The following is a 47,702-nucleotide window of genomic DNA, read 5'->3' as shown; positions in this document are numbered from 1 at the left end:
GCCCTGGTCGGCCGGGATCGGGTCGCCGGTGCGGGCGCCGAGGGCGCGGGCGATCTCGCGGAAGGCGTTGCGCTCGCCCGGCGACAGCTGCGGGCGCTTGCTGTCCTGGCCGACGGAGGTCCTGAGCGCGACGACATTGGGCGGATTGGTGTGGACGGTCAGAACCGGGCGCGTGTCGGCCTGTGGCCGCGTCGCATCGGCATCGGAAACGGGTTCGCCGGGCTGCGCCGCCTCGGGCACCGGCGCATCGCCGGCGGCAGCCGTCGTCTCCGCTGCGGCGGCCTTCGTCGCGCCGGCTTCGGACACCTCGGTCGGCGCCACCGGGTCGACGCCTTCGACGGCAGTCGCGGCAGGCAGGGCCGCGTCGTCCTCGGAAGCGCCGATGTCCATGGCTTCCGCGGCGCCGACGGGTTCATCCGCCTCGGCAGCGACCTCGGCGTCCGCGACCAACGCGGCGGCGGCCGTCTCGGTGGTCGCGGCTTCGCCTTCGGCAGGCTGGGCGGCATCGTCCCCGGCAGTGGTCAGGTCCGGAGCTTCCGGCGCGTCGACGGGTTCATCCGCCTCGGTTGCGACGTCGGCATCCTCGTCTGACGCGGCGGCGGCCGTCTCGGTGGTCGCGGCTTCGCCTTCGGCAGGCTGGGCGGCATCGTCCCCGGCAGTGGTCAGGTCCGGAGCTTCCGGCGCGTCGACGGGTTCATCCGTCTCGGCTGCGACGTCGGCATCGTCGTCCACGGCGTCTGCGGGCAGAGAGGCGGTCCCGACATCGGCGCTTTCGGCGGTTGGTTCAGCGGCTTCAGCAGGACCGGCGACCGGCGCGTCCTGCGGCAAGGGCTCGGGAGCCGTCGCAGGAGCGACCCGCGAGGCTTCCTCGACCACCAGGCCGAAGCCCGAATAGCCATGGAAGGCGCCGTCGCGCAGCGTCGGGAAGGCGGCGAGCGTCACCGCCAGGCGACGTCCCGCATCACCCAGCGGCCAGAGAGCGGGCACGCCGCTGAAAGGTCTGAAGGCCGTCACGGCTGCCGTGAGGGCGCCGTCGGGGTCGATGCCGAAGCGGTTGGCCGCGGCTTCCAGGGTTTCGCCGGCGAGGCCGGCGACCGCGTCCGGTGCGATGGTGTGGAAGCGATAATCCCCGTCCATCCGCCAGGAGAAGCGCTGCGGCGCGGCAAGAGCGGCGTCGACCGGGTCCGGCACGGCGGCGGTTTCGGCCGGCGCGACGTCCGGTGTCGACGGGCTCTCGAGCCCGGTCGGGAGGGCCTGCCGGAGAACGTCTCGGGAGACCTCCTCGGATGCCTCGGTAGCTTCGGCGTCCGTCGTTTCATCGCCGCCAAGCTCGGCTGAGACGAGAGATGCCGCAACCCGGCCGGCAGGTTCGGCCGAAGCCGCGGGCTCCGCGATCTCCGCTGCCGGCCCGGGCGTGGAGGGCTCTGCCACGGATACCGACGGTGTGGCCTCTTCGGCGGTCTCTTCGACCGCTTCGGCCGAGACGGCGCCGTTCCCGACATCGGCAGTCGAGGGGGTGTCCACCGCGGCGGCTTCCATCGCCGCCGCGTCCGAGGCCAAGGCCGCGACCGATCCGGCGCCCCCCGCGACCAGGCGGAGACCGGTCTCCGGGACGATCTTGGCGAGCGGGTCGAGAAGGGCGACGACGATGTCGGCTTCCATCAGCGCCACGACCGACATCGGCCCGTTCACGAGGTCCACCGAGGCGCGCCCCGTGGCGCCGATGCTGTCGAAAATCGTCTCGGCGGCGGGTCCGACGAGATCGCGCAGCGGCGTCGCCGACAGGGCCGCCGCGGCGTCGCTCGCCGCCAGCGGCAAACCGGCGCGGTCGAAGGCGAGGGCGGGGACTCGCAGCGTCGCGATGAAGCCCAGCGCCGCCTCGCGTGCCGATCCGCGCCGCAGGGCTGGCAGGCGCACGGCGATCAGGCTGAGCGCGCCGGCCCTGATGCGGCAGGCTTCGGCGACGACACTTTCCGAACCGAAACGTCCCGCGATGCGCATGCGTTCGCTGCGCGGCGTGCCGTCGGCCGGCAGGGTCGGCGCCAGCCGGCCGATCTGGGCGGCGAAGGCATGGGCCGCGGGATAGTCGCGGTCGAGGGCGGCGGCGAGGCCGCTGGCGCCCATGGCGCGCGCGCCGGTCGTGTTGGCGATGACGAGGCGGCTCGCATCGGCCGTCCACAGCCACCAGGGGCCGGGTTCCGCCATCAGGCGCGCGACGTCCGGCTCCGACAGGATCGTCGACAGGCTGGGGAACGCGGATGTCATACGGTCGCTTCCGGGCAAGAGGCGGGGCATGCCGCATCCGGCACGCCGCATTGGTAAAGGATGTGTTGATGGATTGTGTCGGAACAGAGCCGAAACGTCCATGTCACGAAGGGTCTTCCCAAGCGTCAACCCTCAGTTAGGGTTAATCCAGATGCCCTGGAGGCTCGTCTGTGCCCGCGCTGCCGTGGCGGCAGTCAAGAGCCCGTGTTAGGCAGGGTTAACTCCCTCCCCAACGAGAACTCCGAACTCACCCATGATCGACAAGCTGCGCGCCCTGATCCAGCACCCGCGGTTCGAGACCGCCATCATCGTGCTCATCGTCATCAACGCCATCACCCTCGGCCTCGAGACCAGTCCCACGGTCATGGCCCAGGTCGGGGGCATTCTGCTGACGATCGACAACATCGTCCTGACCGTCTTCGTCGCCGAGATCCTCGCGCGGATCGCGGTGAAGCGCGGCGCCTTCTTCCGCGATCCGTGGAGCCTGTTCGATCTTTTCGTGGTCGCGATCGCCCTGGTTCCGGCCTCCGACAGCCTGTCGGTACTGCGCGCCCTGCGCATCCTGCGCGTCCTTCGCCTCGTCACCGCCGTGCCTGCGCTGCGACGGGTGGTCGGCGGCCTGATCTCGGCGCTGCCGGGCATGGGCTCCATCGGCCTGCTGCTCGGGCTGATCTTCTACGTCTTCGCGGTGATCGTCACGAAGCTCTACGGCGTGGCTCTGCCGGACCATTTCGGCAGCATCGGCGCCTCCGCCTACACGCTGTTCCAGGCCATGACCTTCGACGACTGGTCCGGCGGGATCGTCAAGCCGCTGGCGGAGAAGGGCTTTCCCTTCGGCTGGTTCATCATCATTACCTTCATGGTGTTGACCACCTTCATGGCATTGAACCTCTTCATCGGCGTCGTCGTCACGGCGCTCGACGCCGAGACCGATGATGGGCAGCCGAAGCTGATGCACCCGGCGACCGCCGAGGCCGAGCTCAACGCCCGCCTCGACACCATCGTCGCGGAACTCACTCTGGTGCGTGGCGAGTTGGCGCGCCTCCAGCGCCCGCCGGAGACCGGCGCGGCGTGAGATCCGGCCCTCGCCCTGAGGCGTAATCCACAACAGCTATCGCGGCAGCCCCGCGGCGGCTAAGGATGAGGCGACGCGGGCCGCGAGCGGCGCCGATTCGGGAGGTTTGCATGGCCGGCAGGACCCCTGGTGCCTATGAGATTCCGCAGGAGATGCGGGAGTTCGCCGACAAGAGCGTCGAACAGGCCCGCAAGGCCTTCGACGGTTTCGTCGGCGCGGCCCAGCGCACGGTCTCGGCCATGGACGGGTCCACCGGTGCCGTCCAGTCCAGCGCCCAGGACGTCGGCCGCAAGGCGATCGCTTTCGCCGAGACCAATGTGGCCGCCAGTTTCGACTATGCCCAGCGCCTGGTTCAGGCCCGCGACATGGCCGAGGTCATGGAGATCCAGACCCGCTTCCTGCAGGATCAGATGAAGGCGATGGAAGAACAGGCGCGCGAGCTCGGCGGCGCCCTCGCCCCGAAACCGGGAACCCGGCAGGATTGACTGCTGTCCTACGGTTTGTGCGATGCAATATATTGTTGCAATGCACCATCATTTAGACTATATCGGCGGCGTGATGGTCTGCGCTCCAAATGCGGACCGGCTCGTCGCGCCAGTTCCAGCGGGGAAGCGGCTGCGGTGACTTCCCGTTCAAGTGACCCCGCGAGGATGCCCATCATGAGCCAGGCCGCAAAAGCGCCGAAGACCGAAAAGCCGGCGACCGCCGCGCAGATTTTCCCCTTCCCGACCTTCGACCTGACGAAGTTCGAAATGCCGAAGTTCGATGGAGCTTCGTTCGATTTCGCCAAGGCCGAGGTTCCCGCCGCCATGCGCGAGGCCACCGAAAAGGCCGTGGCGCAGATCAAGGACGGCTATGCCAAGATGAAGGCCGCCGCCGAAGAGACCACCGATCTGGTCGAGGACACCTATTCGACGGCGAGCGCCGGCGTGAAGGACTTCAACCTGAAGGCCCTCGAGGCCGCCCGCTCCAACATGAACGCGGGCTTCGATCACGCCCGCGACCTGATGGGCGCCAAGTCCCTCGCTGAGGTCATCGAGCTGCAGACGGCCTATGCCCGCAAGCTGTTCGAAACCGTCCAGACCCAGGGCAAGGACCTCTCGGCCGTCGTTCAGAAGACCGCCACCGAGACCGTCGAGCCGGTCAAGGAGAAGGTCGGCAAGGTCCTGAAGACTGCCGCCATCTGAATTTGCCGCCGTCCGCGGGCGGCAGCATCACCATCCTCCCGACCGCATCCTTGCAGCTGCGGTCAAAACTTCGAGCCCGGGCCCGCGCCCGGGCTTTTTTCTATCGTGCCGGCCACCGTGGCGAAGAAAATACCTCAAATCCGTCAAGGCATTGCGAAAAATGGCCGCGCGCTGATCAAGGTCGCGTCTGGCGCCTTGCATTGCCCGGACCTTCGGACTAGGTTGCGCGCCGCTCGGGAGGTTTTCCACTTGGTCGGGCGTGTGCAGCCGTAGCTCAGTTGGTTAGAGCGCCAGATTGTGGCTCTGGAGGTCCCCCGTTCGAGCCGGGGCGGTTGTACCATTCTTCTTCATCGCACGATTTCGCGCCGTCACCGGCCCAGGGTCGGCGTCCCCACATCCGGACGCAAAAACGCCGGGGCTGAGCCCCGGCGCTTGCTGTAGTTTCAGTGAGCGGGCGTCAGAAGTTGCCCGACAGGCCCTGACGGTCGGACTGGACGTCCGCGCGCTCGACGGCGACCGGTGCCTGGTAGGCGCGACGGGCGGTGAACTCGCGCGGCGACTGAGTCTGGTACTGCGTCACGCTGTTGCGCTGCGTCGCCTCGACCTGGGCAAAGGCGGGAGCGGCGGCGAGCGGGGCCAGCAGAGCGGCGGCGAGGATGATCTTGTTCATGATGGGTCTACTTTGGGTGTGAGGCAGGCCGTTGCGGCCCTGCCGGTGGTTCAGGCGGACCGGAGCCCGCCCTGGATCTGGTAGAAGCCGGGGATCAGAAGTTGCCCGACGGGCCCTGACGGTCGGACTGGACGTCCGCGCGCTCGACGGCGACCGGTGCCTGGTAGGCGCGACGGGCGGTGAACTCGCGCGGCGACTGGGTCTGGTACTGCGTCACGCTGTTGCGCTGCGTCGCCTCGACCTGGGCAAAGGCGGGAGCTGCGGCGAGCGGGGCCAGCAGAGCGGCGGCGAGGATGATCTTGTTCATGGTGGGTCTCCTGGAGGGGGCCGGCGGGCCGTGGCGGCCCGGCCGGTGGTGTTCAGGCGGACCGGAGCCCGCCCTGGATCTGGTCGAAGCCGGGAATCAGAAGTTACCCGGCAGGCCCTGACGATTGATCTGGCCCTGCTCGCCACGGTTCAGTGCGGCGGGAACCTCGAGGACGCGACGCGAGGTGAACTCGCGCGGGATCTCGCGGGTCTGGGTGACCGCGACATTGGCCGAGGCGTCGACCTGGGCGAATGCGGGAGCAGCGGCGAGGGGAGCCAGCAGGGCGGCAGTCAGGATGAGCTTCTTCATGGTCGTTCTCCGTTCGAAACCGGGCGGGGAGGGACACGCGCCGACCGGAAGGTGTTGCTGTGTCGGCGGGATGTGTCCGCCGTCGACAACCCTGAAATGGACCTCGGCCTCATCACTTGCCAATCACGAACTTGAGAAAACGCAATAACTGATGCAGATAAACGATTGCATCATTGCACGGTCGCAATTTCGTGAGAATTGGTCGCGGCGCCGTGAACAGGATGCCCTTGCGCTGGGGCAAGGGATCGCCGGGTCCGCCGATCATCTGCCGCTGAGGTGCGGATGAACCGCCTGTGGCCGACAGCGACCTGCCGCGTGGAAAACCCCTTCGACAACCGCCCGCACGGGCCGCGCGGTTGCTGTTCGGTGGCGGACTGGGAAAACCCGGCAGGGCGGAGAAAGCCGCTGAGGTTGCGTGCGCCGGACCGTGTCGCCGCCGCCGAGGAGAAGGCCATTGCCGATGGCGCCTGACGCATAGTCGCGCCATGACGGCATCAGGAAGCTACCCGATCGCCGGTCGCCCTGGCCTCAGATGATGGCCTTGCGGACCCGTGCGGTCAGCCATTCGCTGAGCACGACCGTGCCGAGGATGATCAGCAGGATCAGCGAGACCTGCGGCCAGGCGAGCGTGTTGAGCGAGCTCTCCAGCGCGAGCCCGAGGCCGCCTGCGCCGACGAGGCCGAGCACAGTCGACTCGCGAATGTTGATGTCCCAGCGGAAGACCGCGATCGTGGCGAAGGCCGGCAGGATCTGCGGCCAGATGCCGTAGCTCATCACCTGTGCGGGATGGGCCCCGGTGGCGCGGATCGCCTCGACCTGCGTCTCGTCGATCTCCTCGATGGCCTCGTAGAGCAGCTTGCCGATGAAGCCGATCGAGCGCAGGGCGATGGCGATGATGCCGGCGAGCACGCCGGGTCCCAGCACCGCCACCAGCAGCAGACCCCAGATCAGCGCGTTGATCGAACGGGACGCCACGATGATGAACAGCACGACGGGGCGCACGAAGAGCGCGCTCGGCGTCGTGTTGCGCGCGGCGAGGAAGGCCAGAGGGGTCGCGATCACGATGGCGATCAGCGTGCCGAGCGTGGCGATATTGATCGTGTCCCAGAGCGGCTGCCACAGTCTGTCCATGTAGGACCAGCGCGGCGGCAGCATCCGGCCGAAAATGTCCTGCGCCTGGCGCGGCGCGTCGCTGACGAAGGCCCAGATCGTGTCCTGCGTCATCACGCGCCAGGACAGCACGGTGACGGCGACGAGCGCGAGCCAGGCGAACCAGCGCCAGCGGCGCTGTTCCGCCGTCAGGAGCCGCCAGCCGCGCGCCCCGTCTTCTCCCAGCAGAACCGCCATTCAGCCCATCCTCATCTCAGGCCATCCTCTTGCGGATCCAGCCCGAGGCGTATTCGCACAGCATGACGATGCCGATGATGATCAGCAGGATCGCGGCGGCGGAGTCGAACTCGTAGCGATCGAGCGCGGTGTTGAGCGTGGCGCCGATGCCGCCGGCGCCGACGATCCCGATCACCGAACTCTCGCGGAAGTTGATGTCGAACTTGTAGGCGATCAGCCCCGCCAGCCGCGGCATGACCTGCGAGGCGACCGCATAGTCGACCACCTGCCAGAAGCCACCGCCGGTCGAGCGGATCGCCTCGACCTGGCTTTCGTCGATCTCCTCGATGTCGTCGGCGATCAGCTTCGACAGGAAGCCGATGGTGGAGAGCGACAGCGTCAGGAAGCCCGCGAAGGTGCCGAAGCCGAACATGGCGACGAAAAGGATGGCGACGATGATCTCCTGGAAGGCGCGCGCCACCGCGATGATGGCCCGGCAGATGCCGTAGAGCCAGGCGGGGGCGACGTTGCGCGCCGCGCCGAGCCCGATCGGCAGGGCCAGGATCACGCCGAAGACGGTCGCGCAGACCGTCATGGTGAGGCTTTCGATCAAACCTTGCTGGATGTCGCTCCAGCGGGAGGTGAAGTCCGGCTGCAGGAAGCCCGAGAAGAGGCGCGCGGCGCGGACGATCCCTTCGGACACGCGCGCCCAGTTCACGTCGACGCTGCCGATCGCGAGCACGAGATAGAGGCCCGCGCCCAGCACGATCGCCCAGCGCAGCCATGCCCGCTTGATCAGGCGCGGGCGCGTCCAGAGGCGCGGCCCGGCGGGTGCTGCGAGCTGCGTGTCCACGTTCAGCGCACCGCCAGCGGGTCGGCGACGAGACCGGTCGCGGCCTGCGGTGTCGCGGCCGGCAGGTCGTCCTCGTCCTCGGCGTCGCCGGCCGGCTTCGACCAGTCTTCCTCGCCGTAGATGCGCGTGAGAACGTCGGAGGACAGTCCCGCGGCGGGCCCGTCATACACCACCTCGCCGGCGCGCAGGCCGATGATGCGTGGCAGGAACATCTGCGCCAGCGCCACATCGTGGATGTTCACGATCCCCGCCAACCCCCGTTCGGCACAGAGCTTCGTGATGAGTCGCATCACCTGCCGGGACGTCTTGGGGTCGAGGCTCGCGGTCGGCTCGTCGATCAGCAGCAGTTCGGGGTCCTGCGCCAGAGCCCGCGCGATCCCGACCCGCTGGCGCTGGCCGCCGGAGAGGGCATCCGCGCGCTTGTCGACATGGTCGGTGAGGCCGACCCGGTCGAGGAGCGAGAAGGCGCGCTGGATGTCGGCTTCGGGAAAGCGGCGCAGCCAGCTGGCGAAGAAGCCGACATAGCCCAGCCGGCCCGACAGCACGTTCTCCATGACCGTCAGGCGTTCGACCAGCGCGAATTCCTGGAAGATCATGCCGATGTGCCGGCGCGCCTTGCGCAGTTCCCTTCCGCCGAGATCCGTCAGGACGACGTCGCCGAGGCGGATCGAGCCGGCGGTCGGCTCGACCAGTCGGTTGACGCAGCGGATGAGGGTGGACTTGCCGGCACCGGAGGGACCGATGAGACCGACGAGCTCGCCAGGCTGAACCGTGAAGGATACGCCCCTGAGCGCCATGTCGCCGGTCTTGTAGCGCTTCTTCAGATTGTCGATCCGCAGCACCGGGCGCAAATCCTCATCAGTTACAGCGGAACCCCGCGCCGTGGCACAGCGCGGGGTAACCGGTCAGTCGATGGCCGGCTGCTCAGCGGCAGGTGTACTGGACGCCGACGGAGGCGTCGACGTCGCGCACGACCTTCCAGGCGTCGCGATAGGTGATCGGCATGAAGCGTTCACCGGCCGGAATGGTCTTGCCGAACTCCTCCGCGAGGGCCGTGCCGGCCCACGGGAAGGTGGCGAAAGCTTCGCGGATCTTGTCCTGCAGGTCGGCGCGCAGGTTGTGGGCCACTCCGTAGGCGGTGGTGGGGAAGCGGTCCGACTCGTAGATCACCCGGAATGCGTCGGCGCGGACGACGTTGCGTGCGACCATGCGCCGCGCGACTTCGCTCGCGATGGCGGCGACCGGATAGTCGCGGTTGGCCACGCCCAGCACCGAATTGTCGTGCCGGCCGGAGAAGACCGGCGTGAAGTCGCGGTTGGCCTCGAGCCTGTAGGCGTCGCGCAGCAGCGCCGAAGGCGCCTTGTAGCCGGAGTTGGAGGTCTCGGAGGTGAAGGCGATGCGCCGTCCGCGGATGTCCTCCATTTTCTCGACGCCGGAGCCGGGATGCGTGATGAACTGCATCCGGTAGCCGAAATCGCCGTCATTGGCGGCCATGATGAACAAGGGCCGGAAACCCGCGCAGTTGACGGCGAGCGGCGTCGAGCCGGTATTGAAGCCGGCCACATGGAGCCGACCGGCGCGCAACGCCTCGATCTGCGCCGCATTGGACTGCACCGGGAAGAACTGGACGCGCTTTCCGGTCACCCGGGACATGTGCTGCAGGAAGGAGTCCCAGACACGCGCATAGACCGAGGGATCCTCGACCGGGGTATAGGCGAAGATCAGCACGGCCGGATCGACCTGCTCGGCGGCGGCCGGAATGTCGGCGACCAGGTCGCCGTCGGTATCCCGGTAACGAGTATCGAGGGCGAAGGCGCTCGACAGCAAGCTGAGCGTCAGGGTCGCGCTGAGGGCGGCGGCTCGAAACAGACTTCGCATGAGAGGCTCCTGATCAGGGTACCTGGGCGACAAACAGGAACAATATGACAGTTGAGTGACACGGTTGGCCGGGTTTCGCAACGGCAGCGGCTCTGCTCTGCGGGCCTGCCGCTCGGTGCCGAGGCAAATGACCGCAGCGACCAAGCCACCAACCCCGCCAACGAAAAAAGGGCGGCCCCGGGAGGCCGCCCTTCGCCGTCAGAGAGGGTTGGCGTCGATCAGGCGGCGCCGTAGCCTACCGTGCCCTTGATCTCGAGAAATTCCTCGAGGCCGAACTCGGCATATTCGCGGCCGTTGCCCGACTGCTTGTAGCCGCCGAACGGCGCGCCGGCGTCCCAGGCGGGATAGTTGATATAGACGTTGCCCGAGCGCATCTGCGACGCGAGCTTGCGGGCCTTCTCCAGCGATCCCGACTGGACGTAGGAGGCGAGGCCATAGGGCGTATTGTTCGCCCGCTCGACGATCTCGTCCTCGCTGTCATAGGGCAGGATCGCCAGGACCGGCCCGAAGATCTCTTCCCGTGCGATGGTCATCTCGTCGGTGACGCCCGCGAAGACGGTCGGGCGCACATAATAGCCGCGGTTGAGGCCCTCGGGCCGGCCGGTGCCGCCGGTGACGACCTCGGCGCCTTCCTTGATACCGCTCTCGATAAGCTTCTGGATCTTGTTGAACTGCACCTCGCTGACGACCGGACCCATCCAGCTGTCGTCAGCCGAGGCCGGACCGACCTTCAGCTTCTCGGCGGTCTCCTTGGCGACCTGCTTGGCCTCGTCGTGCCGGGCGGCGGGGACGAACATGCGCGTCGGCGCATTACAGGACTGGCCGGAATTGCGCATCATGCCCTCGACGCCGAGCTTCACCGCCTTGGCGATGTCGGCATCGGGAAGGATGATGTTGGCCGACTTGCCGCCGAGTTCCTGGTGCACGCGCTTGACCGTGTCGGCGGCGGCCTTGGCCACCAGCACTCCGGCGCGAGTGGAGCCGGTGAAGGACACCATGTCGACGCCGGGATGGCGGGCGATGGCCTCGCCGACCGTCGGGCCGTCGCCGTTGACGAGGTTGAACACGCCTTTCGGCACGCCGGCCTCGTGCATGATCTCGGCGAAGATGATGGCGTTGATCGGTGCGATCTCGCTCGGCTTCAGCACCATGGTGCAGCCGGCGGCGAGCGCCGGGGCGACCTTGCACATGATCTGGTTGATCGGCCAGTTCCACGGCGTGATCATGCCCACGACGCCGATCGGCTCCTTGGCGATCAGGGTCGTGCCGCGCAGCTCCTCGAACTCGAAATTCTCGAGGGTCTCGATCATCTTCGACAGGTGGGCCGTGCCCATGCCGGCCTGGGCAGTGTGGGCGAGCTTCTTCGGCGCACCCATCTCGCGGGAGAGGGCGTCGGCGACATCGGCGAAGCGCCTGTTGTAGGCCTCAAGGAGCTTGCGCATCAGGGCGAGGCGCTCCGCCTTGGTGGTCTGCGAGAAGGTCTTGAAGGCTTCGCGGGCCGCCTTCACCGCCTTGTCGACATCGGCCTCGGTGCCGAGCGCGATCTGCGTGAAGGCCTCTTCCGTGGAGGGATCGATCACGTCGAGGGTCGCGCCGCCGGTCGGGGCGACCCATTCGCCGTTGATGTAGAACTTGAGGTTGTTGGACATCGTTGTCGTCCTCCGCAGGTGCAAGACGGGATCCGCAGGTCCGGCGACGGACCCGGGTCGGGCGCGCAAACTGCCACCGATCACCCGCATCGCGCCAGAGCCAAGCCGGTGTTTTCCGGCAGGGCTCCCTTTCCGGTCCGACGGGAACCAATGGAAAGGCCGCGCCCCTCGGGGGGATGCGGCCTCCTGTCGTCGGGCAGTTGGAGTGGATCAGCGGCCGGTGCGGGCGCGGGCGCGGATCATGAAGGCGTCATAGGTGAACTCGGCGACCTGCCACCACAGATACTGCTCGGACCGCGTCGCCTGCATGGCGTCGATGATCTTCTTGAAGTCGGCGTTCCGGGCACTGATCTCGCCATAGAGCTGGTTGGAGGCCGCGAAACAGGCCTCCATCACCTCCTGCGAGAAGGGACGAAGCTGGGTGCCGGCGGCCACCAGACGGCGCAGCGCCGCCGGGTTCTGCAGGTCGTACTTCGCCTGCATCACTGTGTTGGCGGTGGTGCAGGCATTGGTCAGCGCAGCCTGGTAGGACTTCGGCAGGGCATTCCACTTCTCGATATTGACCATGGCGTGGACGGTCGGGCCACCCTCCCACCAGCCGGGATAGTAGTAGAACGGCACCACCTTGTTGAAGCCGAGCTTCTCGTCGTCATAGGGGCCGACCCATTCGGCGGCGTCGATCGTGCCCTTCTCCAGCGCCGGATAGATGTCGCCGCCGGCGACCTGCTGCGGCACCACGCCGAGCCTGGAAAGGACCTGGCCGGTGATGCCGGCGATCCGCATCTTCAGCCCCTTGAGATCCTCGACCGTCTTGATCTCCTTACGGAACCAGCCGCCCATCTGGGCGCCGGTGTTGCCGGCCGGCATCGCATGGATGTTGTACTTCTTGTAGAACTCGTTGAAGAGCTCGTTGCCGCCGCCCTGGAACAGCCAGGCGTTCATCTGGCGGGCGTTGAGGCCGAAGGGCACGGCGGTGCCGATGGCGAAGGTCGGGTCCTTGCCGACATAGTAGTAGGAACAGGTGTGGCACATCTCGACCGTGTTGTTGGACACGGCATCGAGCGCCTGCAGCCCGGGAACGATCTCGCCGGCGGCGAAGGCCTGGATCTGGAACCTGTTGTCGGTGAGTTCGGCGACCTGCCTGGCGATCGTCTCGGCGCCGCCATAGATGGTGTCGAGCGACTTCGGGAAGCTCGACGTCAGGCGCCACTTGATCTCGGGCGAGGACTGCGCGACGACGGGAGCGGCGACGGCGGCGACGGCGGCAGCGGCGAGCCCGGCGCCCGAGGCAGCCAGGAAATTGCGGCGTTTCATGCGATTCCTCCAGGAATGGACGGGGCACCTTCCAAAAAAGGTGCGCCGAGGCCGGCATAAGCCGAAGGTTGGGCCGTGCTGGCAACGCCTTCCGCGCAAGGCTGCTGCTCACTAGCCTTTAGGCTAATCGGGGCATCCGGACGCCGACCGGTCCTGTGACCTGTATCCTGCGGCTTCCCGGCAGCGGCATCAGTGGTGGTGCTCTCCGCCGGGCGCTGCCCGGCCGCCGAGACCGCCGATGCGGAAGTCGAGCTCGACCTTGCCGGCCTTCTCGAAATCCAGCGTCACCTTCACGGTCTGGCCCTCCGCGAGCGGCGTCCTCAGGCCCATGAACATGACGTGCAGGCCGCCCGGCTTCAGCTCGACCGTCTGGCCCGGCGCGATGGTGAGGCCTGCCGGCAGCGCGCGCATCGTCATGACGCCGTCGCGCGTCGCCATCTCGTGGATCTCCACCCGCTCGGCGAAGGCCGCGCTGCCGCCCATCAGCCTGTCGGGGGCCGCGCCCGTATTGGTCACGGTCAGGTAGCCGCCGGCCACCCTCGCACCGCCGGGCGTCGCCCGCGACCACGGCTGGGCGATGGTCAGGCTGCCGGCCCGGACCGATGCGGCCGCCGGTTGCGCCGCCGGTGCGGCGGCGACGATGCGCAGGGCCGGGGCGGGCGCGGCGAGAGGGCCCGAACTGCCGGCGACCGGGACCTCGACCCAGCGGTTCTCGCCGGTGGCGCAGGTCTGTACGACCGGAAAGAAGATGCGGCCGGCGCCGGCCAGCGAGGCGTCGATCTGGCCGACGAAGACGAACTCGTCATAGTGCTCGTTCGGCAGCGTGCCGCCCGACCACGAGATCTCGGACACACCCTCGCGGACCTCGCGGCCGTGGTTGACATAGGCCCGCTGGTAGGGACGCACGCGCGTGGCCAGCGCCCAGCCGGGCTTCGGCTGTGGCTTCACCGAATGGACGCCCTCGGGAATGGTCACCGTCAGCCCCGTGGTCGGCTCGCGGCCGCAGCCGTGCGGCACGCGCAGGACGGCCTTGTAGGAGCCGGGGCTCGCCTCGCCGCGCTCCAGCGTGACATGGGCGACAGCGGGTGGCGCGATCGCGGCGGTAACAAGCAGGCCGGCGAGGATGGCGTGTTTCATCGGGGAAATCTCGGTCAGCGGAAGTTGATGGGAACGGTCAGGGGCATCGAGGCCGGCCCGTATTCGGCCGGCAATGGCGGGAAGGGCGCGGCGCGGCGGACCATGCCCAGCGCCGCCTGGTCGATCGCGGCATTGCCCGACGAGGCGGCGAGCCCGATCCCCGCCGCCGCGCCGGAGCGCTGGATGGAAAACCGCACCACAGCGCGGCCCTGCTGGCCCGATCCCGCCGGCTTGGCGCGGTGGAGTTGGGCCATGACGCTGCCGAGATAGCTCGGTGGTGGCGTCGCCGTGCGCGCCGAGGCCTGCGCGGTCACGCCGCGGCTTTCCGAAGCTGCCGAGACCGGGCGGGAACTCGGAGGCGGCTGGCGTCTGGGGGGCTGGCGCTCGCTCTGCTGACGCTGGACGGGCGGTCGCGCCTGGTCCAGGCGAACCGGCGGAACGGCCCGCGGCGGTACCGACTCGACCCGTGGGTTCTCGTCCTGGCGCGGCGGCGGCACCAGCTCGGCGGGCAGGGGAAGATCGGCGACCGGCGGCGGATCGATGGTGACGGTGGCCGGATCGACGGTCGGCCGTTCCGGCGGGAGCAGTTCTGCCGGCAGTGGCAGCGTTTCGGTGTGCGGCGGCGGCAGGTCGATCGGCGCCGGCTCGGCCGTCGCGACCGGCTCCGGCGGGATCAGTTCGGCGGGAAGCGGGAGGTCCTCGACCGGCGCCAGGGCGATCTCGACCGGTGGGGTCTCGACTGGCGGCGTCTCCGCGGGCGTGACCGGAGCCGCGGCCGCTGGCGGAGGCTCGCCATCGGGCTGCACCAGTTCGACCTCGACGGAGGGCTGATCGGACCGCGGCAGGGTCGGCACAGCGAAGGCGAGGAAGCCGGCGAGCGCTGCGCCGTGCAGCAGAACGGAGACGAGGTTCGTCGTCGGCGCGAGCCAGCGACTCCCCGCCCGCGGAGATTGCTCCGGCGGTACCGGAACAAGGCCCAGCGGCGGGGCGGCGCCCGCCCGTCCGGCACGGATCAGAACGGGCGGGGCCCCGCACAGCGCCGGGTCCTCTGCCGGCCGCAGCGACGGAGCGTGCGGAAACGGCCCGCCATCTGGCGGGTCGCCACGTCTCTCGCGGATGGCGCTGTCGAGCAGCATGGGCCTTCGGGGTTCAACAGTTGACGACGGCGACGGCCGGGCCCGAAGGCCCGACCGAATGTAACATCATAACGTCAGAACTTCACGCGCAGGCCGCCATAGATGCTGCGGCCCGTGCCCGGAAAGAAGGTCGAGGTCGTGGCCGCATTGTAGAGCACCACCGGTCCGAAATCGGAGATGTACCGCTTGTCGGTGATGTTGCGGATGTCGACGAAGGCCTCGCCGCCATTTGGCAGCCTTGCCGCCGCGCTGACGTTGAACAGCGCATAGCCGGGCACGCGGAACGTGTTGCGGTAGTCGACGAAGGCACCCTGCGGCACGATGTCGACCGACGGCGTGATCGAGAACCCGGCGGGATGGGCATAGGTCAGCGAGGTCCGCAGCACATGTTCCGGTGCCAGTGGCAGGCGGTTGTTGCCATAGATGGCGTCACCGACGAAGCGGAAGTCCGAATAGGTCCAGACCTGCTTGAGGGTGAGGCGATCGCCGTTGCCGGTGAGATCGCGCGCCAGATCGACGCTCGCGGCGAACTCGACGCCCTGCAACTGCGTCCGTGCGGCGTTGAAGGTGGCGGCGGGAATGCCGACACCGGTGTTGAACTGCAGCATCTGGTTGCGCAGGTCGGCGCGATAGGCCGTCGCCTCCCAGGAGAAGAGGCCGTAGCGACCGCGCGTACCGATCTCGAAAGTCGTTCCGGTCTGCGCCTTGAGCGGCACGAAGGCTGTGGTCGCCGCCGTCGTTTGCGTCAGGTCGGAGAAGTCCGGCACGTCGGAGGAGCGTGTGACATTGGCGAAGAGCTGGACGTCGCGGATCGGCTCCCACAGGAGGCCGATGCGCGGATTGACGCCGGAATAGGTGACGCCCGTGTCGACGGTGACCGGCGCGGTGTTCATGTTGAGCCGGCCGGCGAAGTCGCGCTTGGCGACATAGGCCTTGAGGCCAGCGGTCAGGGCGAACTGCGGCAGGACGAAGAACCGATTCTCGAACCAAGCCTCGTAGTTCGAGGCGACCTGACGGGCGTTCACCGTCTGGGCGCCGCGCACCGCATTGCCGACATTGACGAACTGCATCGCCTGGTTGTTGCCGGCGAACAGACGGGCGCCGACGATCAGGTCGTTCCGGTAGCCACCAAGATTGAACGAGCCGGTGAAGCGCGGCGAGATGCCGTAGGTCCAGCCGTCCTGGTCCAGCACCTGGAAGATCGGATGGTTGAGGTGCTTGTGGATCACCCAGGAGGTGATGTCGAGCTGGCCGATGTCGAACTTGATGCTCGTCACATTGGCCAAGCGCTGCACATAGGTGTTGCGGGCCTGGTCGCCGGTGACGGCCGCCGTCGCGGCCTGGCGGGGATTGGTCATGGCCGCGCCATAGGTGAGCGAGCCCGGCAGCTTCACGTCGGTATAGTAGGCTCCGAAATAGAAGCGCGTCTCCACCCGTTCGGAGATGCGCCGGCCGATATTGGCGTTGAAATGGCCAAGCGTCTGCTGCTCATGGGCGCGCCAGCCGTCGGAATGGGTCACCGTCCCCGAGGCGTGGAAGTCCCAGTCGCCCATGACGCGCGACACCGAGCCATGGCCGCGGATCGTGCCGAAGGAGCCGGCCTCGAGGCTGAAGACGTTCGGTGCCGTCGCCGTATGGGCCGTCGGCGTGACGAAATTGATGGCACCGCCGAGGGTCGAGGAACCGAAGGGCAGGGCATTGCCGCCGCGGAACACCTCGATGGCGCGCAGCGCCAACGGGTCGATCTGATAGAAGTCGCCGGAACCGTCGGCGAGATTGGTCGGGACACCGTCCTGCAGGATCTCGATGCCGCGGGTGTGGAAGGCGCGGGCGAGACCCGATCCGCGGATCGAGAGGCGCACCTCCTGGCTGTAGCGGTTCTGCACCAGGATGCCCGGCGTATCCTGCAGCACGTCGCGCAGGTTGGTCGCATAGGCATTGCGGGTGGTCTCGGCATCGATATGCGACACCGAACCGGCGGTGCTCTCGACCGCACGGCGCTGTTCGGCGATTGGCGGCGAGGTAAGCGTGCCTCCGCCCTGTCCGGATGCGGCCGGACGGCCCTCGACGGTAATGGTGGGAAGCTGGGTGGTCTGGGCCATGGCCGTGGCGATGGCGAAAGGCGAGGCGGCGGCAAGGGCGATGAGCCCGGCGCGCGGCAGGGGAAAGCGGATCATGATATGGGACTTCGACAGGAGATGACGACGGGCGCGGGCCGTTTTGCCATGCGCCGGGGGGAGGGTCGTGATCAGCTGGCGAAGGGGGGCGCTCGCGGTGATCGCGTGCCGAGCCAGCCCTCGAAGGCGTGGGCCGGCAGGAGGGGATCATAGCTGCGGACGGGGGCCCGCGGCGCGGCGGATATCTCCACCGGTACGCCGACGGCGGACGCCATGCGCGATGGATCCCAGGGCGTGACGTTGCACAGCCCGCAATGATGCGCGGCGGCGGCCTTGGTCGTCGGCTGCCCCCCGTCATGGGCGATGGACTGGCCCTCGACGGTGCAGATGACGACGAAGCCGGACGATTCGAGGCCGCCGGCAGCCCGCGCGACCGAGCCAAGGAGGCCCGTGGCGGCGATCACATAGACCAGTGTCGCAGCGAGAATGCTGCGCGCCGTCCGGAAATGATCGCCACGGAAAAGCCACATGCGGTTCAGCTATCGCCACCGGCCCGGCGGAGTCAATTGCTCCCGTAAGGTCAAGACTGCCGCTTTCAGGATGGCGAATAGCAGGAACCGGCGGTGGAAAAGCAGGAGGGCGATGATCAGGGAAACCGAGGGACAGCACTGGCGACAAGGACGGACCAACCGCCCTTCAGGCTTCGACACATGCGGCGAGCGCCGCCCGCATCGCAGCCGGCTCGATGCGCCCCATCTCGGCGATCAGGACGAGCCGCACCGCCTCGCCGCGCCCCCCTGCCGGCGCCGGGCCGAGCGTCGCCCGCTCGCCCACGAGTTGGAACAGCATCGGCCGGTCGGGCTGGCCGGCGAAGGTCACGAAGCCCTTGGCCCGCACCAGTTGCGGCGCCAGCCGGCCGATCACCGCCTGGAAGGCCGCCATGGCGAGGGGGCGTTCCGTCGTGAAGGTCGTCGTCTCGAAGCGCGGCGTGGCGAAGCGGGCCTGCGCGGCGCGTCTTGCATCGGGCACGGCGGGTTCGTGTCCTCCGCCGGCGAAGGCGAGTTCCGGCGCGATACGTCCCTCGGCCACGGGGAAGATCACCCGGTCCGGTTTCAGCTTCGCCAGGGCGGCGCGGGCGCGGGCGAGCTCCGCCACGTCCACGAGATCGGCCTTGTTCAGCGCCACGATGTCGGCGCTGGCGATCTGCGAGCGGCAGAGCGCGTCGTCGAGCAGCGCCGGATCGTCGGCGAGGGCCCGGGCATCGGCCACCGCGATGACGGTCTCCAGCGCCGCATCCCGCCAGATGACGGGGTCGAGCAGGCTCCGCACGATCTCCGCCGGGTCCGACACGCCGCTGGTCTCGATGACGATGCCCTCTGGCGGCGGGATCCTCCGGAGAAGGTTCGACAGCGTCCGCAGGAGGTCGCCCTGAAGCGAACAGCAGATGCAGCCGTTGGTGAGGCTCACCACGCCGTCGGCCTGCTCGGCGATCAGGTCGGCGTCGATGTTGATGGCGCCGAAATCATTGACCACCGCGGCGAGCCGCCGCCCGCCATTGGCGGTGAGAAGATGGTTGATCAGCGTCGTCTTGCCCGCTCCGAGAAAGCCGGTGACGAGGATGACGGGAATGCTCATCCCAGGGTCACGCCGCCTTGACCGGCCGGCGCACGGGCCTGCCCGGCCGCGCGGCACGCACCAGGTCGCCGTCGGTGATCACCGCCTCGCCGTTGACGATGACGTGGCGCATGCCGGCGGAGGCGCGGTTCATCGCCTTGAACTCGGCGCGGTCGGTCAGCGTGTCGTAGTCGAAGACGACGATGTCGGCATCGGCGCCGACCGCCAGCCGGCCCTTCGCGCGCATGGCCGGCGTGCTCTCGGCCAGGATCTCGGCGGGAATCAGCGTGCATTTAGCCAGTCCGTCGATGAGCGGCAGCATCGCGCGCTCGCGCACGTACTGGCGCAGGAACCGCGTGAACGTGCCCGACGAGCGCGGGTGCGAGCTCGTCCCCTCCGGCAGCGGCCAGTCCTCGCCGTCATAGACGGAGCCGTCGGGATTGGTCCACGGCATTGCGTCCGAGGCGATGGCCCCGCCGGGATAGAGGACCGAGACGTCAAGGAGGTCGCGGTGGCGCGGATTGGCCTCGACGTCGAGGAAATGCCAGAGCACCAGCGAGCCCGGATCCTGTGCCTGTGCCGCCAGCAATTCGTCGCGGTTGTGGAAGGTGCGGCCGGTATCGACCATCTCGATGGATTCGTAGGGACCGCCGGTGCGCTCGGTGAAGCCGGGATCGGCGAAGAAGGTGGCGCCCAGCACCGTCGAGCCGGTGCCATAGGGATAGGCCTCGACGGTGATCTTCAGGCCGAGCTCCTGGGCTTTCCGGATCAGCGCCGCGGCGCGCTCCACGTCCTGCAGACTAGTGCTGTTGAAATGGCAGATATGCATGTGCGCGCCGGTCGAGCCGGCATAACCGACCAGCCGCGTATAGGCCTCGATCGAGCTCTTCGGGTCGATGTTCGAGGCATAGGCGACATGGGTATAGGTCGGCACGGCATAGTCGGCGGCCAGCGAGCAGACGGACGACATCTCCTTCACCCCGGCGCCCGGCGCATAGGCGTTGAGGATGCCGATGCCGATGCCGCCCTCGTCCAGGCCCTGCCGCAGGCGCCGCAGGATCTCGCCCATCTCCGCATCGGTCGCGACATTGTCGATCCAGCGCTTGTCGTTGGAATGGCGGCCCATGAAGCCGAGATCGGCCTCCGGCTCGACGCCGATCATCGCCGCGATGCGGGCGAAGGCCCAGTTCGCGGCCGTTCCGTAATTGAGCACCCGGCCGTTCTTCGCCTGGTTCTCGTACCAGAGCGCCACGGGAAGGACGCCGGCCTCCAGTTCCAGCGTCGTGGTGACGCCGTCGAAGGCCTGCATCCGGTCAGCGGCGACCGTCTGGCCATGGGCGTGGAGATCGACGAAGCCGGGGGCGACCACCAGGCCGCGGGCATCGATCTCGCGGGCCGCCTCGCCCATGACCGCTCCGATGGCGGCGATGCGGCCGTTCGTCACGGCGAGGTCGCAGACTTCGTCGCGCCGGCTTTCCGGATCGACGACGCGGCCGCCGCGGATCACGAGGTCGAAGGGGCCTGCGGCAGAGGCGGAGGTCATGTCTGGTCTCGATGCGGATCGCGGAAGGGGCCGCGCGATCTTACGGAGCGCTCGCCCCGAGTCGAGGCGGCGCCGCGGGGATCAGCCGCGCATCCAGCTCGAACGGAACCTTGTGATCGGCGGCGGGCTTGATCCCGCGCCGTTCTCCGCCACCCTGTAGTCTGTGCCGCCCAGATCCGGATCGCCGATGCTTCGCCTGCTTGTCGTCTTCACCGCCCTGATCGTCGCGCCGGCCACGGCCCAGGAACTCAGGGGCCATGGCGGCCCGGTCCGCGCCCTCGCGGCGGCCCCGGACGGGCGGGTCGCCCTCTCCGGCTCGTTCGATACATCTGCGATCCTGTGGGATATCGAGCGCGGCCTCGCCATGGCCGTGCTGCGCGGTCACGAGAGCTCGGTCAATGCGGTGCTGGCGCTGCCCGACGGGCGCTTCGTCACGGGCGGGGAGGATGGCCGCATTCTTCTCTGGCGCCCGGGGCGCGCCGAACCGGAAGGGCGGATCGACGGGCATACCGGGCCCGTCGCCGGCCTCGCTCTCTCGCCGGACGGGCGGTTTCTCGCCTCCGCCGCCTGGGACGGCACGGCGCGCGTCACGCCGCTGGGAGGCGGTGAGGCCAAGGTCTTTTCCAGCCATCGCGGGCCGGTGAACACGGTCGCCTTCACACCCGACGGCCGTGCCATCGTCACCGGCGGCCACGACGCCACGCTTCGCATCACGCCGCTCGACGGCGCGCCCCCCCGCAGCATCGATCTCGGCCTTCCCGTGGCCGGGCTCGCCGTCGCACCCGATGGTGAAATCGTCGCCGGCAGCGCCGACGGCCGGCTGCGCATCCTCGCCGCCGACGGCACACGGGTCGGCGAGATTGCGGCCGCCGAAACGCCGATCGTCGCAGTCGCCCTGTCGCCCGACGGACGGCGGATCGCCGCGGCCGGAATCCGCGGATCGGTGGCGCTGGTCGATCGAGCGTCGCGCCGGATCGAGCGCGTGCTGGTCGGCCCCGGCCTGCCGGTCTGGTCGCTCGCCTTCCGTCCGGGAACCGACGAACTGATGACCGGCGGCGGCGACCGCCTGGTGCGCCGCTGGCTGGCGACGACCGGCGAACATCTCGGTGCTGTGGTCATGGCGAGGCCGTCCGATCGCGTCGCCCGCCTTGCCGATCATCCCGGTTCCGAGGTCTTCCGGGCCTGCTCGGCCTGCCACACGCTCGATCCCGACGACGGCAACCGCGCCGGCCCGACCCTGCACGGCGTCATCGGGCGGCGCATCGGCACCGCCCCAGGCTACGACTTTTCGCCGGCGCTGCGCGGCATGGATATCGTCTGGACCAGGGAGACCATCGCCCGCCTCTTCGAGATCGGGCCGAACGCCTATACGCCGGGCACCAAGATGCCGGAGCAGCAGGTGACCGATCCCGACGATCTCAAGGCGCTCGTCGACTTCATCGCCAAGGCGACGGGCGCCGAATAGCTCAGTTCAGCCCGTCCTTGCCGGCCTTGGCCTCGGCGAGATAATCCTCCGCCGTCCGCACCCGCGGGCGCGGCTGCGCCGCATAGGGGTCGAAGCCCTCGTTGACGACGCGCTCGACACGGCAGTCCTCGCACATGAACAGCGCCTCCCGCCGCGCCTCATTGGCGCCGGTGAACATCCAGTGTCCCTCAAGCTTCGATGCGATCCGCTCGATGGTGGATTTCGTGCCGAAGGCCTTGTTGCAGCCGGTGCAGTGGAACGGCTCCTCTTCCTTCACGATGCGCCTGGGTTCCTGCCAGGCGACGAAGTCGAGCTGAGGAATGAGGGCGATGGCGTCCTCCGGGCAGGTCTGTTCGCACAGCCCGCACTGGACGCAGAGGCTCTCGGTGAAGCGCAGCATGGGCTTGTCGGGATTGTCGGACAGCGCCGCCGTCGGGCAGGCCGAGACACAGGCCAGGCAAAGGGTGCAGGCCGCGAGATCGACCTCGGCCTTGCCGAAGGGCGCGCCCTTGTCGAGCGCGATCCGGTCGACCGGGGCGGGTGCCGCCGCATGCAGTTCGAGGAACGACAGTTCGAGCAGGCCGCGCTTCGTCCCCATCGGCAGGAACGTCGAGGGCTTGGGCGCGGGCGTGCCGGCGAAGGGCACGGCGAGCGCCTCGGCGAGCCTGTCGGGATCGTCCGTCTCGATCAGCCGCACCACCTCCGCGCCATAACCGAGCGCCTGGGCGATGGTGCGCGTCGTCTCCAGCGTCCGCGTCAGCCCGAGAAGATCGTGCTTCGGCTTGGCACGACCCAGCACCGCCACGCCCGCCGCGCCATAGGCGAGGGCGGCGGCGAAGAATTCCGGGCCGGCCTGCGTGATTTCGTTCACCTGCAGCGGCAGGACGCGGGCGGCAAGTCCGGCGCCGAACCGTGCCGTCGCGTCGATGAGCGGCTGCCCGTGATCGCCATTATGGACCAGCAGGACGGCACCCGTGCCGCCGGCCGCGGCATAGGTCGTCAGCAGGGCACGCAGGCGGCGCAGCAGCGCATCGACCGGCGGCAGTGCATAGGCTGCGGCACCTGTCGGGCAGGCCGCGGCGCATTGGCCGCAGCCGGCGCAGACCGCGGGATCGATGGCGACATGGTCGCCGTCGGGGGTGATCGCTCCGGTCGGGCAGAGATCGAGGCAGCGCGTGCAGCCGGTGATCTTGTTGCGCGAATGGGCGCAGAGATCGGCGGTGAAGGTGACGAAGCGCGGCTTGTCGAAGGTGCCGACGAGGCCGCTCGCCTCGCCGATCAGCCTTTCGACCGCGGCGGCGTCGCGTGGGTCCGCGCGCAGGTAGCCGGGCCGCAGCTCATGTGCCGGGAAGAGCGGCATCCCGCCGGACAGGTCGATGACGATGTCGGAGGTGGAGGAGGCGCCGTTGCGGGGCACCTGCCAGAGATAGGTCCGCCGCGACGACGGCGAGGCGAGGGCATAGTCGTCGACGTCGATCGAGAAGGCGCCGAGATGGCCATGGGCGGCGGTGATCGTGCCCTTCACCACCGGAAAGGCGGTTTCCCGCGGGGGAGTCACCTCGCCGGGCCGGGTCAGGAGAACCGTCACGTCGAGCGTCGCCGACAGGCGGCGCGCCACCGCGATCGCCTCCTCGTCACGGCCATAGACCAGCGCCACGCCCTTGGAGGTCAGCGAAACCGCCTGGATCGGCGGCATCTCCTCGGCCGCCGCGGCGAGGAGCGCGGCGGTCTTCGGGCCGGCTTTCTGTGCCTCGGCCGACCATCCCGCCTGTTCGCGCACATTGGCGAAGGTCAGGCGGCCGGCATGGCCGAGATCTTCCGCCACTTCGGAGAACAGCGGCGCTTCCTGGGTGCAGGCGACGGTCACGTCGCCGCCCTGGGCGACCACCGCCTTGAAGAAATCGAGCTCCTTGCGGCACAGTTGGTCGGCGGTGCGGACCTTCGTCCGGCACGCCTTCGCCACCGTCTCTCCATGCAAGGGCATGGTTTCCTCGCAGGAGCAGAGGAATGTGGTGCCTGCCGTCATTGTGCTCTCCGGGCCGCGGCTCTTTCCGCCACGGGTCATCTTCATATATTGGAAGCAGTCAAAAGAACCAGACCGGCCTGTTGCCGCGCCCCCGAAACCAGGGACTCCATGGCCCTCGTCACGCTCCGCGCCCCGTCGACCCTCGATCTGCCTCCCGGCTTTCGTGCCGTTCCGCTGCGCGAATCGGGCGATGCCTTCGCCCATGCCTGTCGCACGGCTGCCGATGAGGGCGCCGGTACCCTCGTCTGGGTCCGCCGCTTCGATGTCGCCGAATTCGCCCTGATCCTCGAGCCCGACCAGCCGCTGGCCGAGGCGCGCAAGGCCTTCTTCATCGGCATGAATGCCGCCGCCGATGCCATCGCCGCGCTTTGCCCGCCCGAGCGCAGCGTCTCCTTCGGTTATCCCGACGCGATCCGCTTCGACGGCGGTCTGGTCGGCGGCGGCCGGCTCGGCTGGCCGAAGCGCTGCGGCGAGGACGAGGTTCCCGCCTGGATGGTCTTTTCGGCGAGCGTCCGCGTCGCCTTCTCGGGTCTCGTCGAGCCGGGCCAGGCGCCCACCTCCGCTGCCCTCGACGAAGAGGGTTTCGAGGGCGTCGGCCCGTCCATGCTGATCGAGAGCTTCGCCCGCTTCTTCCTGCGCCTCGTCGATGTCTTCCAGCACCAGGGCTTCGCGCCGATCCTCGCCGACTATGCCCGGCGCGTCGCCAAGGACCGGCCCGGCGACACGATCACGGTCTCGCCCGCAGGCGACCTCGTCGTCCGCCCGGTCATCGGCGACATGGAGCGGCGCCTCGGCTTCCTCGACGGCCTGAAGACCGCCGCCTGGCTCGACCGCGAGACGGGAGGGCCGAAGCTGTGATGATGCTGCGGACCATCCGCCTCGACCCCTCCGATACCTTTGTCTTCCCCGAGGCCGCCGAACCCGGCGAATGGGCGGTGACGGGCACCTTCCTGTTCTGGGGCCGCGATGTCGCCGGCCTCGCCGGCAAGGAGCGCGCCGCCTTCCGCGCCGGCTTCGTCGGCGTCGCCTCGCTCGGCTTCTCGACACTGGTCGTGGCGCAGCCGATCCGGCCGGAGGAACGCGCCGCGGCCATCGACAGCCTCGCCCACCACCTGATCGACAGGCTCGGCGCGCCCGACATGGAAGCGGCCCGCGCCGCAGCGGCGGAGGAGATCACTTTCTCGACGTCCCTCGCCGAGCATGACGAGGGCACGCTGGTGGCCATGCACCGCGTGGTCGTCGACGGCGAGATTCGCGAACAGTTCCGCACGCTGACGGCACGCGAGGAGACGGCGGGCGCCGACAGCCTGCATGCGACCGCCCGCGCCTTCACCTTCCATGAGGAGGTCGATGACGGTCCCGAAGAACGCGTCGACCTGATCGACATGATGGCAGCCCGCAAATGACCACCGAAACCCGCACCGTCACCGAATTCTGGGTCTCGTCCGGCCATCACATGACCCGCCGTGTCGACGGCGGCGGCCTCGCCGTCACCGACGAGATGATCCTCGCCTATCTCGCTCGCCCCGAACTGGTCCCGCCGGCCGAGGCCTGCGCCGCCGAGCGCGCGCTCCATGCCGACCTGATGCGTGAGCCGCGCCGGCCGGTGACCGCCGCCATGATCGCCGCCATCGCGGACGAGGATGCCCGCGAGAACTGGCAGTTCATGATCGGCTTCCGCGACAAGCTGATGGCCCATCCGAGCATCGAGGCGGCCTATCTCGCCATCGTCCGTCAGGGTTCGAGGGGCGTGCCGCCGCTCTTCCTCAACCAGCTCGTCCATCTCGTCCTGCGCAATGCGCTCGACGGCTGCGAGGACCCCTTCGTGCTGCGTGCCGCCGAACTCTTCTTCCGCCCCCAGAAGGGGTCGCTGAAGGACGGGACGCTGCTCCTCGCGGACCAGGAACTCATCGAGGCCTTCGAGGCCGAGCGCCGGGCCCTGCTGCAAACCTCTCCGCTGGCCGCCATGATGGGCACCGACGGCATGGGCGATCTGGAGGTCATGACCGATGAGACCGCGCCCACCTACTGGTCGCGTTCCGACGCCTTCTCGATGGTCTTCAACATCGGCGGCGACCCGCGTTCTCGCGAGGCCCTGTGCCGGGCGCTGGAAACCTGGATCGCCCATATGCTCGGCGTCGAGACGACCATCGCCACGATCGATCGCATTGAGGATGCCGACTGGCGCTGGTTCGTCGGCCTCGACGCCGAGGCCACCGCCCTCGGCAACCGGCTGTGGCGCGGCGAGGCGATCGATCCGGCCGACCAGAGCCGCGTCTGCGGCCTGTTCCGACTCGACTTCGCCGATCCCCGCACCATCGACCCGAAACTCGCGGGAAAGCCGGTCTATCTCATCATGGCGCTGACCGAGGACATGATCCTCCGGATCAAGCCGCAGAACCTGATCGTCGGCCTGCCGCTCGTTGGCCGGCAGGCGGCCTGAGGGAGACGTCCATGCCCGTGCAGAACGTGACCGTCGGCATCGTCGCCGTGAAGCGCAAGCTGAACAATCCCTGGGTGGATTTCGAATGGCTCCCGGAAGCCGTGCTGCCGGGGCTGCCCGTCGTCCAGCCGGGCACGCTCATCGGCGCCGAAGGGACCGTGGAGCGCTGGTATCTCGGCCCCGCCGAGCTGGTCTTCCACTCCGGTGAGACGGCCCATTACCGCGACAATCTCGTGTCGGGCCGGCCGGCCGTCTGGGTGGCGCTGCGCGAGGGCGCCGACGGCGGCTGGTTCGTGGCGGGAGCGACCGTCGACCCCTATGAGGGAGAGGCCTTCGTCGATGCCGTGTCCGACAAGGTCGAGCCTCTGGCCATGCCGCATGAGATCGCTGTCGAGCTGCAGGCCTTCGTCGACGCCCACCACGTCGAGGCGCCCTTCTTCAAGCGCAAGCGCGACCGCAAGGATCCCCACGCCGAGCCCGACTTCGGTCTCGGACACCCCGCGCGTCAGACACCCGGGAGGCGTTCATGAGCCGCGGTCATGAGGGGTTCATCTCCCGCTGGTCCCGGCTGAAGCGCGAGCCAGAGCCGGCTCCGGCCCCGCCGGCTGCGGCCGAGCCGGCGTCGCCCGCCCTTCCCGAGGGCAAGACGCTCGACGATCTCCTGGCGGAACTCCCGAGGCTCGACGACCTCGTCCCCGGGCAGAGCCTCATCGCGTTCATGCAGCCGTGGGTACCGACCGGCCTGCGCAACGCCGCGCTGCAGCGCATGTGGCTGCTCGACCCCGCGATCCGCGATTATGTCAGCCCGGCGCTGGACTACGCCTACGACTACAACACGCCGGGTGCCGCGCCTGGCTTCGGCCCGATGGAGACGGGCCGGGACGCCATCCGCGAAGTGGCCGAGATGTTCGACAGGGCGCTCGGGCGGGATGCAGCCGGCGAACCGGTCGTCGCCGGCGGGGGCCAAGACAATGTGTCGCAATCGCGCCCCGAACCGGCCCCGTCTGATGGTGCAGCGCAGCAAATTCCGCCCGTTGCGCAGGTCGCCGGGAAGCCCGCCGCCGAGGAGCCCGCCCAGGAGACCGGCAATCCACGCCAAACCGGTGTTGAACCGGCTTCCGATCGTGTTGCAACGCACAATAATGTTAGCGAAACGAATGACTTGCGGCCTGTCGCCCGGCGCCACGGCGGTGCCCTTCCGGGCTGACGGCCGCTTGCCATCACCGCTCATAGCTTGTACCTATTCTAAGACGAATGTAGAGAGCCTATGGCCTAAGGCGCGCCGACAAGCGCCGGCCGGGTAAGGGAACGGGCACGGCAGTGCGTGAGCGGGGACTAGAGGAAGCGATCAAGGCGGTCGGCGGGGTTGGTGCCCTGGCGCGTGCGCTTGGCATTTCGCAGCCCTCCGTCTCCAGCTGGAGCCGCGTGCCGCCCGAGCGTGTCATCGCGGTCGAGAAAATCTCCGGTGTTGGCCGCCACGTGCTGCGACCCGACATCTATCCCGAGAGCCGGTCGAGCATCGCCGTGGCCATGGAAGCCGCCCAGGACCGATCTGCAGGTGTCGACGAGATGGATCGGCTGCGGTCGGCCGAATACGGCCTGCTGGCCCTTCTCCTGTTTCGCGTTCCCACCGCCGATGTCCTGGGCCGCGTTGCGGCGCTGAAGGGCGACGTGTCGCCGCTTGGAATGGCCCATCTGGCCCTCGCCAAGGCCGCCAGCGAAGCCTCGGTCGAAGCTGTCAACCGCGAGTTCTTCGATCTCTTCGTCGGAGTCGGTCGCGGCGAGCTTCTGCCCTATGCCTCCTACTATCTGACGGGCTTCCTGCACGAGCGTCCGCTCGCCGCCGTGCGCCAGTCCTTCGTCGACCTCGCCATCATCCGTGATGACGACTCGCGCGAGCCGGAAGACCACATAGCCCTGCTGTTCGACGTGATGGCGAACCTCGCCGTCCGCGAGATCGGCCAGGGCTACGAGACGGAGAAGGCCTTCTTCGAGGCGCATCTGAAGCCTTGGGCCGGCCGCTTTTTCGCTGATCTGGAATCGATGACGAACAGACCCTTCTATGCCGCCGTCGGCGCGGTCGGTCGCCTGTTCGTCGCCATTGAAGACGAGGCTTTCTCCTTCGACGCCTGAGGCGCGAGGGACGAACGGGAGGACGCGACCATGTCGGGTAGTGCCAAGAACCAAGGAAACGCCGCCGCTCCGGCTCGCCGCGCTTTCCTCAAGGCGATGACGGGGGCGTCCGTCGTCACCGCAGCAGCCATCGTCGGCGCCGAGCCGGCCGAAGCCCAGACCGCCACGCGCGAGAGCCGGAACGAACGCACAAAGGCCCGTTACCAGGCCAATTCTGCGGACGTCCAGGCTTTCTATCGCACCAACCGCTACTGAGAGGCGCTCCCCCATGCTCATCAAGCGCAAGTCCCAGGACGCTGCCCGCACCCGCCTCACCGGCCTCGCCGGCGGCCTGACCTCCGGGGTGATGGATCGTCGTACCTTCCTCGCCCGCTCCGGCCTCACCGCCGCCGGCGCCGTCGCCGTCGGCTCGCTGACCCTCGGTGCTGTCCGTCGCGCCGAGGCTGTCGCCGCCCCCCAGCCGGGCGTCGCCATCACCGTCAAGAAGAACATGTGCACCCATTGCTCGGTGGGCTGCACCGTCAAGGCCGAGGTGCAGAACGGCGTCTGGACCGGCCAGGAGCCGGCCTGGGAGAGCCCGATCAACCGCGGCACGCATTGCGCCAAGGGCGCCGCCTCGCGTGAGCTCGTCTTCGGCGAGCGCCGCGTCAAATATCCGATGAAGCTCGTCGGCGGCCAGTGGCAGCGCATCTCGTGGGACCAGGCGTTCAACGAGATCGGCGACAAGATGATGGAGATCCGCGGCAAGTCCGGCGCCGATTCCGTCTACATGCTCGGCTCGGCCAAGTTCACCAACGAAGCGGCCTATCTGTTCCGCAAGTTCGCCGCCTTCTGGGGCACGAACAACGTCGACCACCAGGCCCGCATCTGCCACTCCACCACGGTGGCCGGCGTCGCCAACACCTGGGGCTACGGCGCCCAGACGAACTCCTACAACGACATCCGCAATTCCAAGACCATGATCATCATGGGCGGCAACCCTGCCGAGGCCCATCCCGTGTCGCTGCAGCATGTGCTGGTCGGCAAGGAGATCAACCGCGCCAACATGATCGTCATCGATCCCCGCATGACGCGTACTGCCGCCCATGCGACGGAATATGTCCGCATCCGCTCCGGCACCGACATTCCGGTGATCTGGGGCATCATGTGGCACATCATCAAAAACGGCTGGGAGGACAAGGAGTTCCTCGCCCAGCGCGTCTACGGCATGTCCGAGGCGCTGAAGGAAGTCGAGAAGTGGGACCCGAAGACCGTCGAGGACGTGTCGGGCGTTCCTGGCGCCCAGCTCGAGAAGGTCGCCAAGCTCTTCGCCACCGAGAAGCCCTCGACCCTGATCTGGTGCATGGGCGCCACCCAGCACACGGTCGGCACCGCCAACGTGCGCGCCTACTGCACGCTGCTGCTGCTCACCGGCAATGTCGGCGCGCCCGGCACCGGCGCCAACATCTTCCGCGGTCACACCAACGTCCAGGGTGCGACCGATCTCGGCCTCGATGTCGGTAACCTCCCGCTCTATTACGGCCTGGTCGAGGGCGCCTGGCGCCACTGGTCGCGTGTCTGGGACGTGCCCTACGACTACTTTGTGTCGCGCTTCGACGACGTGCCGGCCAAGGGCGGCCGCGCCGCCCGTACCGGCAAGCAGAACATGGAGGTCTCCGGCATCCCGTCGACCCGCTGGTTTGACGCGACCCTGCTGCCGGGCGAGCAGGTGGACCAGAAGGACAACGTCAAGGCGATGTTCGTCATGGGTCACGGCGGCAACACCATCCCGCGCGTTCCGGCGGCGGTCGAGGGCCTCGGCAAGCTCGAACTTCTCGTGGTTGTCGACCCGCATCCGACCAACTTCGTCTCGCTGCACAACCGGCGCGACGGCACCTATGTCCTGCCGGCCTGCACCAATTTCGAGTGCGACGGGTCGCGGACCGCATCCAACCGGTCGGTCCAGTGGGGCGAGAAGGTGGTGGAGCCGATCTTCGAATCGGCGACCGACTACTGGATCATCTACAAGTTCGCCCAGAAGCTCGGTTTCGCCACTGAGATGTTCAAGAACTACACGATGATCAAGGGCAAGTACGGCGACGAGCCCCAGGCCGAATCCATTCTCCGCGAGATCAACCGCGGCGGCTGGTCGACCGGCTATACTGGCCAGTCACCGGAGCGCATCAAGGCGCACATGGCGAACCAGGACAAGTTCGACATCGTCACCCTGCGCGCGCCGAAGGATCTGGCGGACGTCGGCGGTGACTTCTACGGCCTGCCCTGGCCGTGCTGGGGCAAGCCCGAGGTGCGTCACCCCGGCACGCATATCCTCTACAATACCAATGTCGCTATCAAGGACGGCGGCGGTACCTTCCGGCCGCGCTTCGGCCTGGAGCGCAACGGCGAGACGCTGCTGGCGCAGAATTCCTGGAGCCTCGATTCGGCGATCCAGGACGGCTATCCGGAGTTCACCTATGCCATCTTCCAGCGACTCGGCTGGGATTCGGCTCTGACCCCGGACGAAAAGGCGCAGATCGAGCGTCAGGGCGGAGCCAATCCCGGCGCCGTGTCCTGGGCGACCGACCTCTCCGGCGGCATCCAGCGTGTCTGCCTCGAGAAGAACGTCTGCCCCTTCGGCAACGGCAAGGCCCGCGCCATCGCCTGGAACCTGCCCGATCCGGTGCCGATCCATCGCGAGCCGATCTACACGCCCCGCACCGACCTCGTGGCCAAGTATCCGGCCCGCGCGGACGAGCGCACACTTCGCATGCCCAACCTCCACACGACCTATCAGAAAGGCGCAGTGGACAAGGGGATCGCGCGGCAGTTCCCGATCATCCTCACCTCCGGCCGGCTGGTCGAGTACGAAGGCGGTGGCGAGGAGACCAGGTCCAACAAGTGGCTCGCTGAGCTGCAGCAGGACATGTTCGTCGAGATCAACCCGCGTGACGCCGGCCAGCGCAGCATCGCCGACGGTTCCTGGGTTTGGGTCGCCGGCCCGGAGGGCGGTCGCGCCCGCGTCAAGGCGCTGGTCACCGAGCGCGTCGGTCCCGGCGTCGCCTGGATGCCCTTCCACTTCGGTGGCTGGTACCAGGGCGTCGACCAGCGCAGCAATTACCCGCAGGGGACGGATCCGATCGTCCTCGGCGAGAGCGTCAACACTGTGACCACCTACGGCTACGACCCGGTGACGGGAATGCACGAAGGCAAGGCCACGCTCTGTCAGATCCAGGCAGCGTGAGAGGGAGGACCTGATCCATGGCCCGCATGAAATTCCTCTGCGACGCTGATCGCTGCATCGAATGCAACGCCTGCGTCACCGCCTGCAAGAACGAGCACGACGTGCCCTGGGGCATCAACCGCCGCCGCGTCGTCACCCTCAACGACGGCAAGCCCGGCGAGCGCTCCATCTCGATGGCCTGCATGCACTGCACCGACGCGCCCTGCGCGGCGGTCTGCCCGGTGAACTGCTTCTACACCACGGCGGACGCGGTGGTGCTCCACTCCAAGGAGCTCTGCATCGGCTGCGGTTACTGCTTCTACGCCTGCCCCTTCGGCGCGCCGCAATATCCGCGCGTCAGCAATTTCGGCACGCGTGGCAAGATGGACAAGTGCACCTACTGCGCCGGCGGCCCGCTGGCGGATGGTTCGACGGCCGAATATGCCGCTTACGGGGCCAACCGCCTCGCCGAGGGCAAGCTGCCGCTCTGCGCCGAGATGTGCTCGACCAAGGCTCTCCTTGCCGGTGACAGCGCGATGATCGCGACCATCTACAAGGAGCGCGTGCTGAGGCGCGGTTACGGCTCCGGCGCCTGGGGCTGGCAGACGGCCTACAAGGAAACGATCGCCATCTGATCCGCTGCGGCGGCGGGTTCGCCCGCCGCCCTCATCGCCGTCAATTCCGGATGACCGCGGGTGCGGTCCATCCACAGGGAGGACCACCCGATGCGCTTCTCGCTTCGGTCTCTCGTTGCAGCCTTCGCTGTTGCAACGGCCCTATTCATCGCCGCGCCGGCCTTCGCCCAGCAGCCGACCTCGGTCAATCCGACGGCCGCCTCCGTGCAGGAGCGCCAGCTCCTGGACGCGCTGCGGTCCGGGACACCGGGCCAGGGCACGACGCTATCGGGCCGCATCACCATCCCCGACGCCAGCGCGGGCAACCTGATCCAGCCGCAGGGCCAGGCCTGGCGTATCTTCCACCAGGGCACGATGCACTGGATCGGCGCCATCGCCATCCTCGGCATGCTCGGCCTTCTCGCGGTCTTCTACATGACCCGCGGCCGCATCATGATCGAAGCCGGCCGGGCGGGCGTCACCATCCTGCGCTTCTCCACCTTCGAGCGCTTCATCCACTGGCTCACGGCGGGTTGCTTCATCATCCTGGCCCTGTCGGGACTGAACGTCACCTTCGGCAAGTTCGTCCTGGCGCCGCTGTTCGGCGAAGGCGCCTTCGCCGCCATGTCGCAATGGGCCAAATATGCCCATAACTACCTCGCCTGGCCGTTCATGCTCGGGCTGGTCTTCATGTTCGTCACCTGGGTCGTCCACAACATCCCGGACAGCACCGACATCAACTGGATCAAGAAGGGTGGCGGACTGGTCGGCAGCGAGCATCCCCCGGCGAAGAAGTTCAACGCCGGACAGAAGGTCATCTTCTGGTCCGTCATCATCGGCGGCGGTCTCCTGTCGCTCTCGGGCGTCTACCTCCTGTTCCCCGAATGGGCGGGCGGCGTCCTGGCCCTGCAGTTCTGGAACATCATCCATGGCATCGTCTCCGTGCTCCTGATCGCCGCGATGATCGCCCATATCTATATCGGCTCGGTCGGCATGGAGGGCGCGGCGGATGCCATGACCTCCGGCGAGGTCGATCTCAATTGGGCCAAGGAGCACCATTCGCTCTGGGTCGAGGAGAAAATGGGCAAGGGTGCGGCTCATCCCCACGCCTCTGCTCAGCCCGCCGAATAGACCTGTCCGCAAGGTCATGCGATGCGCGCCCGGCCGAAAGGTCGGGCGTCTTCGTCTCAGGGGCTGGCGCCTGCTCGGCCGACGCCCTAGTTTCCCGCGCAGCCGGGACCTTGCCCCGGACGGGCCGGGGGAGCGTTCATGAAGGTCGTCGGACTTGCGGGATGGAGCGGGGCGGGCAAGACCACGCTGCTCGCCCGCGTCATCCCCGTCCTGACCGCGCGGGGCCTCGGCGTCTCCACCGTCAAACACGCCCACCACGCCTTCGACATCGATCAGCCGGGCAAGGATTCCCATGCCCATCGCACGGCAGGCGCCACCGAGGTGCTCGTCGCCTCGGGCCGCCGCTGGGCCCTGATGCACGAGTTGCGCGAGACCGAGGAACCACGCCTCGCCGATCTCCTGATGCGCCTCTCCCCCGTCGACCTCGTGATCGTCGAGGGTTTCAAGCGCGAGGCCCATCCCAAGGTCGAGATCCACCGCGCCGCCAACGGCAAGCCCTGGCTCTTTCCCGACATCTCCCACGTCCATGGGCTGATCTGCGATGTCGCGCCGCCGCCCTGGACAGGCCCGCGCGTCGGCCTCGACGCCGGCGAAGCGGCCGCCGACCTGCTGGTCGACGCCGCCGAGCCCCTGGGCGAAGTCGTCGCGCGTCTGAGGGCCACCGCTCCGCTGGAACTGGCGCGCCAGCCGCGCAAGGCGACGCGGACGGGATAGGCCATGGCCCAGCTCTCCTCCGACCAGTTCGCCTTTGGCGGCCAGCTTCTGTCCGTCGAGGAGGCGCTGTCCCGCGTCGGTGCGGGACTGTCCCCCGTCGCCGAGACCGAGGAGGTCGCGCTACTCGATGCCGATGGCCGGATCCTCGCCGGCCCGCTCGTCGCCCCGGTCAACCTGCCCCCCTTCTTCAACTCCGCCGTCGACGGCTATGCCGTGCGCCTCGCCGACCTGACGCCCGGCGCCGAGACGCGCCTCGCCATCGGCTCGCGCGTTCCCGCCGGCGCCGTGGCCGCCGCCTCCCGCCCGGCGGAAGCTGTGCGCATCTTCACCGGCGCACCGATGCCGGAGGGCTGCGACACCGTTTTCATGCAGGAGGATGTGCGGCTCGACGGCGATGCCGTCATGCTGCCGCCGGGCCTTGCCGCCGGTGCCAATTGCCGCCCGGCGGGGGAGGATCTGCCGGCAGGCGGCCTCGCGCTGGCCGCCGGCCGGCTGATGGCTCCGGAAACGATCGCGCTGGCGGCCGCCCTGGGCCTGACCCGCGTCACGGTCCGCCGCCGCGTGCGGGTCGCGGTCTTCTCGACGGGCAACGAGATCGTCTCGCCGGGCACGCCGCTTGGGCCCGCCCAGCTCTATGATTCCAACCGCTTCATGCTGCAGGCCCTGCTCCGCCGTCTCGGCGTCGCCGTCACCGACCTCGGCATCCTCGGAGACGACCGGTCGGCGATCGCCGCGGCGCTGCGGGCGGCCGCCACAGACCACGACCTGATCCTGACGTCCGGCGGAGTCTCCACCGGTGAGGAGGATCACGTCAAGACGGCGGTTGAGGCTGTCGGCAGCCTCACCTTCTGGCGCCTCGCCATCAAGCCAGGACGCCCTGTCGCCATGGGCGTGATCCCTTCGGACAGGCCCGGCCAGTCAGCCGCCTTCATCGGCCTGCCCGGCAATCCCGTCGCCGTCTTTGTCACCTTCGCCCATGTCGTCCGGCCGTTCCTGGCCGTTCTGGCAGGCGGCGCGCCGACGGCGCCCATGGCCCTGCCGGTGCGCTCCGCCTTCCCCTACAGGAAGAAGACCGGCCGGCGGGAATATGTGCGCGTCGCGCTCCGACGTGGCGCCGATGGGGTGATCGAGGCGGTGAAGCATCCGCGCGACGGTGCCGGGGTCATCACGTCGCTGACCGAGACTGACGGGCTGATCGAACTGCCCGAGCCGGTGGAGCGCGTGGCGCCCGGCGAAACCGTCGCCTTCCTCGCCTACGCGCTACTGCGCTGACCTCTAGGCCTCAGGAAAGCGGGCGAGGATCGTCTCGGCCTCCGCCAGATCCTCGGGGCTGTTGGCGTTGAAGAAGGGGTCACAGGGCGCCGTCGGCCACACCGCCTCTGCAATGCCATGGCGCGCCGTCCAGCGGTCGATCTTGCGCATGTCCTCGACAACCAGGGCATGCCGGAGGTCGGCGGCCAGCGACACCGGCCAGAGTCCGACGACCGGATGGGTCTGGTCGCCGGAGCGGGCGCAGGCGAGCGCCGTTCCCGCCGTCTCGCGCGCTGCATGCAACCGCTTAACCAGATCGGCTGGCAGAAAAGGCGAATCCGTCGGGATCGACACGAGCCAGCCCGTTCCGGGCCGCTGCGCCGCCATCCATTCGAGCGCCGCCAGAATGCCGGCGAGCGGTCCGGCGAACCCCTCCACCGTGTCGGCCACGACCGGCAGGCCGAGGCCGGCGAAGCGCGCCGGGTCGCCATTGGCATTGACGATGAGACCGTCGCACTGCGGGCCGATGCGGGCCACGGCGCGATCGAGGAGCGTCACGCCCCCGACGCTGCGCAGCGGCTTGTCGCCGCCACCCATGCGCCGGGCGAGGCCGCCGGCCAGCAGCACGCCGAGGGTCTCGGGATGGGTCACGCCTCAGTCCTCCGCGCCCTTGCGCCGGTGACGGGCGCTCTCGTCCGCGACATAGGCGAGGTCCTGGTCGAAGACGATGCGATCCTCGCCGGCCAGCGCCACGAACCGCTTGCCCTTGGCGCGGCCGATCAGGGTCAGGCCGCACTGGCGTGCCAGTTCCACACCCCAGGCGGTAAAGCCGGAGCGCGAGACGAGGACCGGAATGCCCATGCGTACGGTCTTGATGACCATCTCCGAGGTCAGCCGCCCGGTCGTATAGAAGATCTTGTCGGCGCCGCTCTCGCCGTGGCGGAACATCCAGCCGGCGATCTTGTCCACCGCATTGTGACGGCCGACATCCTCCATATAGACCAGCGGCTGGTCTTCGCGGCACAGGACGCAGCCATGGATCGCGCCGGCCTCGAGATAGAGCGAGGGCATCGTGTTGATGGCGTGGGTCAGCCGGTAGAGCCACGACGTGCGGAACGCGGAGCGGGGCAGCGAAATCTCCGACAGCGCCTCCATGAGGTCGCCGAAGGCCGTGCCCTGGGCGCAGCCTGAGGTCTGCGTCCGCTTCTTCAGCTTGGCCTCGAAATTGGTGTGCTCTTCCGTGCGCACCACCACCACCTCGAGATCCTCGTCATAATCGACGCCGGTGACCACGTCCGTGGGCTTCAGCATGTTCTGGTTGAGCAGATAGCCGATGGCGAGATAGTCGGGATAATCGCCGATCGTCATCATCGTGACGATCTCCTGGGCATTCAGATAGAGCGTCAGCGGCCGCTCCACCGTCACCGAGGTCTCGATCCGCTCGCCGCTCTCGTTGACGCCGGTGACCCTCTCGGTGAGGCGCGGGTCGGCGGGGTTGGGCACGATCAGCGGGGCGGATTGGGACATGGCACCGAGAGTCACGATGGAACCCGCGTCCATAGCACGGCGCCGCAGCGCCGTGCCATCGGCCCGTTGCCTCACTCCTTCGGCAGGCCTGGGGCGACAAAGCCGTGCTTGGCGAGGATCTGCTGGCCCGGCGGGGACAGGACGAACAGGGCCAGCCGGTAGGCCGCGGGCGAGGCGCTGGCGATGACGGTGATGCCATAATCGGCGCCGACCGCCAGGGTCTCCGGCAGAGGCACCATCCGGATGCCGGGTTGTTCGCGCGCGATCGGACCCGCATTGGTGCAATAGGCCAGGAAGAGGTCCGCCTTGCCCTCGGCGATCACATGGCCATAGGCGTTGCGACCGGCCGGGACCGGCGCGCTGGTCGGGCCGCCGGTCAACTGAAGCGCCTTGGCCTCCAGCGCCGCCCGTGCCCCCGCCCGCACCGCCTCGGCGCGGGCGAAAACCTGGTAGGCATAGTCGCCGGCCGGATCGGCCCGCGGCGTCGAGGTGCCGAGTTTGATCGCCGGGTCGAGCATGCGATCGAGCAGGGTGGCCGGTGTCACCTCAAGCCCCGGCCGCACGAAGGCGCAGAGCGCGTTGCGGGCGAAGAGAACGACGGGCCCGGCCTTGCCGGCGGTGGCCAAGGCCTGGGGATGGGTCATATTGGCGGAGGCGAAGACCTCCGCGCGTTCGCCGCCGGCGATGGCCTCGCGGATCAGACCGGAGGGGCGATAGACCTGGGTCACCTTCGGCCCGCCAGCCGCCTCGAAGGCCGACGAAACCTCCGTCAGTGCGCCACGCAGGCTCCCCGCCGCGTGCAGGAGGACGGCCTCCTGGGCCATGACCGAACCTGTACTCAACGCCAGGACAGCCGTAACGATCAGCGTCCGCATCTCAAGCCCCCGTATCGGAGGCATTGGCGAAGAACAGCTGCTGACCGTTGATCTTGTAGTCGGCAATGGCCTTCTGGCCCTCCGGGCTAACGATCCAGTCGATGAAAGCCTGGCCATCCGCCTGTTTCACATGCGGGTGACGCTGCGGGTTCACCAGCATGATGCCGTACTGGTTGAACAGGCGACGGTCGCCTTCGACGAGGATGTCGAGATCACCGCGGTTGCGGAACGACAGCCAGGTGGCGCGGTCGGACAGGACATAGGCGTTCATGCCGCCCGCCGTGTTGAGGGCGGCGCCCATGCCCTGGCCGATCTCGCGGTACCAGGTCCCGCGCGTGGCGGCGAGATCGATGCGGGCCGCCTGCCACAGGGCGAGTTCGGCCTGATGCGTGCCGGAGCGGTCGCCGCGCGACACGAAGGGCGCCGCCTTGGTCTGGATGGCGGTCAGGGCGGCGGCGATGTCGCGCGAGCCCTTGATACCGGCCGGGTCGCTCTTCGGACCGATGAGCACGAAGTCGTTGTACATGACCGGGCGGCGCGGGCCGCCATGGCCGTCGGCGACGAATTTCTCCTCGGCTGCGCGCGCGTGCACGAAGACGACATCCGCATCGCCGCGCCGCCCGGTGTCGAGAGCCTGGCCGGTGCCCTGGCTGATGACCCGGACGTCGATGCCGGTCTTCGCCTTGAACAGCGGCAGGAGATGGTTGAACAGGCCGGAATCGACGGTCGACGTGGTCGAGGCCACCGTGATGAACCGGGTGCCCGCCGGGGCCGGTGCCGCGGTCGTCGCAGCGGGACGCGTATCCTGGGCCAGCGCCGCGGCGCCGAGTGCCAGCAGCGCCGTCGTGGCGCCCAGCAGATGTCTCTTGGTCAGCATGGTCGTCTCCTCAGGGTTGTCGGACCGGATCACCAGACGAGGTCACCGGCGATGAAGGCGCGGGCCTCGGTGCTGGCCGGGCCGGCGAAGAAGGTTGCGGCCTCGGCGTCCTCGCCGAGGTGGCCGCGGTGGAGGAACAGCACGCGGTCAGCGAGCCGCCGCGCCTGCCCCATGTCGTGGGTGGCCATGACCAGCGTCATGCCCTCGCCCCTGAGCGCCATCAGCATCTCCTCGATCTGGCGCGTGGCGCCGGGATCGAGCTGCGAGGTCGGCTCGTCGAGAAACAGGACCTGCGGGCGCAGCGCCCAGGCCCGGGCGATGGCAAGCCGCTGTTGTTCGCCGCCCGACATGAGCCGCGCCGGGCGATCGGCGAGGCCGGCGAGCCCGAAACGCTCGAGTGCTTCCGCGGCACGCGCGGTCCTCTCGCCGCGCGACAGGCCGAAGGCGGCCAGTGCATGCAGGATGTTGGCGCGGGCCGAGCGGCGCAGCATGACCGGCTTCTGGAACACCATGGCGTGGCGTTTCACGCCGCTGACGATCCCGTCAGCCGCTGCCCACGAGATGGACCCGGAGTGCGGCGTCAGCAGTCCGTGGCAGAGCCGCAGGGTCAGCGACTTGCCGGACCCGTTGGGGCCGATCAGCACCGTCAGACCGCCCTGCGGCAGGGTGAAGCCGATGCCGTCGACCAGCCGGCGCCCGCCGGCCTCGAAGACCAGATCGGTCACCGTCAGCGGCAGGACGGAGAGGGTGTCGCGCATGCCGCTCATCCGGCGAAGCGCGCGCCGACACGGCTCGCGCCATAGGTGACGGCGTTGATGGCGAGGGTCAGCAGGATCAGCACGATGCCGAGGCCGAGCGCCAGCGGCAGGTCGCCCTTGGAGGTCTCAAGGGCGATCGCGGTCGTCATCGTGCGGGTGTAGCCGGCGATATTGCCGCCGACGATGAGCACGGCGCCGACCTCGGCGCTGGCCCGGCCGAACCCCGCGAGGATCGCGGTGGCGAGGGCGAAGCGCCCATCCCAGAGCAGGGTGGGAATGGCGCTGCGGCCGGTCAGTCCGATCGACGCCAGGTGCTCGCGATATTCACCGTGGAGATCCTCGGTGAGCTGCCGCGTGATGGCGATGACGATGGGCAGGACCAGCAGCGTCTGCGCGAGCACCATGGCGGTCGGCGTGAACAGCAGGCCGAGCGGCCCGAGCGGCCCCGAGCGCGACAGCAGCAGGAAGACGAGGAGCCCGGCGACCACGGGCGGCAGACCCATCAGCGCATTGACCAGCACGATGACCGCACCGCGGCCCGGAAAGCGCGCGAGCGCCAGCAGGGCGCCGAGCGGCAGGCCGATGAACGCGGCGATGGCCACGGCGGACAGCGTCACGGTCAGCGACAGGCCGACGATGGCGAGGAAGGCCGGGTCGCCGCCGAGGATCAGCCCGATGGCGGCGGCGAAGGACTGGGAGATGTCCAAGGGGGGTAAAGTCCAGTGTCTGCGGCAAACTCTTGCGAACTCTACAAAAAATGCATAGGAATAGGCAAATATGGAATCAATGCATTCAAGAGCATATCTATGCAGGACGATGTCTTCCTGACCACGGACGAGGCGGCGGCCTATCTCCGCATGAAGGAGCGCAAGCTCTACGAACTGGTGGCGAACGGCGCGGTGCCCTGTTCGAAGGTCAGCGGCAAATGGCTGTTTCCCCGTGCGGCGCTCGACCGCTGGGTGGCCGCAGGCCTCGCCCGGCCCGACGGTTTCGTCGCCGAGCCTGCCCCACCCATCGTCGGTGGCAGCCACGATCCCCTGCTCGAATGGGCCCTGCGCCAGTCGGGATCGGGCCTGGCGCTGCTCGCCGAGGGGTCCGAGGCGGGGCTCGACCGGCTGGAGCGCAACGAGGTCGCTGCCGCCGCCATTCATCTGCACGACGCGGGCGAAGACGAGGCTGCGAACCGCTCCGGCGTCATCGCCCGGGCGGGCCTCCACGACGCGGTGGTGATCGGCTTCGCCCGCCGCGAGCAGGGCTTTCTCGTCGCTCCCGGCAACCCGCTGGCCATCGGCACGCTGGATGACGTGGCGCGGCGCGAGGCGCGTATCGGACTTCGCCCGGCCGGCGCCGGCGCCCAACTGCTGCTGGCCGCCGTGGCGGCGAGGGCGGGCATGGCCCTCGACCGTCTCCGGCGTGCGCCGACACCCTATCCGACGGGGCCGGATCTCGCTCTCGCCATCCGCGGTGACGAGATCGATTGCGGCATCGCCACCCGGGCCGTCGCCGCCATGCATGGTCTTGGCTTCGTGCCGCTGGTCTGGGAGACCTTCGATCTCGTGCTGCGTCGTCGCACCTATTTCGAGCCTCCCGCCCAGCGGCTCTTCGCCTTTCTGCGCGAGTCGGGCTTCGCCCGCCGCGCCGAGGCCCTGGGTGGCTACGACGTGGCGCCCGCGGGTGTCGTGCGGCTCAACCGGTGACATGAACGGCGCGCGCCCCATATGAGCCTCATGTCCAGCGCCACCACGCTCACGCCCCTCGGCGATGCCCTCGCCCGCCTCCTCGCCGGTCTCGCGCCCGTGCCGCCCGAAATCGTGCCGGTGGGTGAGGCTGTCGGCTGGGTCGCGGCCGTGACGCTGCGGGCCGCGATGGCCCTTCCCGCCAGGTCAGTCGCGCTGCGGAGCGGCATCGCGGTGGCCAGCGCCGACCTCGTCGGCGCCTCCCCCTACACGCCGGCGATGATGGCGTCGGCGCCGCCGCGGCTGTTCCACGGCGATGACCTCCCTGCCGGCACCGATGCGGTGCTTCCCGCCGATGCCGTCACTGTCTCGGGGCCGGTCCACGAGATCGGCCAGCCGGCCTATCCCGGCGAGGGTGCGGCGCTGGCCGGCAGCGACCTGGCGCAGGACGCGCTGCTCGTCGCGGGGGGCGCCACGATCACCGCCGAGATCGCCCTGGCGCTGGCCCTGGCCGGCATCACCACCGTGGCGATCCGCCGGCCGCGCATCGCCGTGATGGGAGATAATGCCGGCGCCGCAGCGGTCTGGCTGGCTGCGCGGCTGTCGGCAGCGGGCTGCGCCGTCGTCACCATGCCGCCCGTCGATCTCACCCTGCACCTCGCGGCCGACCCGGCCGGAGTCGCGGTGGACCTGTCCGGCATCGCCGTCCGTCCGGGCGGCGATATGGCGCTGTCCGGCGATGCCACCGGCCGCATGCTCGTCCTCGCGCCGCGGTTCGACGCCGTCGTCATGGGCTTCTATGCCCTCGTTCTGCCCTTCGTCGCGGCCGCTACGGCGCGGCGGCCCCGCCTTGTCACCCGTCCGCTCACCCGCAAGATCGTCTCGCAGGTGGGTCTTGCCGACATCGCCCTGCTCCGCCACACCGGCGATGCCTTTGAGCCACTCGGCATCGGGCGTGTCACCCTGTCGGCCCTGCTCGCCGCCGATGCCGTCGCCATCCTCGATCCGGCAAGCGAGGGTGCCGCGGCCGGCGCGCCGCTCGCCGCGATCCCCTTCACGGAGCCTTTCGAACCGCTATGACCCCCAACGCCGCCATCGTTCAGGACCAGTTCCTGACAGTCCTGTCCCGCGACGAGGCCATTGCCCGTTTCCGCGCGGCACTCGACCTCACGCCGCTCGGGGCTGAGCCGGTGGCTCTCGACGGGCTGGTGGGACGTGTCCTCGCCGAAACCATCGCCGCCCCGGTCGACACGCCGCCCTTCGACCGCTCGGTGGTCGACGGCTTCGCCCTGCGCGCCGCCGATGTGCCGACCGCTTCCGAGGCGGCGCCGGTCTGGCTGCTGCTCAACGACGAGACGATCGCCTGCGGAACCCCGCCCGGTCTCGCCGTGACGGTCGGCACGGCGACGCCCATCGCGACGGGTGGTCCCATCCCCCGCGGCGCCGATGCTGTGGTGATGATCGAGCATACCGCGTTCGAGCCCGGGCGCGGCCTGTCCGTCCAGCGGGCCGCCGGTCCCGGCCAGAACATCGCCTTCGCCGGCTCCGACATCGCCCGCGGCGAAACCCTGCTGCGCCGCGGCACGGTGATCGGCTCGCGCGAGATCGGCATGCTCGCCGCGGTCGGTGCCGCGGCGGCACCTGTCTGGCGCAAGCCGCGGGTCGCGGTCATTTCCACCGGCGACGAACTGGTGGCACCGGGCGACGCACTCAGGCCCGCGGCCATCTACGATTCCAACGGCCCCATCGTTGCAGCGGCGCTTGAGGAGAACGGCTGCACCGCCATCCGCTTCGGCGCCGTCCCCGATGCGGCCGAGGCGCTCGAGGCGGCCATTCGGCAAGCCCATGCCACCTGCGACGCCGTCATCCTCTCCGGCGGCACCTCGAAAGGTGCCGGAGACCTGACCTATCGCCTTGTCGAGAAGCTCGGCGCCCCGGGCATCGTTGCCCATGGCGTCGCCCTGAAGCCGGGCAAGCCGCTCTGTCTCGCCGTCTGCGAAGGCAAGCCGGTGGTCGTCCTGCCGGGCTTTCCGACCTCTGCCATGTTCACCTTCCACGACATCGTCGCCCCGGTCCTGCGCCTTCTGGCAGGTCTGCCCGAGCGGGCGGAGATCGGCGTCACGGCGCGCACCGCAGCGCGCATCCCCTCCGATCTCGGCCGGACCGAATTCGTCATGGTGGCGCTCTCCGAAGGCCCCGAGGGCCTTGCCGCCTATCCCGTCGGCAAGGGCTCGGGCGCCGTCACCGCCTTCAGCCAGGCCGACGGGTTCCTCACCATCGACGCGTTGAGCGAGGCCATGGCGGCGGGTGCCGAGACCACTGTCACGCTCTTCGCTCCCCACATCGTTCCGCCCGACCTCACCATCATGGGCAGCCACTGCACCGGCCTCGACGCCGTGATCGAGCACCTGGCGGACAGCGGCGTCACCGCCCGTTCCCATGCCCTCGGGAGCCTCGGCGGTCTCGCCGCCCTGAAGCGCGGCGAGTGCGACATCGCGCCGATCCACCTTCTCGATGCCGCCACCTCCCGCTACAACGCACCCTTCCTGGCGGAGGGCATGCGCCTCGTTCCCGGCTGGCGCCGCATGCAGGGCATCGTCTATCGGCCTGGCGACAGCCGTTTCGATGGCCTCACCGCGCCCGAACAGGCGCTGGCGGCGGCATGGGCCGACCCGGACTGCCTGATGGTCAACCGCAATGCCGGAGCCGGCACGCGCATGCTCCTCGATGGGCTCCTCGCCGGCCGCAAACCGCCCGGCTACTGGAACCAGCCGCGCTCTCACAATGCGGTGGTCGCCGCCATCGCCCAGAGCCGGGCCGACTGGGGCCTTGCCATCGCCCCGGCCGCCGCGGCCCTCGGTCTCGGCTTCATCCCGCTGGCGCAGGAGCATTACGATTTCGCCGTGGCTGCCGTCCCGCGCCGCCCGGCGGTCCTCGCCCGGTTCGAGGCGGCGCTTGCGGCAGCCGGTCCGGCGCTGGTCGGTCTCGGCTTCACGCCTGCCGGCGAGGTCCGGGACGCCTGACGTCCCCTGGCGTGGCGACAGATGGTTTAGGGCTGATTAAGACATCTGCGGCATCCTGCCATCCCAAAGGCCATGGTGGATGACAACGCAGTTCGACGAAACCCTGAAGCCGATCAACTCGATGATCGGCGCTCTCGCGCCCAAGCTGCGCGGAGCGCTGGTGGAGGAGCTCGTCGATGAGATCTCGCGCGAGCGGCTGAATGCTGATTCGCGCAAGGCGCTGGTGCTCGACAATATCGTCGCCGAGGCGCTGCGGGACGCGCCGATGTCCAGCCGCGTCCGCGCCTCTCCACGTCTCGCCCGCTGCGCGGCCAGCCTGCCGGAGGCGTCCACGACTCTCGCCTGCGATGTGATCACCGTCGCCGAAGCCATTCTCAACGCGCCCGATCTGCCCGACGAGATCATGCTGCGCGTCTGCGCCGCGGACCGCCAGGAGCATATGCAGATCATCGCCAAGCGACAGAAGGTCTCCGCGCTGATCTCACGGGCCATCGTCGAGAACGGGGAGGCGGCCACCGTCCTGACGCTGGTGCGCAATGCCGGCGCGCAGCTGACCTCGGAAGGTTTCGCCGAGATCGTGGCGCGCCACGGCGCCGATCCCGCGGTCCGATCCATGCTCACCCAGCGTCCCGACTGTCCGGTCGATCTGGCGACGAAATTCGGCACCGCCTCGTCGCGGGACATCCCGACCGGTGAGGAGCTTCTGGAACAGTTGCAGCAACTCTCCGAAGAGCGGCAGATCGTTCCCGCGGTGGACCTGCTGATGCGCTGCATCGGTCGCGACCGCGATGCCGGCCGAAAAATCCTCGAGCGTGACGACGAGAAGGCGCTGGGCGCCATCTGCCACATCGCCGGTGTCGATGCCGAGACCTATGAGATGCTGATCGTCGCCTGGCGCGTGACGGCCGGAAAGCCCCTCACCGACGTGCACAAGGCACCGGTGCGGTTTCGCCTGATGCGTCCGGCCGAGATCGACCGCGTCATTTCGCGGCTGCCCCTCGCCCGGATGCGCACCACCGAGGTGGTCCCCGCCTGACCGGGACGCCGCCTATTCGGCAGCGGCCTGATAGCGCTGGATCGGCAGGTCGAGGCCGATCCAGACCTGCAGCAGGGCCCCGGCGAGATCGTCGATCATGGCATCGGTATGGGCCGGGCCGGGCGTGATCCGCAGGCGCTCGGTTCCCTGCGGCACGGTCGGGTAGTTGATCGGCTGTATGTAGATGCCGTGATCCGCGAGAAGCCGATCGCTCGCAGCCTTGCAGCGTTCTGCATCGCCCACCATCACCGGCACGATGTGGGTGTTCGACATCATGACGGGCAGGCCGGCGAGTGACAGCACGCGCTTCGTCCGGGCGGCCTGACGCTGCTGCATGTCCCGCTCTATGGCTGAGCCCTTCAGGTGACGGATGGCGGCAGCCGCTGCGCTGGCGATGGCCGGCGGCAGGGCGGTGGTGAAGATGAAGCCCGGCGCGTGGCAGCGCACCGCGTCGATCACCGCCGCCGATCCCGCGATATAGCCGCCCATGACGCCGAAGGCCTTGCCGAGGGTGCCTTCGATGACGTCGAGGCGGTTCATCTGCCCGTCGCGCTCGGCGACGCCCGCGCCACGTGGTCCATACATGCCCACCGCATGGACCTCGTCGATATAGGTCATGGCGTGGTGGCGTTCGGCGAGATCGCAGATCGCGGCAATCGGCGCGATGTCGCCATCCATCGAATAGACGCTCTCGAAGACGATCAGCTTGTTGCGCTCGGGGCCGGCGGCGACCAGGAGCTCCTCGAGATGGGCTAGGTCGTTGTGGCGGAAGATCCGACGATCGCAGCCGGACTGGCGGATGCCCTCGATCATCGAATTGTGGTTGAGAGCATCCGACAGGATGAGGCAGTCGGGCAGCAGCTTGGCGATGGTCGAGATGCCGGCCTGGTTGGAGATGTAGCCGGAGGTGAAGACCAGGGCGGCCTCCTTGCCGTGGAGGTCGGCGAGCTCGCGCTCCAGCTCCACGATCGGATGCGATGTGCCGGAAATGTTGCGGGTGCCGCCGGCGCCCGCGCCCATGGAGCGGGCAGTCTCGGCCATCGCCTCGACCACCTTCGGGTGATGGCCCATGCCGAGATAGTCGTTGGAACACCAGATGACGACGTCGCGCGGGCCGCCCGGGGAATGCCAGGTGGCTTGCGGAAACTGGCCGACCTTGCGTTCGAGGTCGGCAAAGACGCGGTAGCGGCGCTCGTCCTTGAGGCGGGAGACTGCCTGCTCGAAGAAATGGGCGTAGGTCATGGCTCGTCTGTCCGTGCGAGCCCCGGCGACAGGTCGGGGGATTGTCAGAATGTGCCGAAGCACGTCCGTCTTGGCCTTGACGTCGATCAAGGACCACGAAGGTTGTTTAGCACCGTTCCAAACTAGTCCGCCACGCGCCGATGGTCGCGGATCGTCACAAGCCGTTGATCCGCATCAGCGCCTGGAAATGCTTGGTCGCCTGATAGTCGAGGACCTGCATCCACTCTCGCGCCGTCTGCCGCGCCTGCTCGTCGGGGATGATCTTCAACGGCAGCCCTGTCGACAGCGCCAGAATCTGCTGCCGGCAGGCGCGTTCCAGATAATAGAGGTCATCGAAGGCGACAGCGACCGTCGGCCCGCCGATGGTCACGCCGTGATGATCGAGGAAGATCACGTCGGCATGGGGATTGTCCTTCTGCGCCTGGGCAATGCGCTCGCCTTCCTCGGCGTTCAACGCAACGCCGCCGAAGCCCTGGTAGGCGGTCCGGTCGAGGAACCGGCAGGCCGTCTGATGTGCCATTTCCAGTCTGCCGCCCTCCACCATCGTGAGCGCCGTCGCATGGGGCATGTGCACGTGGAGGATCGCCTGGTGGCGCGGATTGGCGCGGTGGCCGGCGATGTGGATGTTGCGGGCCGTCGCCTCCACCTCACCCCAGCCCTGGTGGATCGTGCCCTCGCCGTCGATCAGCAGGAGGTCGTCGGGACGCATCTCGCCCCAATGGATGCCGTAGGGATTGATCAGGTAGCGCTCGTCCGGGCCGGGCACGACGACGGAGAAATGGTTGCAGATGCCCTCGTTGAGGTCGAATCGCGCGGTCAGCCGAAGCGCGGCCGCGAGGTCGCGCCGCAAGGTCCCGGTATCGGCGGTGGCGGACATGGCTGTCTCCCGGATCTCATTTGCTCGGGCTGATCCCGAAACGAAAACGCCTGCGATCGGATCGCAGGCGTCGATGACAATGCAGGGTCGCGCCGGAGGCCGGCAAGCCTCATTTCGGCGCGAGCACCATGATCATCTGGCGACCCTCGAGCCGCGATTCCTGTTCGACCTTGGCGATGTTGACCGTATCGACCTTGACGCGGTCGAGAACCTTGATGCCGAGATCCATATGCGCCATCTCGCGACCGCGGAAGCGAAGGGTCACCTTGACCTTGTCGCCCTCCTCGAAGAAGCGCTTCATCGCCTTCATCTTGGTATCGTAGTCGTGATCGTCGATCCCGGGGCGCAGCTTGATCTCCTTGACCTCGACCGTCTTCTGGTTGCGGCGGGCCTCGGCAGCCTTCTTCTGCTCCTGGAACTTGAACTTGCCGTAGTCCATGATCTTGCAGACGGGC

The 47,702-nt window shown here is 68.7% G+C and carries 47 protein-coding genes and 1 tRNA gene; 22 read left to right on the top strand and 26 right to left on the bottom strand.

The genetic code is table 11. The features are described from left to right. The coding region (locus Q8O26_RS13350) for a hypothetical protein (protein ID WP_305576372.1) at window positions 1–2,265 on the bottom strand (2,265 nt) is incomplete at its 3' end. 253 nt (window positions 2,266–2,518) lie between these two features. On the opposite strand from Q8O26_RS13350, the gene Q8O26_RS13345 reads away from it, so the two are divergent. From Q8O26_RS13345 to Q8O26_RS13330, 4 genes are all read left to right on the top strand, one after another. Further along, window positions 2,519–3,340, top strand: a complete 822-nt coding sequence (locus Q8O26_RS13345; RefSeq protein ID WP_371134561.1) for an ion transporter — start codon at window positions 2,519–2,521, stop codon at window positions 3,338–3,340. Window positions 3,341–3,450: 110 nt separating this feature from the next. Continuing rightward, a complete protein-coding gene (locus Q8O26_RS13340) occupies window positions 3,451–3,825 on the top strand; it encodes a phasin (RefSeq protein ID WP_305576370.1) in 375 nt (124 codons plus the stop codon). 174 nt (window positions 3,826–3,999) lie between these two features. Next, a complete protein-coding gene (locus Q8O26_RS13335; RefSeq protein WP_305576368.1) occupies window positions 4,000–4,527 on the top strand; it encodes a phasin in 528 nt (175 codons plus the stop codon). A gap of 263 nt (window positions 4,528–4,790) precedes the next feature. Further along, window positions 4,791–4,867, top strand: a tRNA-His gene (locus tag Q8O26_RS13330). Between the two features lie 117 nt (window positions 4,868–4,984). Here the strand turns inward: Q8O26_RS13330 and Q8O26_RS13325 are convergent. The 3 genes from Q8O26_RS13325 to Q8O26_RS13315 all read right to left on the bottom strand — a co-directional run bounded on the left by Q8O26_RS13325 (window position 4,985) and on the right by Q8O26_RS13315 (window position 5,813). Further along, a complete protein-coding gene (locus Q8O26_RS13325; protein WP_305576366.1) occupies window positions 4,985–5,197 on the bottom strand; it encodes a hypothetical protein in 213 nt (70 codons plus the stop codon). A gap of 94 nt (window positions 5,198–5,291) precedes the next feature. After that, window positions 5,292–5,504: a hypothetical protein gene (locus Q8O26_RS13320; protein WP_305576364.1), complete on the bottom strand. Its 213-nt coding sequence runs from the start codon at window positions 5,502–5,504 to the stop codon at window positions 5,292–5,294. Between the two features lie 96 nt (window positions 5,505–5,600). Next, window positions 5,601–5,813 (bottom strand): hypothetical protein, encoded by a 213-nt coding sequence (locus Q8O26_RS13315; RefSeq protein ID WP_305576362.1) that lies wholly within the window; start codon window positions 5,811–5,813, stop codon window positions 5,601–5,603. A 282-nt stretch (window positions 5,814–6,095) separates the two neighbouring features. On the opposite strand from Q8O26_RS13315, the gene Q8O26_RS13310 reads away from it, so the two are divergent. Beyond that, window positions 6,096–6,284 (top strand): hypothetical protein, encoded by a 189-nt coding sequence (locus Q8O26_RS13310; RefSeq protein WP_305576360.1) that lies wholly within the window; start codon window positions 6,096–6,098, stop codon window positions 6,282–6,284. Window positions 6,285–6,341: 57 nt separating this feature from the next. On the opposite strand, the gene phnE (Q8O26_RS13305) is transcribed toward Q8O26_RS13310, so the two are convergent. From phnE (Q8O26_RS13305) to Q8O26_RS13250, 12 genes are all read right to left on the bottom strand, one after another. Continuing rightward, window positions 6,342–7,160 carry a phosphonate ABC transporter, permease protein PhnE gene (gene phnE, locus Q8O26_RS13305; protein WP_305576358.1) on the bottom strand — a complete coding sequence of 273 codons (819 nt, stop codon included), beginning with the start codon at window positions 7,158–7,160 and terminating at the stop codon, window positions 6,342–6,344. A gap of 16 nt (window positions 7,161–7,176) precedes the next feature. Continuing rightward, window positions 7,177–7,992, bottom strand: coding sequence for a phosphonate ABC transporter, permease protein PhnE (gene phnE, locus Q8O26_RS13300; RefSeq protein ID WP_305576356.1), 816 nt, complete (start codon window positions 7,990–7,992; stop codon window positions 7,177–7,179). A 2-nt stretch (window positions 7,993–7,994) separates the two neighbouring features. Continuing rightward, on the bottom strand, window positions 7,995–8,834 hold the full coding sequence (phnC, locus tag Q8O26_RS13295; RefSeq protein ID WP_305576354.1) for a phosphonate ABC transporter ATP-binding protein: 840 nt from the start codon (window positions 8,832–8,834) through the stop codon (window positions 7,995–7,997). A gap of 82 nt (window positions 8,835–8,916) precedes the next feature. Further along, the gene (gene phnD / locus Q8O26_RS13290; RefSeq protein WP_305576352.1) at window positions 8,917–9,870 is read right to left on the bottom strand and encodes a phosphate/phosphite/phosphonate ABC transporter substrate-binding protein; all 954 of its coding nucleotides are present in this window, start codon (window positions 9,868–9,870) and stop codon (window positions 8,917–8,919) included. Window positions 9,871–10,088: 218 nt separating this feature from the next. Then, window positions 10,089–11,519 carry an aldehyde dehydrogenase family protein gene (locus tag Q8O26_RS13285; RefSeq protein ID WP_305576350.1) on the bottom strand — a complete coding sequence of 477 codons (1,431 nt, stop codon included), beginning with the start codon at window positions 11,517–11,519 and terminating at the stop codon, window positions 10,089–10,091. A 210-nt stretch (window positions 11,520–11,729) separates the two neighbouring features. Beyond that, window positions 11,730–12,833 carry a TRAP transporter substrate-binding protein gene (locus Q8O26_RS13280; RefSeq protein ID WP_305576349.1) on the bottom strand — a complete coding sequence of 368 codons (1,104 nt, stop codon included), beginning with the start codon at window positions 12,831–12,833 and terminating at the stop codon, window positions 11,730–11,732. Between the two features lie 189 nt (window positions 12,834–13,022). Beyond that, window positions 13,023–13,970 carry a copper chaperone PCu(A)C gene (locus Q8O26_RS13275; protein ID WP_305576347.1) on the bottom strand — a complete coding sequence of 316 codons (948 nt, stop codon included), beginning with the start codon at window positions 13,968–13,970 and terminating at the stop codon, window positions 13,023–13,025. 14 nt (window positions 13,971–13,984) lie between these two features. Further along, window positions 13,985–15,106, bottom strand: a complete 1,122-nt coding sequence (locus tag Q8O26_RS13270) for a TonB family protein (protein WP_305576345.1) — start codon at window positions 15,104–15,106, stop codon at window positions 13,985–13,987. 74 nt (window positions 15,107–15,180) lie between these two features. Further along, complete coding sequence (locus tag Q8O26_RS13265; RefSeq protein WP_305576343.1) at window positions 15,181–17,283, bottom strand: TonB-dependent receptor; 2,103 nt, start codon at window positions 17,281–17,283, stop codon at window positions 15,181–15,183. Window positions 17,284–17,354: 71 nt separating this feature from the next. Next, the gene (locus Q8O26_RS13260) at window positions 17,355–17,753 is read right to left on the bottom strand and encodes a DUF2946 family protein (RefSeq protein ID WP_305576341.1); all 399 of its coding nucleotides are present in this window, start codon (window positions 17,751–17,753) and stop codon (window positions 17,355–17,357) included. 166 nt (window positions 17,754–17,919) lie between these two features. Next, a complete protein-coding gene (locus Q8O26_RS13255; RefSeq protein WP_305576339.1) occupies window positions 17,920–18,858 on the bottom strand; it encodes a GTP-binding protein in 939 nt (312 codons plus the stop codon). A 7-nt stretch (window positions 18,859–18,865) separates the two neighbouring features. Further along, a complete protein-coding gene (locus tag Q8O26_RS13250) occupies window positions 18,866–20,380 on the bottom strand; it encodes an amidohydrolase family protein (RefSeq protein ID WP_305576337.1) in 1,515 nt (504 codons plus the stop codon). A 187-nt stretch (window positions 20,381–20,567) separates the two neighbouring features. Between Q8O26_RS13250 and Q8O26_RS13245 the strand changes: the two genes are divergently transcribed. After that, complete coding sequence (locus Q8O26_RS13245) at window positions 20,568–21,845, top strand: c-type cytochrome (protein ID WP_305576335.1); 1,278 nt, start codon at window positions 20,568–20,570, stop codon at window positions 21,843–21,845. A 1-nt stretch (window position 21,846) separates the two neighbouring features. On the opposite strand, the gene Q8O26_RS13240 is transcribed toward Q8O26_RS13245, so the two are convergent. After that, window positions 21,847–23,871, bottom strand: a complete 2,025-nt coding sequence (locus Q8O26_RS13240) for a 4Fe-4S binding protein (protein WP_305576333.1) — start codon at window positions 23,869–23,871, stop codon at window positions 21,847–21,849. A gap of 108 nt (window positions 23,872–23,979) precedes the next feature. Between Q8O26_RS13240 and Q8O26_RS13235 the strand changes: the two genes are divergently transcribed. The 12 genes from Q8O26_RS13235 to glp all read left to right on the top strand — a co-directional run bounded on the left by Q8O26_RS13235 (window position 23,980) and on the right by glp (window position 35,377). Further along, window positions 23,980–24,729: a biotin/lipoate--protein ligase family protein gene (locus Q8O26_RS13235; RefSeq protein ID WP_305576331.1), complete on the top strand. Its 750-nt coding sequence runs from the start codon at window positions 23,980–23,982 to the stop codon at window positions 24,727–24,729. Further along, the gene (locus Q8O26_RS13230) at window positions 24,729–25,277 is read left to right on the top strand and encodes a DUF6505 family protein (RefSeq protein ID WP_305576329.1); all 549 of its coding nucleotides are present in this window, start codon (window positions 24,729–24,731) and stop codon (window positions 25,275–25,277) included. The genes Q8O26_RS13235 and Q8O26_RS13230 overlap by 1 nt, the downstream gene beginning before the upstream one ends. After that, complete coding sequence (locus Q8O26_RS13225; RefSeq protein ID WP_305576327.1) at window positions 25,274–26,314, top strand: DUF6352 family protein; 1,041 nt, start codon at window positions 25,274–25,276, stop codon at window positions 26,312–26,314. Before Q8O26_RS13230 ends, Q8O26_RS13225 begins: the two co-directional genes overlap by 4 nt. An 11-nt stretch (window positions 26,315–26,325) precedes the next feature. Then, window positions 26,326–26,844 (top strand): DUF3305 domain-containing protein, encoded by a 519-nt coding sequence (locus Q8O26_RS13220; RefSeq protein WP_305576325.1) that lies wholly within the window; start codon window positions 26,326–26,328, stop codon window positions 26,842–26,844. Further along, window positions 26,841–27,521 carry a DUF3306 domain-containing protein gene (locus tag Q8O26_RS13215; RefSeq protein ID WP_305576324.1) on the top strand — a complete coding sequence of 227 codons (681 nt, stop codon included), beginning with the start codon at window positions 26,841–26,843 and terminating at the stop codon, window positions 27,519–27,521. Before Q8O26_RS13220 ends, Q8O26_RS13215 begins: the two co-directional genes overlap by 4 nt. Before the next feature lie 113 nt (window positions 27,522–27,634). Then, window positions 27,635–28,447, top strand: coding sequence for a Cro/CI family transcriptional regulator (locus Q8O26_RS13210; protein ID WP_305576322.1), 813 nt, complete (start codon window positions 27,635–27,637; stop codon window positions 28,445–28,447). A 30-nt stretch (window positions 28,448–28,477) separates the two neighbouring features. Further along, entirely contained in the window at window positions 28,478–28,702 is a 225-nt protein-coding gene (locus Q8O26_RS13205; protein ID WP_305576320.1) for a formate dehydrogenase, read from the top strand. 13 nt (window positions 28,703–28,715) lie between these two features. Next, complete coding sequence (locus Q8O26_RS13200; RefSeq protein ID WP_305576318.1) at window positions 28,716–31,667, top strand: formate dehydrogenase subunit alpha; 2,952 nt, start codon at window positions 28,716–28,718, stop codon at window positions 31,665–31,667. Window positions 31,668–31,684: 17 nt separating this feature from the next. Next, window positions 31,685–32,281 carry a formate dehydrogenase FDH3 subunit beta gene (gene fdh3B / locus Q8O26_RS13195; RefSeq protein ID WP_305576316.1) on the top strand — a complete coding sequence of 199 codons (597 nt, stop codon included), beginning with the start codon at window positions 31,685–31,687 and terminating at the stop codon, window positions 32,279–32,281. Window positions 32,282–32,371: 90 nt separating this feature from the next. Continuing rightward, complete coding sequence (locus Q8O26_RS13190) at window positions 32,372–33,391, top strand: formate dehydrogenase subunit gamma (protein WP_305576314.1); 1,020 nt, start codon at window positions 32,372–32,374, stop codon at window positions 33,389–33,391. 138 nt (window positions 33,392–33,529) lie between these two features. Beyond that, a complete protein-coding gene (gene mobB / locus Q8O26_RS13185) occupies window positions 33,530–34,105 on the top strand; it encodes a molybdopterin-guanine dinucleotide biosynthesis protein B (protein WP_305576312.1) in 576 nt (191 codons plus the stop codon). A gap of 3 nt (window positions 34,106–34,108) precedes the next feature. Beyond that, complete coding sequence (gene glp, locus Q8O26_RS13180; RefSeq protein ID WP_305576310.1) at window positions 34,109–35,377, top strand: gephyrin-like molybdotransferase Glp; 1,269 nt, start codon at window positions 34,109–34,111, stop codon at window positions 35,375–35,377. 3 nt (window positions 35,378–35,380) lie between these two features. Here glp and mobA read toward each other — a convergent pair whose 3' ends face one another. The 6 genes from mobA to Q8O26_RS13150 form a co-directional block, all read right to left on the bottom strand. Further along, window positions 35,381–36,007, bottom strand: coding sequence for a molybdenum cofactor guanylyltransferase MobA (gene mobA, locus Q8O26_RS13175; protein ID WP_305576308.1), 627 nt, complete (start codon window positions 36,005–36,007; stop codon window positions 35,381–35,383). A 3-nt stretch (window positions 36,008–36,010) separates the two neighbouring features. After that, window positions 36,011–36,883: a formate dehydrogenase accessory sulfurtransferase FdhD gene (locus Q8O26_RS13170; RefSeq protein WP_305576306.1), complete on the bottom strand. Its 873-nt coding sequence runs from the start codon at window positions 36,881–36,883 to the stop codon at window positions 36,011–36,013. 71 nt (window positions 36,884–36,954) lie between these two features. Then, window positions 36,955–37,758, bottom strand: a complete 804-nt coding sequence (locus Q8O26_RS13165) for a molybdate ABC transporter substrate-binding protein (protein WP_305576304.1) — start codon at window positions 37,756–37,758, stop codon at window positions 36,955–36,957. A gap of 1 nt (window position 37,759) precedes the next feature. Further along, entirely contained in the window at window positions 37,760–38,635 is an 876-nt protein-coding gene (locus Q8O26_RS13160) for a substrate-binding domain-containing protein (protein WP_371134559.1), read from the bottom strand. A 29-nt stretch (window positions 38,636–38,664) separates the two neighbouring features. Beyond that, the gene (locus Q8O26_RS13155; protein WP_305576302.1) at window positions 38,665–39,393 is read right to left on the bottom strand and encodes an ATP-binding cassette domain-containing protein; all 729 of its coding nucleotides are present in this window, start codon (window positions 39,391–39,393) and stop codon (window positions 38,665–38,667) included. A gap of 5 nt (window positions 39,394–39,398) precedes the next feature. Continuing rightward, window positions 39,399–40,100 (bottom strand): ABC transporter permease, encoded by a 702-nt coding sequence (locus tag Q8O26_RS13150; RefSeq protein WP_371134558.1) that lies wholly within the window; start codon window positions 40,098–40,100, stop codon window positions 39,399–39,401. A gap of 99 nt (window positions 40,101–40,199) precedes the next feature. Here Q8O26_RS13150 and Q8O26_RS13145 point away from each other — a divergent pair, with 99 nt between their 5' ends. The 4 genes from Q8O26_RS13145 to Q8O26_RS13130 all read left to right on the top strand — a co-directional run bounded on the left by Q8O26_RS13145 (window position 40,200) and on the right by Q8O26_RS13130 (window position 45,128). After that, window positions 40,200–41,090 carry a helix-turn-helix transcriptional regulator gene (locus tag Q8O26_RS13145; protein WP_305576300.1) on the top strand — a complete coding sequence of 297 codons (891 nt, stop codon included), beginning with the start codon at window positions 40,200–40,202 and terminating at the stop codon, window positions 41,088–41,090. A gap of 30 nt (window positions 41,091–41,120) precedes the next feature. Next, window positions 41,121–42,149 carry a hypothetical protein gene (locus Q8O26_RS13140; protein WP_305576298.1) on the top strand — a complete coding sequence of 343 codons (1,029 nt, stop codon included), beginning with the start codon at window positions 41,121–41,123 and terminating at the stop codon, window positions 42,147–42,149. Next, entirely contained in the window at window positions 42,146–44,092 is a 1,947-nt protein-coding gene (locus tag Q8O26_RS13135; protein ID WP_305576297.1) for a molybdopterin biosynthesis protein, read from the top strand. Before Q8O26_RS13140 ends, Q8O26_RS13135 begins: the two co-directional genes overlap by 4 nt. 79 nt (window positions 44,093–44,171) lie before the next feature. Further along, window positions 44,172–45,128, top strand: coding sequence for a DUF2336 domain-containing protein (locus Q8O26_RS13130; protein ID WP_305576295.1), 957 nt, complete (start codon window positions 44,172–44,174; stop codon window positions 45,126–45,128). 12 nt (window positions 45,129–45,140) lie between these two features. Here the strand turns inward: Q8O26_RS13130 and hemA are convergent, their stop codons facing one another. The 3 genes from hemA to infC all read right to left on the bottom strand — a co-directional run. Further along, complete coding sequence (gene hemA / locus Q8O26_RS13125; RefSeq protein ID WP_305576293.1) at window positions 45,141–46,370, bottom strand: 5-aminolevulinate synthase; 1,230 nt, start codon at window positions 46,368–46,370, stop codon at window positions 45,141–45,143. A gap of 154 nt (window positions 46,371–46,524) precedes the next feature. After that, window positions 46,525–47,247 (bottom strand): aldolase, encoded by a 723-nt coding sequence (locus tag Q8O26_RS13120; protein ID WP_305576291.1) that lies wholly within the window; start codon window positions 47,245–47,247, stop codon window positions 46,525–46,527. A 109-nt stretch (window positions 47,248–47,356) separates the two neighbouring features. After that, window positions 47,357–47,702: translation initiation factor IF-3 (gene infC, locus Q8O26_RS13115; RefSeq protein WP_305576289.1), on the bottom strand; the 346-nt coding region annotated here is incomplete at its 5' end.

The organism is Phreatobacter sp. (genome assembly GCF_030691135.1).
GTDB lineage: Bacteria > Pseudomonadota > Alphaproteobacteria > Rhizobiales > Phreatobacteraceae > Phreatobacter.
Note: the sequence above shows the minus strand (reverse complement) of the source record. Positions and strands in the feature narration are given on the sequence as shown.

What these genes read in the sequence shown, in the direction of transcription:
- Q8O26_RS13345 (WP_371134561.1), top strand. Translation starts at nt 2,519, where the DNA reads ATGATCGACAAGCTGCGCGCCCTGATCCAGCACCCGCGGTTCGAGACC.
- Q8O26_RS13340 (WP_305576370.1), top strand. Translation starts at nt 3,451, where the DNA reads ATGGCCGGCAGGACCCCTGGTGCCTATGAGATTCCGCAGGAGATGCGG.
- Q8O26_RS13335 (WP_305576368.1), top strand. Translation starts at nt 4,000, where the DNA reads ATGAGCCAGGCCGCAAAAGCGCCGAAGACCGAAAAGCCGGCGACCGCC.
- Q8O26_RS13325 (WP_305576366.1), bottom strand. Translation starts at nt 5,197, where the DNA reads ATGAACAAGATCATCCTCGCCGCCGCTCTGCTGGCCCCGCTCGCCGCC.
- Q8O26_RS13320 (WP_305576364.1), bottom strand. Translation starts at nt 5,504, where the DNA reads ATGAACAAGATCATCCTCGCCGCCGCTCTGCTGGCCCCGCTCGCCGCA.
- Q8O26_RS13315 (WP_305576362.1), bottom strand. Translation starts at nt 5,813, where the DNA reads ATGAAGAAGCTCATCCTGACTGCCGCCCTGCTGGCTCCCCTCGCCGCT.
- Q8O26_RS13310 (WP_305576360.1), top strand. Translation starts at nt 6,096, where the DNA reads ATGAACCGCCTGTGGCCGACAGCGACCTGCCGCGTGGAAAACCCCTTC.
- phnE (WP_305576358.1), bottom strand. Translation starts at nt 7,160, where the DNA reads ATGGCGGTTCTGCTGGGAGAAGACGGGGCGCGCGGCTGGCGGCTCCTG.
- phnD (WP_305576352.1), bottom strand. Translation starts at nt 9,870, where the DNA reads ATGCGAAGTCTGTTTCGAGCCGCCGCCCTCAGCGCGACCCTGACGCTC.
- Q8O26_RS13285 (WP_305576350.1), bottom strand. Translation starts at nt 11,519, where the DNA reads ATGTCCAACAACCTCAAGTTCTACATCAACGGCGAATGGGTCGCCCCG.
- Q8O26_RS13280 (WP_305576349.1), bottom strand. Translation starts at nt 12,833, where the DNA reads ATGAAACGCCGCAATTTCCTGGCTGCCTCGGGCGCCGGGCTCGCCGCT.
- Q8O26_RS13275 (WP_305576347.1), bottom strand. Translation starts at nt 13,970, where the DNA reads ATGAAACACGCCATCCTCGCCGGCCTGCTTGTTACCGCCGCGATCGCG.
- Q8O26_RS13270 (WP_305576345.1), bottom strand. Translation starts at nt 15,106, where the DNA reads ATGCTGCTCGACAGCGCCATCCGCGAGAGACGTGGCGACCCGCCAGAT.
- Q8O26_RS13265 (WP_305576343.1), bottom strand. Translation starts at nt 17,283, where the DNA reads ATGATCCGCTTTCCCCTGCCGCGCGCCGGGCTCATCGCCCTTGCCGCC.
- Q8O26_RS13260 (WP_305576341.1), bottom strand. Translation starts at nt 17,753, where the DNA reads ATGTGGCTTTTCCGTGGCGATCATTTCCGGACGGCGCGCAGCATTCTC.
- Q8O26_RS13255 (WP_305576339.1), bottom strand. Translation starts at nt 18,858, where the DNA reads ATGAGCATTCCCGTCATCCTCGTCACCGGCTTTCTCGGAGCGGGCAAG.
- Q8O26_RS13250 (WP_305576337.1), bottom strand. Translation starts at nt 20,380, where the DNA reads ATGACCTCCGCCTCTGCCGCAGGCCCCTTCGACCTCGTGATCCGCGGC.
- Q8O26_RS13245 (WP_305576335.1), top strand. Translation starts at nt 20,568, where the DNA reads ATGCTTCGCCTGCTTGTCGTCTTCACCGCCCTGATCGTCGCGCCGGCC.
- Q8O26_RS13240 (WP_305576333.1), bottom strand. Translation starts at nt 23,871, where the DNA reads ATGACGGCAGGCACCACATTCCTCTGCTCCTGCGAGGAAACCATGCCC.
- Q8O26_RS13235 (WP_305576331.1), top strand. Translation starts at nt 23,980, where the DNA reads ATGGCCCTCGTCACGCTCCGCGCCCCGTCGACCCTCGATCTGCCTCCC.
- Q8O26_RS13230 (WP_305576329.1), top strand. Translation starts at nt 24,729, where the DNA reads ATGATGCTGCGGACCATCCGCCTCGACCCCTCCGATACCTTTGTCTTC.
- Q8O26_RS13225 (WP_305576327.1), top strand. Translation starts at nt 25,274, where the DNA reads ATGACCACCGAAACCCGCACCGTCACCGAATTCTGGGTCTCGTCCGGC.
- Q8O26_RS13220 (WP_305576325.1), top strand. Translation starts at nt 26,326, where the DNA reads ATGCCCGTGCAGAACGTGACCGTCGGCATCGTCGCCGTGAAGCGCAAG.
- Q8O26_RS13215 (WP_305576324.1), top strand. Translation starts at nt 26,841, where the DNA reads ATGAGCCGCGGTCATGAGGGGTTCATCTCCCGCTGGTCCCGGCTGAAG.
- Q8O26_RS13205 (WP_305576320.1), top strand. Translation starts at nt 28,478, where the DNA reads ATGTCGGGTAGTGCCAAGAACCAAGGAAACGCCGCCGCTCCGGCTCGC.
- Q8O26_RS13200 (WP_305576318.1), top strand. Translation starts at nt 28,716, where the DNA reads ATGCTCATCAAGCGCAAGTCCCAGGACGCTGCCCGCACCCGCCTCACC.
- fdh3B (WP_305576316.1), top strand. Translation starts at nt 31,685, where the DNA reads ATGGCCCGCATGAAATTCCTCTGCGACGCTGATCGCTGCATCGAATGC.
- Q8O26_RS13190 (WP_305576314.1), top strand. Translation starts at nt 32,372, where the DNA reads ATGCGCTTCTCGCTTCGGTCTCTCGTTGCAGCCTTCGCTGTTGCAACG.
- mobB (WP_305576312.1), top strand. Translation starts at nt 33,530, where the DNA reads ATGAAGGTCGTCGGACTTGCGGGATGGAGCGGGGCGGGCAAGACCACG.
- glp (WP_305576310.1), top strand. Translation starts at nt 34,109, where the DNA reads ATGGCCCAGCTCTCCTCCGACCAGTTCGCCTTTGGCGGCCAGCTTCTG.
- Q8O26_RS13170 (WP_305576306.1), bottom strand. Translation starts at nt 36,883, where the DNA reads ATGTCCCAATCCGCCCCGCTGATCGTGCCCAACCCCGCCGACCCGCGC.
- Q8O26_RS13165 (WP_305576304.1), bottom strand. Translation starts at nt 37,758, where the DNA reads ATGCGGACGCTGATCGTTACGGCTGTCCTGGCGTTGAGTACAGGTTCG.
- Q8O26_RS13160 (WP_371134559.1), bottom strand. Translation starts at nt 38,635, where the DNA reads ATGCTGACCAAGAGACATCTGCTGGGCGCCACGACGGCGCTGCTGGCA.
- Q8O26_RS13155 (WP_305576302.1), bottom strand. Translation starts at nt 39,393, where the DNA reads ATGCGCGACACCCTCTCCGTCCTGCCGCTGACGGTGACCGATCTGGTC.
- Q8O26_RS13145 (WP_305576300.1), top strand. Translation starts at nt 40,200, where the DNA reads ATGCAGGACGATGTCTTCCTGACCACGGACGAGGCGGCGGCCTATCTC.
- Q8O26_RS13140 (WP_305576298.1), top strand. Translation starts at nt 41,121, where the DNA reads ATGTCCAGCGCCACCACGCTCACGCCCCTCGGCGATGCCCTCGCCCGC.
- Q8O26_RS13135 (WP_305576297.1), top strand. Translation starts at nt 42,146, where the DNA reads ATGACCCCCAACGCCGCCATCGTTCAGGACCAGTTCCTGACAGTCCTG.
- Q8O26_RS13130 (WP_305576295.1), top strand. Translation starts at nt 44,172, where the DNA reads ATGACAACGCAGTTCGACGAAACCCTGAAGCCGATCAACTCGATGATC.
- hemA (WP_305576293.1), bottom strand. Translation starts at nt 46,370, where the DNA reads ATGACCTACGCCCATTTCTTCGAGCAGGCAGTCTCCCGCCTCAAGGAC.
- Q8O26_RS13120 (WP_305576291.1), bottom strand. Translation starts at nt 47,247, where the DNA reads ATGTCCGCCACCGCCGATACCGGGACCTTGCGGCGCGACCTCGCGGCC.